The 57,671-nt window shown below is 32.4% G+C and carries 53 protein-coding genes (1 of these 53 running past the window's edge); 20 read left to right on the forward strand and 33 right to left on the reverse strand.

All coding sequences use genetic code 11. The features are described from left to right. The coding region (locus tag J8L88_RS00005) for an Ig-like domain-containing protein (RefSeq protein ID WP_211059612.1) at positions 1-868 on the forward strand (868 nt) is incomplete at its 5' end. A gap of 104 nt (positions 869-972) precedes the next feature. Here J8L88_RS00005 and J8L88_RS00010 read toward each other — a convergent pair. The 12 genes from J8L88_RS00010 to J8L88_RS00065 all read right to left on the reverse strand — a co-directional run bounded on the left by J8L88_RS00010 (position 973) and on the right by J8L88_RS00065 (position 11,880). After that, positions 973-1,857, reverse strand: coding sequence for a thiopeptide-type bacteriocin biosynthesis protein (locus J8L88_RS00010; RefSeq protein WP_211059613.1), 885 nt, complete (start codon positions 1,855-1,857; stop codon positions 973-975). Continuing rightward, entirely contained in the window at positions 1,857-4,091 is a 2,235-nt protein-coding gene (locus J8L88_RS00015; RefSeq protein ID WP_211059614.1) for a lantibiotic dehydratase family protein, read from the reverse strand. The genes J8L88_RS00010 and J8L88_RS00015 overlap by 1 nt, the downstream gene beginning before the upstream one ends. Positions 4,092-4,108: 17 nt before the next feature. Next, positions 4,109-5,332 (reverse strand): lanthionine synthetase C family protein, encoded by a 1,224-nt coding sequence (locus J8L88_RS00020; protein WP_211059615.1) that lies wholly within the window; start codon positions 5,330-5,332, stop codon positions 4,109-4,111. A 137-nt stretch (positions 5,333-5,469) separates the two neighbouring features. After that, positions 5,470-5,622: a hypothetical protein gene (locus J8L88_RS00025; RefSeq protein ID WP_155839727.1), complete on the reverse strand. Its 153-nt coding sequence runs from the start codon at positions 5,620-5,622 to the stop codon at positions 5,470-5,472. Between the two features lie 212 nt (positions 5,623-5,834). Further along, positions 5,835-5,987 (reverse strand): class I lanthipeptide, encoded by a 153-nt coding sequence (locus tag J8L88_RS00030; protein WP_211059616.1) that lies wholly within the window; start codon positions 5,985-5,987, stop codon positions 5,835-5,837. A gap of 143 nt (positions 5,988-6,130) precedes the next feature. Continuing rightward, complete coding sequence (locus J8L88_RS00035; protein WP_211059617.1) at positions 6,131-7,810, reverse strand: helix-turn-helix domain-containing protein; 1,680 nt, start codon at positions 7,808-7,810, stop codon at positions 6,131-6,133. Positions 7,811-7,959: 149 nt separating this feature from the next. Continuing rightward, positions 7,960-8,346, reverse strand: a complete 387-nt coding sequence (locus J8L88_RS00040; RefSeq protein ID WP_035086021.1) for a thiol-disulfide oxidoreductase DCC family protein — start codon at positions 8,344-8,346, stop codon at positions 7,960-7,962. 27 nt (positions 8,347-8,373) lie between these two features. Beyond that, positions 8,374-9,042 (reverse strand): ABC transporter ATP-binding protein, encoded by a 669-nt coding sequence (locus J8L88_RS00045; protein WP_027394264.1) that lies wholly within the window; start codon positions 9,040-9,042, stop codon positions 8,374-8,376. After that, positions 9,039-10,253: an FtsX-like permease family protein gene (locus J8L88_RS00050; protein ID WP_211059618.1), complete on the reverse strand. Its 1,215-nt coding sequence runs from the start codon at positions 10,251-10,253 to the stop codon at positions 9,039-9,041. Before J8L88_RS00050 ends, J8L88_RS00045 begins: the two co-directional genes overlap by 4 nt. Before the next feature lie 98 nt (positions 10,254-10,351). Further along, positions 10,352-10,714, reverse strand: coding sequence for a TfoX/Sxy family protein (locus J8L88_RS00055; RefSeq protein ID WP_211059619.1), 363 nt, complete (start codon positions 10,712-10,714; stop codon positions 10,352-10,354). After that, complete coding sequence (locus J8L88_RS00060) at positions 10,714-11,379, reverse strand: DUF2461 domain-containing protein (protein ID WP_118388655.1); 666 nt, start codon at positions 11,377-11,379, stop codon at positions 10,714-10,716. The genes J8L88_RS00055 and J8L88_RS00060 overlap by 1 nt, the downstream gene beginning before the upstream one ends. A gap of 138 nt (positions 11,380-11,517) precedes the next feature. Then, complete coding sequence (locus J8L88_RS00065) at positions 11,518-11,880, reverse strand: VOC family protein (RefSeq protein ID WP_118388653.1); 363 nt, start codon at positions 11,878-11,880, stop codon at positions 11,518-11,520. 95 nt (positions 11,881-11,975) lie between these two features. Here J8L88_RS00065 and J8L88_RS00070 point away from each other — a divergent pair, with 95 nt between their 5' ends. After that, complete coding sequence (locus J8L88_RS00070) at positions 11,976-13,367, forward strand: hypothetical protein (protein ID WP_211059620.1); 1,392 nt, start codon at positions 11,976-11,978, stop codon at positions 13,365-13,367. Between the two features lie 110 nt (positions 13,368-13,477). Here J8L88_RS00070 and J8L88_RS00075 read toward each other — a convergent pair whose 3' ends face one another. The 6 genes from J8L88_RS00075 to J8L88_RS00100 all read right to left on the reverse strand — a co-directional run bounded on the left by J8L88_RS00075 (position 13,478) and on the right by J8L88_RS00100 (position 17,736). Next, entirely contained in the window at positions 13,478-14,371 is an 894-nt protein-coding gene (locus J8L88_RS00075) for a hypothetical protein (RefSeq protein ID WP_211059621.1), read from the reverse strand. 16 nt (positions 14,372-14,387) lie between these two features. Continuing rightward, complete coding sequence (locus tag J8L88_RS00080) at positions 14,388-14,858, reverse strand: SRPBCC family protein (protein WP_027394271.1); 471 nt, start codon at positions 14,856-14,858, stop codon at positions 14,388-14,390. 49 nt (positions 14,859-14,907) lie between these two features. Then, positions 14,908-15,489, reverse strand: a complete 582-nt coding sequence (locus J8L88_RS00085) for a TetR/AcrR family transcriptional regulator (protein ID WP_118388645.1) — start codon at positions 15,487-15,489, stop codon at positions 14,908-14,910. A 123-nt stretch (positions 15,490-15,612) separates the two neighbouring features. Then, on the reverse strand, positions 15,613-16,227 hold the full coding sequence (locus tag J8L88_RS00090) for an SRPBCC family protein (protein WP_027394273.1): 615 nt from the start codon (positions 16,225-16,227) through the stop codon (positions 15,613-15,615). A 21-nt stretch (positions 16,228-16,248) separates the two neighbouring features. Then, positions 16,249-16,752: an SRPBCC family protein gene (locus tag J8L88_RS00095; protein WP_027394274.1), complete on the reverse strand. Its 504-nt coding sequence runs from the start codon at positions 16,750-16,752 to the stop codon at positions 16,249-16,251. Between the two features lie 105 nt (positions 16,753-16,857). Further along, positions 16,858-17,736 (reverse strand): RNA polymerase sigma factor, encoded by an 879-nt coding sequence (locus tag J8L88_RS00100; RefSeq protein WP_118388643.1) that lies wholly within the window; start codon positions 17,734-17,736, stop codon positions 16,858-16,860. 163 nt (positions 17,737-17,899) lie between these two features. Between J8L88_RS00100 and J8L88_RS00105 the strand changes: the two genes are divergently transcribed. From J8L88_RS00105 to J8L88_RS00145, 9 genes are all read left to right on the forward strand, one after another. Beyond that, a complete protein-coding gene (locus J8L88_RS00105; protein ID WP_211059622.1) occupies positions 17,900-18,778 on the forward strand; it encodes a DUF6503 family protein in 879 nt (292 codons plus the stop codon). A gap of 145 nt (positions 18,779-18,923) precedes the next feature. Further along, positions 18,924-19,433, forward strand: a complete 510-nt coding sequence (locus tag J8L88_RS00110) for an SRPBCC family protein (RefSeq protein WP_211059623.1) — start codon at positions 18,924-18,926, stop codon at positions 19,431-19,433. A gap of 408 nt (positions 19,434-19,841) precedes the next feature. Further along, positions 19,842-20,438, forward strand: coding sequence for a TetR/AcrR family transcriptional regulator (locus J8L88_RS00115; RefSeq protein WP_027394278.1), 597 nt, complete (start codon positions 19,842-19,844; stop codon positions 20,436-20,438). 171 nt (positions 20,439-20,609) lie between these two features. Beyond that, complete coding sequence (locus J8L88_RS00120) at positions 20,610-22,982, forward strand: RND family transporter (protein ID WP_211059624.1); 2,373 nt, start codon at positions 20,610-20,612, stop codon at positions 22,980-22,982. A gap of 17 nt (positions 22,983-22,999) precedes the next feature. Next, the gene (locus J8L88_RS00125) at positions 23,000-23,773 is read left to right on the forward strand and encodes an outer membrane lipoprotein-sorting protein (RefSeq protein ID WP_027394279.1); all 774 of its coding nucleotides are present in this window, start codon (positions 23,000-23,002) and stop codon (positions 23,771-23,773) included. Between the two features lie 110 nt (positions 23,774-23,883). Then, positions 23,884-25,086, forward strand: a complete 1,203-nt coding sequence (locus tag J8L88_RS00130) for a hypothetical protein (protein ID WP_211059625.1) — start codon at positions 23,884-23,886, stop codon at positions 25,084-25,086. A 116-nt stretch (positions 25,087-25,202) separates the two neighbouring features. Further along, the gene (locus tag J8L88_RS00135) at positions 25,203-26,237 is read left to right on the forward strand and encodes a M12 family metallopeptidase (protein ID WP_211059626.1); all 1,035 of its coding nucleotides are present in this window, start codon (positions 25,203-25,205) and stop codon (positions 26,235-26,237) included. Positions 26,238-26,349: 112 nt separating this feature from the next. Next, entirely contained in the window at positions 26,350-26,931 is a 582-nt protein-coding gene (locus J8L88_RS00140; protein WP_158594402.1) for a hypothetical protein, read from the forward strand. A 6-nt stretch (positions 26,932-26,937) separates the two neighbouring features. After that, positions 26,938-27,426, forward strand: coding sequence for a nuclear transport factor 2 family protein (locus J8L88_RS00145; protein ID WP_027394283.1), 489 nt, complete (start codon positions 26,938-26,940; stop codon positions 27,424-27,426). A gap of 10 nt (positions 27,427-27,436) precedes the next feature. On the opposite strand, the gene J8L88_RS00150 is transcribed toward J8L88_RS00145, so the two are convergent. From J8L88_RS00150 to J8L88_RS00175, 6 genes are all read right to left on the reverse strand, one after another. Continuing rightward, positions 27,437-28,117, reverse strand: coding sequence for an HAD family hydrolase (locus J8L88_RS00150; RefSeq protein ID WP_371813613.1), 681 nt, complete (start codon positions 28,115-28,117; stop codon positions 27,437-27,439). Further along, a complete protein-coding gene (locus J8L88_RS00155) occupies positions 28,107-30,515 on the reverse strand; it encodes a TonB-dependent receptor (RefSeq protein WP_118388631.1) in 2,409 nt (802 codons plus the stop codon). The genes J8L88_RS00150 and J8L88_RS00155 overlap by 11 nt, the downstream gene beginning before the upstream one ends. Before the next feature lie 3 nt (positions 30,516-30,518). Next, positions 30,519-31,238, reverse strand: coding sequence for a DNA repair protein RecO (gene recO / locus J8L88_RS00160; RefSeq protein ID WP_027394286.1), 720 nt, complete (start codon positions 31,236-31,238; stop codon positions 30,519-30,521). Beyond that, positions 31,238-33,517 carry a two-component regulator propeller domain-containing protein gene (locus tag J8L88_RS00165; protein ID WP_027394287.1) on the reverse strand — a complete coding sequence of 760 codons (2,280 nt, stop codon included), beginning with the start codon at positions 33,515-33,517 and terminating at the stop codon, positions 31,238-31,240. The genes recO and J8L88_RS00165 overlap by 1 nt, the downstream gene beginning before the upstream one ends. Before the next feature lie 123 nt (positions 33,518-33,640). Further along, positions 33,641-34,984 (reverse strand): NADP-specific glutamate dehydrogenase, encoded by a 1,344-nt coding sequence (gene gdhA, locus J8L88_RS00170; protein ID WP_118388627.1) that lies wholly within the window; start codon positions 34,982-34,984, stop codon positions 33,641-33,643. A gap of 103 nt (positions 34,985-35,087) precedes the next feature. After that, positions 35,088-36,263, reverse strand: a complete 1,176-nt coding sequence (locus J8L88_RS00175) for a cystathionine gamma-synthase (protein ID WP_371813614.1) — start codon at positions 36,261-36,263, stop codon at positions 35,088-35,090. Positions 36,264-36,392: 129 nt separating this feature from the next. Here J8L88_RS00175 and J8L88_RS00180 point away from each other — a divergent pair, with 129 nt between their 5' ends. Further along, the gene (locus J8L88_RS00180; RefSeq protein WP_211059628.1) at positions 36,393-37,172 is read left to right on the forward strand and encodes a DUF3298 and DUF4163 domain-containing protein; all 780 of its coding nucleotides are present in this window, start codon (positions 36,393-36,395) and stop codon (positions 37,170-37,172) included. Here J8L88_RS00180 and J8L88_RS00185 read toward each other — a convergent pair. Beyond that, positions 37,167-37,622: a DinB family protein gene (locus J8L88_RS00185; RefSeq protein ID WP_027394291.1), complete on the reverse strand. Its 456-nt coding sequence runs from the start codon at positions 37,620-37,622 to the stop codon at positions 37,167-37,169. The genes J8L88_RS00180 and J8L88_RS00185 overlap by 6 nt on opposite strands. Before the next feature lie 100 nt (positions 37,623-37,722). Here J8L88_RS00185 and J8L88_RS00190 point away from each other — a divergent pair, with 100 nt between their 5' ends. After that, positions 37,723-38,076: an arsenate reductase family protein gene (locus tag J8L88_RS00190; RefSeq protein WP_027394292.1), complete on the forward strand. Its 354-nt coding sequence runs from the start codon at positions 37,723-37,725 to the stop codon at positions 38,074-38,076. Further along, a complete protein-coding gene (locus tag J8L88_RS00195; RefSeq protein WP_211059629.1) occupies positions 38,069-38,962 on the forward strand; it encodes a DMT family transporter in 894 nt (297 codons plus the stop codon). Before J8L88_RS00190 ends, J8L88_RS00195 begins: the two co-directional genes overlap by 8 nt. Here the strand turns inward: J8L88_RS00195 and J8L88_RS00200 are convergent. After that, positions 38,954-39,430 carry a thioesterase family protein gene (locus J8L88_RS00200; RefSeq protein ID WP_027394294.1) on the reverse strand — a complete coding sequence of 159 codons (477 nt, stop codon included), beginning with the start codon at positions 39,428-39,430 and terminating at the stop codon, positions 38,954-38,956. The genes J8L88_RS00195 and J8L88_RS00200 overlap by 9 nt on opposite strands. A gap of 215 nt (positions 39,431-39,645) precedes the next feature. Here J8L88_RS00200 and J8L88_RS00205 point away from each other — a divergent pair, with 215 nt between their 5' ends. The 5 genes from J8L88_RS00205 (at position 39,646) to J8L88_RS00225 (ending at position 47,100) form a co-directional block, all read left to right on the forward strand. Further along, positions 39,646-40,647, forward strand: coding sequence for a bestrophin family protein (locus tag J8L88_RS00205; protein WP_027394295.1), 1,002 nt, complete (start codon positions 39,646-39,648; stop codon positions 40,645-40,647). Continuing rightward, on the forward strand, positions 40,647-41,606 hold the full coding sequence (locus J8L88_RS00210; RefSeq protein ID WP_211059630.1) for a YheT family hydrolase: 960 nt from the start codon (positions 40,647-40,649) through the stop codon (positions 41,604-41,606). Before J8L88_RS00205 ends, J8L88_RS00210 begins: the two co-directional genes overlap by 1 nt. A 213-nt stretch (positions 41,607-41,819) precedes the next feature. Next, positions 41,820-45,719, forward strand: coding sequence for a fibronectin type III domain-containing protein (locus J8L88_RS00215; RefSeq protein WP_247666385.1), 3,900 nt, complete (start codon positions 41,820-41,822; stop codon positions 45,717-45,719). A gap of 104 nt (positions 45,720-45,823) precedes the next feature. Then, positions 45,824-46,339: a GNAT family N-acetyltransferase gene (locus J8L88_RS00220; protein WP_108802803.1), complete on the forward strand. Its 516-nt coding sequence runs from the start codon at positions 45,824-45,826 to the stop codon at positions 46,337-46,339. A gap of 38 nt (positions 46,340-46,377) precedes the next feature. Beyond that, entirely contained in the window at positions 46,378-47,100 is a 723-nt protein-coding gene (locus J8L88_RS00225; protein ID WP_211059631.1) for a phosphodiester glycosidase family protein, read from the forward strand. 562 nt (positions 47,101-47,662) lie between these two features. Here the strand turns inward: J8L88_RS00225 and J8L88_RS00230 are convergent. The 7 genes from J8L88_RS00230 to J8L88_RS00260 form a co-directional block, all read right to left on the reverse strand. Continuing rightward, positions 47,663-48,319: a CoA transferase subunit B gene (locus tag J8L88_RS00230; protein ID WP_211059632.1), complete on the reverse strand. Its 657-nt coding sequence runs from the start codon at positions 48,317-48,319 to the stop codon at positions 47,663-47,665. A 55-nt stretch (positions 48,320-48,374) separates the two neighbouring features. Beyond that, positions 48,375-49,073, reverse strand: a complete 699-nt coding sequence (locus tag J8L88_RS00235) for a CoA transferase subunit A (RefSeq protein WP_211059633.1) — start codon at positions 49,071-49,073, stop codon at positions 48,375-48,377. A gap of 100 nt (positions 49,074-49,173) precedes the next feature. Next, positions 49,174-51,498, reverse strand: a complete 2,325-nt coding sequence (locus tag J8L88_RS00240; protein WP_211059634.1) for a transglycosylase domain-containing protein — start codon at positions 51,496-51,498, stop codon at positions 49,174-49,176. Between the two features lie 24 nt (positions 51,499-51,522). Continuing rightward, positions 51,523-53,853 carry a penicillin-binding protein 1A gene (locus J8L88_RS00245; protein ID WP_027394303.1) on the reverse strand — a complete coding sequence of 777 codons (2,331 nt, stop codon included), beginning with the start codon at positions 53,851-53,853 and terminating at the stop codon, positions 51,523-51,525. A gap of 1 nt (position 53,854) precedes the next feature. Beyond that, entirely contained in the window at positions 53,855-54,349 is a 495-nt protein-coding gene (locus J8L88_RS00250; RefSeq protein ID WP_211059635.1) for a gliding motility lipoprotein GldH, read from the reverse strand. Then, the gene (locus J8L88_RS00255) at positions 54,336-55,643 is read right to left on the reverse strand and encodes a regulatory iron-sulfur-containing complex subunit RicT (protein WP_118388608.1); all 1,308 of its coding nucleotides are present in this window, start codon (positions 55,641-55,643) and stop codon (positions 54,336-54,338) included. Before J8L88_RS00255 ends, J8L88_RS00250 begins: the two co-directional genes overlap by 14 nt. Positions 55,644-55,789: 146 nt before the next feature. Further along, positions 55,790-56,821, reverse strand: a complete 1,032-nt coding sequence (locus J8L88_RS00260) for a rhodanese-related sulfurtransferase (protein WP_027394306.1) — start codon at positions 56,819-56,821, stop codon at positions 55,790-55,792. Positions 56,822-57,322: 501 nt separating this feature from the next. On the opposite strand from J8L88_RS00260, the gene recA reads away from it, so the two are divergent. After that, positions 57,323-57,671 carry the 5' end (the start) of a recombinase RecA gene (gene recA, locus J8L88_RS00265; protein WP_091406197.1) on the forward strand. The gene runs 665 nt beyond the window's last position, so 349 of the gene's 1,014 nt are visible here — the first part of the coding sequence; it begins with the start codon at positions 57,323-57,325; its stop codon lies beyond the right edge, outside the window.

Here is a 57,671-nt window from a genome sequence, read left to right on the forward strand (position 1 = left end):
TGTAGTTACCTATACAACTAATGGGACTTGTTCGAATTCATCTAATTTTGACATTACAATTAATGATTTAGATAATGCATCATTTTTATATCCAGCGTCTTCTTTTTCAACTACTGAATCAAATACAGCTCCTGTAATAACTGGATTAACAGGTGGTGTTTTTACATCCTTACCAGCGGGATTGGTTATCGATAATAACACTGGAGAAATAGATCTAACCAATTCAATACCTAACACCTATACCATTACATATACAATAGCCAGAACATGTGTTAACTCATCTAGTGTGAATATATTTATCATAGACAATTCACCTCCAACTGCAAGTATTACTTCTACTGAAAATAATCCAACAGGTAATTCTTCATTTGAAATCACTATTACTTTTAGTGAAGAAATCAATGATTTTGATTTAAATGATATTATTGTTCAAAATGGAATTGTAAGTAATCTTTCTGGTGACGGATTATCCTACCAAGCTACGGTCACTGCAACCGAAACAGGAACGGTTACTATTGATATCAATACAAACAGTTTTACAGACCTATATGGCAATGGAAATATTACTACAACTCAATTTAGAATTAATTTTGATAATACTTTAAGTATTAATGACGAAAGTCTATCAAATCGTATTACTATTTATCCAATACCATCCAGAAATACAATCAATATATCAGGTGAAATCAGTTTAAATTTAAAACGTGCTGAATTTTTTGATATTCAAGGTAAACTAATATTTTCCGAAATATTAGATACCAATAGTATTACTAACAGCATTGACATATCTTCAATTCATTCTGGTTTATATTTAATGAGAATAATTTCTGAAACAGACTCGATAACAAAAAAAATACTCAAAGAATAAAATTATTCTTTGAGTATTTAGTTGTATTAGAATTACGTTACTTGAATTGAAATATAGTGCATTAAAACTCAAACTTTTCAAATAACACTCTATTTTTCTATCTATTATGTTTTATTCTTAAATTTTCTTATCCCCCAAGCTACTTTATAGGTTCTGTATAATAGATCATACAATACCATTTCATGCAGACGATTTTTAGACCTAAACAATCGATTCATAAGCATATGAATATAACTACTCATCATGTCATCTAATTGATTTTTATCTACAATCGTCAATATTTCTTTAACCAAATCTTTACTACTTATACTTTTCTCATCTAAAGCATCAATAATCGGAGCGTAATCTGGATCTGAATCTCTTTTAAAACTTAGGAAATTTTTAATTTTATCATGTTCATTTCGGAATTTCTTATCCATTTGCTTCTTAAGCCCCTTATTCATTCCAAACTCAACACCAAATCCAGTCTTTAAACGTTCCAATAAAGCCAACTTATCATCTTCACTATAACCAAAATCCTGAAGCAATTGATCTATAGCTCTAACGCCAAATAACCATCTCAATTCTTCTCCTTCGTCCCCATCAATCATATCTAAAAAATCCACTATCATTCTGCTATCCAAAAAAAATAATTCTTCTGAGATACTCATAGTTTCTCCTCCATATCGCTCTACCTCTCTTTGATATGTATCCAATTGTATTTTCCATATAAGATCTTCATCAGAAAACTCTTTTAACGAGCCATATAATGTGTTTATAACCTCAGCAATATTTTCAGGTTTATTATAGTGAAACCTTACTCTAATATGATGTTTTGGATCGTTATATCTTATAAAAAACCACTTATCGATAATTCCTTTGTCTAAAAGATGCGTAGCAATTGGTCTAATAATATCGGTTAGAATCAGGTCAGAGGTTTTAGGTCCAGTGTATATTTTATAATACAACCACTCGCTACCTATAATAAAGGATCTTTGTACATCAACCATTAATTCTGTATATTTTTTAGCTTAGTTTCGTTGTAAAAAGACACCACAATTTGATTTGTAAACGCATTTTCTCCTTCTTTTATAGAACTATCTTCGGAATGCAAAAATTCCTTTAATTTAAATCTTTCTCTCTTCTTTACTGTATTCAGCAACATTTTCATTGATGTTATATTCCTCGTATTAATTAACAATTCATTATCTCCATCTACGAGTAGTACAAATTGAGGTAGTTTTTTAGCATCAATAATTTTATGTAATTCGATCTTAAATTCATCATCATCCTTTTGAGGTTTCAATAAATCAGCGATATCTAATGATGAAATATTCCAAGTTGCATTAGAGAATATAACATCTTTATACTCAACTCTTGGTAAAAAATCATACTCCTCCGAAAACGGTCCCCAATCAAAACCAATTCCACTTCTTACATTTTGCGTTTGCATATTTGCTAAAAACTGATAAATCGGTAAAGCATTACTCGAAAAATTATGGGCATTTGTTAAATGGGGAACTACTTCTTTATTAAATTTTTTGGAACGTAATTTTACTTTACCTCTTGGGCTTGCAGAAATCATTAAATCATCTAACAAAAGTTGATCTTGGTCAGTAATAATAGATTTTGCTAAATAAGGAATTTCATATTTTCTAAAATTAGGTCGCATCAAAATATTACCAACTCTTGATTCGGGTAAATGCACTATTTCTGCTAAAATTTTGTCCGGATTTAACTTGGTTTCTAAATCAATTATTTCCTGAGTGTAGGTATTTAAAGACTCATCACCGTGACAAAAACGACCTAATAAATTGGCTGCGCTCGAGCCTCCACAACTAGACATTACTATTTTTTGTGCACTATCTATTTCTACTAATTCTACCATAGAAGAAATCGTATCTGGCAAATCCTGCCAGTTTTCTTCTAATCCTTCAAAATCCTTATCTGTAAGTTCTAATAAATGTTTTCCTTCTTTTATAGACGACACTAATTTTTTATGAAGAATTGATTGTATCGAAGACCATTTAACCTCTTTTACAGCTACTTTTTCTTGTTTATATGGCAGTAAAAGATCATCAATAATCTGACTCACATCTCCAGAGTCTTTATCTTGTAAAAAACCAATTCCTAGTTCTACATCAAGCGCTTTTGATAAGGACACCTCTCTGCTCTCGTAACGTTCATAAAAAGCTGATTTAAATCTAGAAATAAATGTTTCTTTTGGAGGCAAGGTTAATTTGTTAAGTAATGATAACCCTCTTCTTATTTTTCTTATCGTATCATAACTCAGTGTGTTCTTCTCCACCGATAAACTCATATCCGTTTGAAACATATATTTTAACTCAAAACCAGTTTCTAACTTCTTAAGAGATTCGCTAAGATCAATATATTCCTGAGCCGAATTCCCGATATTTTTATCAATATGTTCTAATGTTTCTCGAACATTTTCTAATTCGGAAACAATATGATCAGTCCCTGATAACTTCTGTAGAACAGGCATTATTTGATCTAAAAATTCTGGTCCAGAAACAGAAGGTTCTAATTCACTAATTAATAATTGACTTTCTACCAATTGATCGATATATCCAGAAGCTTCGTCATAGGTAATTTCATCATCTATTAATACTTCTGCTAAATCACTAATTAATGCTCCTTTTTTTACTTTAGTTAGTACTTTTTGTAAATATTCTGAGTCCTCCACAGCAACAATATGATGCACTCTTTTACTATTTACATAAGAATATTCTACATATCTAAGTTGTTTTCCTGCTTTATATATACTGGTATTAGGGTAAAACAAGAGTTGATTCCGGATTTTCTTATCCTTTACAATATCCTGTGATAACGCTACCAGATAATTCATATCTAATCGTGTATGCCGATTGTTCTTTGATTTATCAGAAAGTTCTATGGATGTGATGTTAGAAAATTCTCCAACCGCAGTACCGGCAAAAAGACCAAATGGCGTACATCTAGAAGACATCCTACTAAGATATTTCAAAACAGAATACATCATACGTTCTGATGCTGCTTTCTCCTTTATTTCTCCTTTTAGCCACTTTTCAAACTCCTGATATAATGAAGGAGATGCTAAAAAAATCGCTTCTTTAACAATTTTATCCGTACAAACTGTTTTTAGTTCTTCTTCACTTAATTCTTCGTTTTTAGTTAACTCTTTATAAAATGAAAAAGAAAAGAGTGGTGTTCTTAAAACGTACTTAGAAAAGTTTTTATAGCTCATAGTTTTGCTATTTGGAATTAACTGATTAATAAACACTCATCCCACTTCGTCTCGAATGGTGCCAAATAAGAAATTATACTCAGTCCAATTCCTGCTACACCTTCTAATAAATTGATTTCTTTTCTCCAACCTTCATCCGTTCCACCAAACCATTGTTTATAACCTACATATCCATCTTCATGTATTGCCATTTTAAGCCCTTCTTCCATCCAAAAATCGGCTGTTTCTTTAAATATTGTCTTTTTTGTTTCTTTATACATATAATTATAAATCTGTACCATACCAAAGGTACCATGGCATAGGCCGTTATCTTTTACTTTAGCCTCTATAAGATCTCTTCTTTTACAGGAGTTTTCCACTGTGTCAATTCCTTTTTGAATAATTGTATCATCTTTTAAAACGTTTCCTACCCGCCATAAGGTTAAGCCAATTCCTAAATCCCCATAACACCATGCCAATCGCTCAACACTATTCTTTTCCTTGCCTTGATATACCCAACTTGGAAAAAAAGAAGAACAAGATACATCTTTGTTTTCATTACTTAGAATAAACTGTGTAGCTTTCTCTATTACAGGCATTACTTCATCATAAAAGTCATCATAAATTGCCAAACGTGATAAAAAGTTTATAATACTAGACATTCCATGGGAGAGACTTAAGTTACATCCTCTAATTTCTTTATTTTCGTCTAGATAACTTTCCCATTTCATCATACCATCCTCTTTAATAGCAGCTCTTTTAAGAGAAGCCACAATCTCTAAAAGTTTTACTTTATAGTATTCTTTTAAATCTACAGATTTTGTCCTCTGATATCTTTTAAAAAAATAAAATCCAATCCCTATTACTCCATGAAGAAAATCATAAAATTTATCTTTCTCTCCCATTTGTACGATAGCACTGCTTAAATAAGCATCCAAATCCGATAGAAGTTCATCACTATCTATATCAATAAACTCTTCTTCCTCTAACAATTCTATCACCCAACCTGCTCCGGCAATTCCAGTACAGAAAGTAGGAAAACTATATCCTTCATTAATTTTTTCAATTACAGAAGATATCATTTCTACTCCTATATCAGCATGAGATTCTTGATTAGTAAACTTAGAATAATAAAAATTAAACAATGCGATTCCAGAAATACCTGATAAAACACCAACATGTTCATTCGTCTTATAATTTTCGGAAAGAATGGTACTTATTCTTTCCAGTTTATCTAACAATATAGGTTTAAGTGTATTCATTTGCTTTTCTTAAATAGTACTATAAAAAAACTGCCCAATTAAGGCAGTTTTCGCGTTTAAAGTATTAAAAAAACTTGTATTTAGATCTATAGTATGACATCATTTTTAAAAATATGTCAAAGTATGACCCATTGGTTTTAGAAACAATATCTTCCTGGAGGAGGACAGCTATTAAAAGCATCTAGGGTAGGACAACAATGTGTTGGATCAATACCACCCTTTATTTTATTAAGGTTTAAGTCACTAATCGTTTGTTTTTTAAGCTCCAATTTTTTCAATGATTTTTTCATGATATTGTATAATTTTTAAAATTACCTACTCTGTTTATGGTTTTCGGCTTCCCCATACCAAAATTGATTATTCTAAATATTCCATTTTGATTCTACAACCAAATTAACACAGAGTAGGAAAGCAAAAAAACATAGTTTCCTCATTTTGGATAAAATACGGAGCAAAAAAAGCCCCGTAATTTTACGGGGCCCTATATTTTATTTCTATTTGACTAAGGTATATGACTATGGTCACAACGTACATCAGAATCAGCGTGTTCCGTCGGTAAACAATCACCTCCTTTAATTTGGCGCAACCCAGCATTATTAATTCTAGCAATAGTAAGCTTTTTCAAGGTTACCTTTTTCTTTAACTGTTTTTTCATTGTATAATATTTAAACGATCAAAATACCAACTGATATCATTACAAAATCGTAAAATTAGATAGATGAAATATAATTTTTATCATTACAAAATCATAGTTTATAAACCGCATTTTGTTCAAAATGCGGTGTTTATTTCCTTATATTAAACACTTTGTACTTTAGGGTGAAGTTTCTCTATATTTTTTATATAATACGACGGATTAAGTCCTGTTTTAGCCTTAAAATGTTTTGTGAAGGAATTATCACTCTTGTATCCTATTTCTGATGCAATGGAACTAATAGAAAATGATCTAAATTTTTTATCATTCTTTAATCTTTTAAGAGCGTAATCAATTCTTAGATCATTGATATAATCATTAAAACTCTTCGCTTTATAGGTATTAATAATTTTAGAAAGATACGTAGCATTTGTTTTTACCTTTTTTGCAATCGACCTTAAATTACAGTCTAAACTCAAAAAATATTCTTGTTCTTCCATCTTAAGCAATCCTTTGAGAACTTCGTTGATTTTTTCATCATCTATTAAAATCTCTTTTGCTACGTCTTTTCTATCAGTAGATTCTATTTTCTCTTTAGTTTCTAGATCTGATATTTTTTTTACAAGCTCGTTAAATACAATTTTATTCGATTTTTGTTTTCTAAAATACACTATTAATACCGTAATCATTATCAAAAAAACCAATGCCAAAATTCCAGAAATATATTCCTTATACTTTTGTTCTTTTACCCGTTTACTTTCTAATTTTTTGATTTGATCGCCCAATTGTTGAGTGTTTTGATCATATATTTTGTTAACAGTTTTGTCCTTATCTTTTTGGAATTGATCTTGTAATTCTTGGTGTCTAGTAAACCAATGAATAGATGCATCCCCATCTCCTATCTCCTTATAACTTTTAGCCAAAAGTACATGTGCATCAATGATTCTATTTTTTCTTAAATCACTTTCTTTTAAAGCATTTATAGTTTCTAGTAGATAATTAATAGCTTTATCATAAGATTTAATATCGTAAAAATAACTTGCCAAAAAATAATTAACGTTGATCGATTGATTTGATCTTTTACTAACCTTCAGGTTCTTTAAAATACCTTCTGCTTTATATAAAAAATTCAACGCTTGATTGAAATCTTTACTTTGATAAAAAACAATACCTTTTTTAATATATAAATCAGCAATAGCTATTTGATAATCCAAAAATTCACTCATTTTTATACCTATATCAGTATACTTAAGAACAGAGTCAAATTTTTCCAAATCCAAATACACTTCACTAATAATAGTGAGTACATTAACATGATTTTTACCATTCTTAAATGATGTTTTATCAATAAAACTTAGTAATTTATTACAATCAACCAATGCATTATCCAACTGATTCATGCGCCTTAAAACTATAGCAATATTGGATTTAGCAACAATCTCATTTTTAAGATCCCCTTTTTCTTGCGCCATTTCTAAGACCTGATGATACGCATCTATTGCTTCTTGATTTTGCCAATCTTGTAAATAAGAATTCCCCTGACGTTTATATGCCTCACATAGGGTTTTATCGTCATTATTGGCTGAAGCAATTTTTATAGCTTTATCTAAATAAGATATACTCCTCTCCGACTCTTCTTTCTTATAGAAATAATATCCAATGTCGGAGTATACAATAGCAAGATTTGTATTTGGTTTCCTAGATTTATTTAGAGCGATTTCATAAGCTATACTTTCATTGATCTTAGAAGTCTTGATCAAATCAATTAATTCTGTAAAAGTTTTGTTTTCTAAACTATCAACTACTACTGAACCTTTTTCCTGAGCTTGAATTTTTAACGTCAAAACACAGGATACAAACAAACAATAAAGTAGAAACTTTGGGATATATCTATTAACAAAAAAAAACATTCGGATTGATATTGTGTGATCATCCAAATGTAATGATTCTTTTTAAGCTGTTTAAAATGTCCTATTCTGAAAAAGGAGTTCCCTTATCTAAAATTGATCGTACAACTTTGTGATTGTCCAAACCACTTTACTCTATTACGAGAAGCTAATTTATAAATTCCATCACGTAACATTCTTGGCACAAACGCTAAAAGAGCGGCTACCCTTTTCCATTTTGGGATTTTAGAAACAATTCTTAAAAAGCCGTCTGAATGTGTATGAGATCCATTTTCATCAATAAGAATTACGGTATCTAATTGCTCTGTAGGGTATCCATATTTTTTTAGGTATTCTTGACCTTGAGGTGATTGAAACGGAGTAAAATGGAAAAGATCTTCTGGAGCAAATTGCATTAACCAACCAACTACACCATTACACAGATTACATTCTCCATCGAATATAATAATACTTTTGTTTAAAGAAGTTTCCATTTTATTGATTTTTAAGTTTTTACAACCCTATAGTCGTATAAAACCATCAATCATTTCAATACTACGATGAGAATTAAGATAAATCTTAGGATTGTGCGTTGCAATTACTACCGCTTTATTTCTAGATCCGGTAATTTCCTTTAATAATTCAAATATCATTTCAGAGTTTTTCTGATCCAAATTTCCTGTCGGCTCATCAGCTACAACCAAAGAAGGATCATTGATTAGTGCCCTAGCAATCGCTACTCGCTGTTGTTGTCCTCCAGAAAGTTGATATGATGGACGCTTTGCAAAATCTTTCATACCTACTTCTTCCAACAAGATAAAAGCATCTTTTTTAATTTCTTCTTTACTCTTTTCTGATAATTTCATCGCTGGAAGCATTACATTCTGCAATACGTCAAACTCAGGAAGTAAATAATGAAACTGATATACAAAACCAATATGTTGGTTTCTAAAATCGGTAAGTGATGAAGGCGTTAAGTCTTTAACATCCTGATTATGGATATTCAAACTCCCTTCAAAATCCATATCTAAGGTGGATAAGATATATAACAAGGTTGATTTTCCGCTTCCGGATTCTCCAAAAACCGAAACCAACTCTCCTTCAGAAATTGACACAGAAATGTTCTTTAATACCTGATGCTTTTCTGGATCAAGAAAGTATTTGTTAATATGTTGTGCCTCTAATATCATATTCCTCTAATAATTGTTACCGGATCCACTTTACTTGCTTTTCTAGAAGGGAAATATCCAGAAACAATAGTGGTCAAAACACCAAACAAAAACCCTAAAATATAGTAAGACATTCTAAAATTAATAGGATATGTATCTACAATGATGAAATCAGAAGTATCCAATGGTGTTGTCGAAATCATATAACTAATTACATACCCTAAAATTCCGCCAAAAAATGCTCCTAAAACTCCAATGATCAATGATTGTATTAAAAAAATAAAAACAATATCATTGCTAGAATATCCAATAGTTTTTAATACTGCAATATCCTTTCTCTTCTGAATTACTGTAATATTTAGAATATTATAGATCCCAAATCCAGCAACTAAGAGTAAGGCAAAAGAAACAGACCAAGTAAGGATATCACGAACCTTATTCCCTATTACAATAGTCTTATTACTATCTTTCCAATCTTCTGTGGTAATTGTATCTATCTTCTTTATGAGATCTTCCTTAAGATTCACATTATTTCTGTCTTTTAGCTTAATATGAATATTGGTTATACCATTTTCATTTCCTAATAAATTTCGCAAAGTACTTGCAGAAACATATGTTCTAACATTATCAATAGTGGTTATCCCGAAACTAAAAATACCAGAAACTTTTAACGCTTGATTCTTTCCATTGGGAAGTATCATTTTAATCGTATCACCAACGGATATTTCTAATCTCTTTGCCAAGCTTATCCCTAAAAGAATTGTATTTTCATTTAACAAACTAGAAAAACCTTCTCCTACTATCAAACGTCTTTCTAGATCAACCACGGTTTGCTCTTGGTCAGGAAAAACACCATTGATACTTCCTGGAAATTGCTTTGTATCACTAATTAAAATTGCTGGTGAAATTATCTGTTGCGCAAAAGATTGTACATTTTCATGATTTGCTAAAAACATATTGATTCTTTCACCGTTTTCTATATAGTTAGACGGTACTAATGAATTGTTTTTTAATTCGGTGTTTGTTTTTTTACTAACAATAATATCTGGACTACCATTAAAAACTGCATCATCCAAAAAGTCATTGACACCAGTCATGAAATTAATCATTACAATAAAAGTAGTCACACCCAATAACACACCAATAGTAGCTAAAAAGCTTTGCTTTTTTCTTGCAGAAAGATATTGTAATGCAATAAATACATTGGTTTTATTAAAAACTTGATTTGACATATTTCTTAGGTCGCTATAGGAAGAATATGATTACACTAATTAATAATAGTATATTTCTGTAATTTCGAACCTTACCCATATTCAAAACCAAAAACTAACTATTTATTTCTTTTACTACTTTTTGCAATAGGGTTAAAATCCAGACATAATTGTATCCAATATTCTAGGTCTTTATCTAAATCGAACCCATCTGGAGTAACAAATGCATACCCTTTCATAGATCTACCAGTAAAATCCATAGGGTAACACCCTTCTCTTTTTATAGCATTTTTATATGCTTCCTCTCCAATGCGGGCCATCAGTAAATCTGTTTCCTTTTTTTTGTCATAATGAATCCCACAACACATCTTATCATCCACCATAAAGCAAAGGCCCCCCATCATTTTTTTAGTGTAAAAGTTAGCTCTTTTATCTCTAAAAATCTGGTTGATTCTATCCGCTAAATATTCATTATACGCCATTAATATATTGCTTTGGTTAAATATTCATTTATTGGACGCATTACCTGCCAATAATCCATAAGCTTATCTATCAGAGATTCACTGGTAATAAGCGCAGGAGATTCTTCGCCGACAAAATAAAATTGCTTATTAGCGATTAAAGGCTCTCTTTCATAAGCCTCTTTCCACTCTTTAGGGACGCGCTTTAGTGCTCGTCCTTTTATACTACCAAATTTTTGAACAAAATCATTGTCATTTAATAATTTTCTAAATCCTGAAGAATCTTGGCTAATTTTAGTTCGTATACCGTGTAATTGTTCTTTCGAAACACCAAAACACCCTCCCATCACACCTACCATTTCTGGGGAAAATCGTAAAAACATTCCCGGAACGCTCTTATCCTTGCGACCTCCTCTAGATACAAATGCTGTATAATGGATATTATATGGAGTTTTATCCTTAGAAAAACGAATATCCTTGTTAATACGAAGTATACAATCCTTTGCCTCTATTTCTAAGGTAGGATCATATTTTTGTATTTCCTGAATCATCCTATCTACAAAAACCTCGAAGGGTTTCTTAATACTTAACTCGTATCTTTTCTTGTTAGCATGAAACCATTCTTTATGATTATTTTGTTCAAGTTCTTTAAAAAAGTTTACAAAATCTTCAGTAAAATATTGCATAAGTGAAGTTATTAATATTTAAATATAGTCAAACCATAAATTAGAACGAAATCAAAGCGTATGTATAACTTCTATCTGTTTGTAAACACAAAAATTACCGGCGCTTTGATTTCATTCTAACGGATAGCTCTTTATATGTTAAGACATAGAATGAAATGCCACTCGATTACCTTCTGTATCCAGGAAAACAGCCATAAAGCCATTTTCTCCAATAGAAGTTTTGGGCATTAAAATTTTTCCCCCAGCCCTTTCCACACGAGCTAATGGAATAGCCAAATCATCACCTCCGTTAAGATATGCAAAGGTTCCTTCTTGAGAAGGTGTATTGCCATTTCCATGAGTGATACATCCCCCGACACCGCCTTCTTGATATGGAAAGAAAGCCATTTTAAACTCCATTTCCATCGGTTGTAATTCTGCACCTAACAGCTCATTATAAAATTTCACGGCTCTTTCAAAATTGGTACTTGGTATTTCAAACCAACTAATTGCATTCGACATAATAATATATTTTGTATTGATTAAGAATATCTCAAAGGTATATGATAAGGATCGTTTAGAAAAACATTATTTTTGACAAAACATAGGTTTCTAAAATGAAAAAGAACGAAGAATTATTCTACCTAATTAAATCATTAAGTAAAAGTGAAAAACGTTATTTCAGACTTAGCTCAAAAGGCGGAGAAGACTCGGAATACCTATTGTTGTTTAATGCGATAGAAGAACAAAAAACATATAACGAGGCTATAATAAAAGAAACATTTGCAAACAAATCTTTTGTAAACCAATTAACTACTATAAAAAACTATTTAAAACAACGTATTTTACAGTCTTTGCGAAATTATCACGCTAGGATTTCTATACAGGCTGAATTAATAGACATCATCCGCAATGTAGAAATTCTGTTTCATAAAGGTCTATATACTATTTGCAACAGTGAACTAAAACGTGCAGAAAAAAAAGCAATTAATTTTCAGCAAAATATTGTATTGTTTCAAATTAAAGACTGGAAAAGAAAAGTACATCAGGCATTATACCCTCAGGATTTTGATTCTTTAAAAATTATTATTGTTGAACAGAAAAACTCACTGAATTCTGCTGTTGAATACAGCAATCTTCTATTAGCTAATGTCGACCCCATAAACTCATCTTTATCTCACAAAAAAACAAATCACTTACACAATAAAACACTAAAAACCTTACACCTATACAGAAAACAACTTGCCGCTAAAAAATATGAAAAAGCAAAAAACACCATAGAAAAACTACTAAAAGAATGGGAACAGCAGCCTGAGTTACTCAAAGAATATTTTACTACCTATTTCTCTGTATACAATAACTATCTAGGATATCTTGTCTTTAAAAAATTACATAAAGAAGCTTTTGTTAGGATCTTGGTTTTAAAACAGAAAGCACAAGAAATCAACTCAAATTCTGCTTCATTAATCAAAGAAAAACTTCGTCTTTATAACATCGAGCTTGAAATTCATCGATATCTAAAAGATCTGCACAACACACAAGAGGTAATCGAAAATATCCAAACCTTTATTAGACAAAACAAAAAAGTTATTCCTTATAATTACTGGCTATCATTTCGCTTTCAATTTTCTACCATTTATTTTCAGAAAAAAGACTATAAAGAATCACTTCACTGGATTAACAACATCTTAAACAATCAAACAAAAAAGGATCGAAAAGATTTGATTACGCACACTTATTGGCTTAACCTTTTAGTTCATTATGAACTAGGAAATGGATTGACTTTAAGGTATTTAATTACGGCTATTAAGAAGCATATTAAAAAACAAAAAAACATAGCTTCCTATGAGATGCTGATATTAAAATTATTATCCAAAACGGTCGAGTACTCGGAAAAAGATAAGGAAATTGCTTTCCAGGAATTATCCTTCCGATTAAAAGAAGATCCTATTCCAAAATTTATAATAGGATATGTCAATTTTAATGAATGGATCGATCAAAAATATTAAGTGTTCTAAGTTTCCAAAAGAGAAATAAATTAGTTAGATTTTTACCGGTAGTAGATAAAAAAGCCCATAGTGCAAAACTACAGGCTTGTTAAGTGATTTATACAACTTTATTAATCAGATTCATCAGGTTTAGAGTTTCCATACATTGGTAACCCTTCTATGGGGTATAAAATCTCTTTATTAAAACCATCAAACTTGTAATTAGATAATGTGAAATAATACACAAAACTATCTTCTTTCTTAGGTGACAGTAGTTGTATACTTATTTTGCTAGGTAAATATGCTCCAGAATCTGTTTTTTCACGATCAAATCTAACGGTACCATGTTGTAAACCTTTTGGCATGGTAATAAAAAAATCATTTATCGTGACTTCTGTAAGATCTATAAAACCAGTTTCTTTATTAATATAAATTAGCCAACGATCATATTGATCATTAGGTTCCTCGGACCCCCAAGTAGCATATACCAAATCATACTGTTTATTTTCGAACTCTTTTTCTCCTGCATACCTAATAATTGTTGCATCTAACATTCTAAATGGTGATTCTAATATGTAATGATAGGTTGCCAATCCCCAAATATATCGATCGTGTTCATGCTTTTTTATTTCGTTAGTTTTATCTTTGATTTTATATCCTTGCCAAGATTGTAATCCCTGTATAGTTCCTTTTTTTCTTCCTTCGAGGTATTGCAACTGCCCATCAAAAGTGTTAGTAGCGAAACGAAATTGAAGATCATTTTTATTATTCCCTGGAAAAGCGTTCATAGGCATAACTAACCATCCTTTTTTCCAGTTAAATTGCGCCGTTACTTCATATACATCTGTTTTGGAAAAATTATCGTATCCCATTTTTTCCATAGAAGCCTGTAAAAGTTCTCTTCCTTTTGCTTCTGTTTGATTAGGATTACTTATTAAGTAGTCACTTCGCAAATCAACAGATGAGCAAGATTGAATGGTCAAAATAGCTGTTACAAGAGATATCAATTTGATAAATAATTTCATGATTCTTGGATTTAAATTAAACACTGGTTTTCTTTTGTAAATTTTTTAAAGCTTTCTTCATTACTGATGGTAACATGACATTTTTGGCCATCCATTTTTTTATAATATTTCCGTTAGGATCATAGTATTGAGTCCATATGATCTCTGTTCCTTCCATTTTTTCAATAAGCTTAAAATAGCCCAAATGATTCTTAACAATATGCATATCTGCGATCATATATGCGTACCCATATGGCGGATCCCAATGCACTATTTTTTCTTCTAATAAGTCAGGACCGAATTGACAATGCCGCTCACATCCTTCTTTCCATTCACCGCTTTGATTGGCTATAGTAAGATCTACTTCTTTGATCATTGGCATCCAAGATGTCATTCCTTTGTGATCGGAAACTACATCCCAAACCTTATCGATTGGTGCATTGATAAACCTCCCTATCTCAAGTTGCTTGGGAGCATTGGTAAATTGATTTACATCTAATGTTTTCATAACATATATTTATAATTAGACCGTTCTACTTATTTTAATTTAAAAAAAATTAAACCCTTATAAACTTAAAAGTCATTTCTAACCAAGTATCCATATCTTTTCTAGATCTTTCTACTTTCATCTTGAAAAATGTTCCATAAAATCCAGAATGTAAATAATTAGCTATTTCTTTAGGAGTAAAACTATCTGTTATTTCCTTTACTTCCTGACCTTTTCTGGCAACCTCAGCTATTACATCCAGCCATTGATCAAATTGTTCCTTTGTTTCTTCAGCTAATGAATCATATAATCTTCCTGTTTCAATCCCTAAATTGTTAATCAAACATCCACTACAGAAATTATCTTCTTCGTTATATCCAATTAATAACTTATAAAATGACTTTAAGGTATTAATAGGTGTTTCCTCTGATTTTTGAAATATATCCTGAAGCCATTTCCTATTTCCTTCTCCATAGTATTGAATTACCTGTCTTGCAAAATCTTCTTTAGATTTAAAAAAGTTATAAAAAGATCCTTTTGGTATTCCCGCTTCCTTAAGAATTTGGTTGATTCCCACATGATGGTATCCATTCTTTCGGATTACCTGATATCCGACCTCTAAAATCTCTTCTTTATTATGCTTATATCCCATTGCAAAGCAAATATATAAAATGTTTTTATAAATTAGACCAATTGGTTTATTTTAATATATAATTTAACTAAAAGGGTTGTCATTAACTAGACAAACCCTTTAGTTACCCTACTAAAATAATTATTACTTAACCACCTTTACTTCTGGATATCTCTTTTTAATTTCCTTATACCTTCCATTACTTGCATTTACTTTTTCTCCAGTCTCAACATAATGTTTTAAACCTATCAGCGTTCCTATCAGCGTTTTTTTAAAATTCCCTTTCGCAATTGCTCCGATAAATGCCGGTTTCGTTCTAAACTGAAACTCATAAGAGGCCGTAGAAGTTCCATTCCCATTATCTCTAACTCTATAATAGGCCTGGGAATTATCTATATCCAACGGAAACTTTTCTGCATCAATTACTATATTGCGCATCACCTTATTCTCATTATCAATCTCCTCAATTCTTTCATGTGTCCAACGTGTACCCTTTTCATTAAAACTACATTTACGTTTGGCACCGAGTTCACCCTTTAATGATCCATTAATATAATCAGAGGTGTATATATATGGAGAAAAATTAGAAATCTCCCCATAATCCAATACCATAGCTTCCCATACTCTATCTGGTGATGCTTTAATTTCTATTTCTACCTTAATGATTCGATGCTTCTTCGACATGCTCTGCGAAAAAGCAACCGTACTACATATGAACATAAAGGTTCCCAAAATCCAAGTTTTCATTGTTGCTTTCATAATTTATAATTTGATCTAATACTAAACAGTTTTTAAAGGATGCTTTTTAAAATACTTTACATCGGATTTCAGTTTCGCAGCTGTCTGTTTACCTGTTTCTAAATAATACCGAAGATCAACCATAGTCTGTATAATATCTTTTTTCAACTTGGGTACTATCATCCAACTCATCAATGCTTTTGGTATCGTTGCAAGTTCTATTTCGAGGTCTATCGAAACTTCCGAGGTATTTACACCTCTTTTATGAACTTTCCAGGTATTTCTAGCGCTCTTCATCATAGCTGGTAATCCATCCGCGTAATAAGTGTATGTCATATTATGCTCATCCACTTTTTCTATAATTTCACTAATTTCACCCCAAGTAGAATGGCAACTTCGCCCTCCTTCTAATGTATTAGGTACTTCACGTTTTTCGGAATGATTTACAGTACTTGCCCAATCGCATACTTGTCCATAGTCTTTCCACAACACTTCCCAAACTTTTGCTGCGGGAGCATCTATACTAATTATTTCTTTAATCTTCATCTTGTTTTAGTTTATACTTAGATGCAAATCAGAAAACGGTGTGACAAACAAGCATAAAAAAACCCAAACTTTTTGTTTGGGTTTTACATATATACCTAGCAGTTTCTAATTGAGATTCATAAGCTTCTTTACATGTTCATCATTCACAATGTCTTCTAAAAATGTTCTTTTATCAAAATTGTTTTTATATGGAAGTTTCTGATATAACTGAGCGTACTTATCATCTACATAATCTAACATCGTATCTGCCTGAGGTTTTAATAGATTTCTAAATTCAGAATACTCCTCACGATTGAATAACAAATTTTTACTGTCTATAGCCTTGCCTTTTATAGCATACGTAACTTTTTTATGACAACGACAGGGATTGTTTTTATTTACCAATCCACATTTATTATTCATAAAACTAAAAATATCTGCTCTAGCTCTTGATAATCGTTTCCTAAAATTACTCTTAGATATTCCCAAAATTTCTGAGCCTATAGTATGATCTGCATTGAACATCTCTCCAAGTATAAATGTAATTCGCTGTTCTTTAGTTAAACACAGTAACATCCCACTCATGCACATGTAATTCATTTCACGAATTACCTTCTTATTTTCCTCTTGCTCCAATGCCGTCAATGCAACATCAGGAGTATTACTTAAAGCGCGTTCCATAGTGTCAAAACTATCAAGTACCGTCTCTGCTGGTTTTCGTTTAGACATTAAAAAATGATTAGCAACAATTCTATAAAGCCAAGTTCTAAACGAACTTTCTCCTTTAAACTGTGAAAGCTTAGTAATCACTTTAATATTTACTTCTTGTGTCAAATCTTCTGCATCAGTAGGGTTTTTAACCATTTTCCAAGCAATATTGTAGATATATGGTTGATGTTTTAGGACTAAGAACTCCAAAGATTTCTTATTACCTGATTTAGCTTCATTAACTAATTGAATATCTGTAGTATCACCACTATACTCTTTTAAAAAAGGATTCTCCATGATTATTTTTTACTTGGATGCAACAAAACAATATGTGTGACAACTATTAAAGATACTAATTTGACACTTCACTTTTACAAAGAGTTTACCATTGGATTAACAGTATATTAGATAGGCTATTAGTATCTTTAATTTATAGAACAAACTACTTAAAACCAAAACCATGAAAACCATACAATTCATTAAATTAGGAATACTTTGCACATCGGTAACTTTACTAAGTTGTAATCAGAAAAAAGAAGAGAATTTAACTACGGAAACTTCAATCGCTAAAACTGTAGAAGAAAAGCAACCTGAGAAAAAGGAAATTACTTATGATGTCACTAAACCTAAAACTATTATTAATGCAGTTACCGAAGCTTCTGGAGGTTGGAACAACATTTGGAATCTTAAGGATGTAGAATACACCTATACCTACGAGCAAGCAGATGGAAAAAAAGACGTTTCTATCGAACGCTATATTTTTGATGGCGAATATTCTTGGGGTAAATACACCACACATCAAGTAAATGTACTACCTGAAGGTGAACAGACCATCGTACAGAATTTTTCTAAAGGAACAGCTTCAGTAAGTATGGACGGTAAACCGATGACTGATGAAAAAATGATTGGAACTTCCGATTTCCTACGTCAGGTAAACTATTACTGGTTTATGATGAACTTTAAAATTGGCGATCCTGGAACTATTTATGAATACAAAGGTCAGGAAACCATTAACGGAAAAGTGTATGATAAGGTCTCCGTAGCCTATGATCCACAAAAAACGGGTAAAGAAGCCAATGATGCCTATATTCTTTACGTAAATCCGGAAACCAAACTGATAGATCAATTCTATTTCTCTCTACCCGCTTGGGGAATCAATGAGACTGTATTATTAATGAAAGTAACATATACCGAAATTGATGGTATACAAGTATCTACACATCGATATGCATATATCCCCAATGAAAAAGGAGAGTATCCTAAAGAGCCATCTTTATCTGAGATTTCTACCAACATAAAATTTAATAACGGATTTACTCCGGAAGACCTTAAAATCTAAGCAATTTTAAGAAACTAATATAAAAAGGGATACCAGGCGGTATCCCTTTTTACATATGACACTGATATTGCTAATTCTATTAAAGCTGTCACACTTTCTTTTTTATAGAATCTAAAAAGTGTAATAACTTTTAAAATAATACATCATGAAACTTACAAAATTTTTATGCTTATTAGTAATAATACTATTAGGATCGAGGAATATTAATGCTCAAAAATCTAATGCCAATATCACCTTAACAAAGGTTGTAGATACTTCTGCCGATAATGTTTGGGATAAATTAAGACAGTTAGATGATATTGATAAATATTCGTCTGCTATTTCTAAAGTAAAATGGACTGGTGAAAAAGGAATCGGTGGCCAAAGAGTATGTACATCCGCAAACGGACAAGGATACTTTAAAGAAAGTATTATCGCGTTTGATGATCAAAATCGCACTTATACATATGCATTAGTAGAAGGTGTTCCCACAAAAGGAATGATTAACAACTTTAAGGTAATAGACCTAGGATATCAAAAATCCATGATTGTATGGACCAGTAACTATGATCAGTTTATGAAAAACCCACAAATGACTGAAAAGCAATTCTTAGGATTTTTAAACCAATCTGCTAGTGAGATGATTGCCAATGTGGCAATTGCCGCAGTAAAATAGTTTTGATCTGATGCCTTTAAATGATGTTTGAAACATAACATCCCCATTGTCACACTGAGCCTGTCGTAGTATAATATAAAAAAATTGTTTTAATCATCTTCGACAAGCTCAGACTGACATAAATATATCAACTAAATCTTCCATATATAAAATTTATTTTTCTTTCTACTTGAGTTAATAATCCGAAAGTTATGTTAAAGTGCTAAAAGCTATGTACACTTCTAAAAACTATCATATCAAAACAATAAAAACCAACGGAGGAAACGATTTTAAGAAATGGAATGGTTAATTGACATTTATTTTAATCTTCTTATTTTCAGTGTTTTAAATACAATAAACAAAACTTTAACACAATAAATTTTGAATTACTAGACGAGTGGTCATAATTTTGCTCTTTCAAAAATCAAAATGTCAAAGACCTTAAAACACGAAATCAAAGCGGATTATCTCCTAGAAAAAGGGGTAGAGATCATATGGTCCAAAGGTTATAATGGCACTAGTGTAAATGACATTGTAAAAGCAGCAGATGTACCAAAAGGTTCCTTTTACTTTTATTTTGATAGTAAAGAGGATTTTGCAATAAAAGCATTGGATAAATACTTTACTATGCAATTTTCTCCTGCCTTGGATATTCTTCAAAATAGTGATGGGTCTCCTAAAGAACGTTTACTAAACTTTTACCAATTCCGTATAAAAGTTTTAAAAGAACAATTAGAATGCAAAATGGGATGTCTTGGATGTAATTTAAGTAATGAAATGTCTGAGCATAACGAAAACATAAGGAATGCTGTATTAGATAGACATAATTTGGTGAAAACTGAAATAACCAAGGTTGTTAAAGAAGCCCAACAATCCGGCGAAATAAATTCTTCTATTAATGCAGAGGATCTAGTTGGATTTATTGAAGATGCAGGAAAAGGGGCGATGATAACAATGAAAGAAATGAAGGATTCATACCCTGTCGATAATCATCTGAATATGGTAACACACTTATTAATTAAATAATTTTTTTTATTCTATTAATAGACGACTGGTCAATTATTAATTTATTTCAAAAATTTAACCAAAACTTGTCCAAGTAGAATAAATTAAAACGTCAATATATTAAACAATCATAAATCACACTAAGTCAACATAACATGATATATAGTCGACTGGTCAACTAAATTTAAAAAAATGAATACAATAAGAAAATTAGGCAATGCTTTTTCAAAAAAATGGGCAGAATTTGTTATCAAATTCAAATGGCCAGTTTTGATCGCAACTTTAATCTTAGCGATGGGGTTAGGTTCGCAAGGAAATATGGAATTTGATGGAGATTATCATGTCTTTTTCAGTAAATCAAATCCAGAACTAGAAGCATTCGATGCTCTACAAGAAAAATATACGAAGGATGACAATGTTGTAATAGTCTTAACACCGTCTAATGGTGATATTTTCACAAGAGAAAATTTAACTGCAATAGAAGAACTTACTGCCCAAGCATGGAACACCCCTTACTCTTCTCGGGTAGATGCTGTTACAAATTTCCAATACACTAGTGCTCAAGGTGATGATCTCTATGTAGACGATCTTTCCTATGAATCTTCTAACAAAACTGAAGCAGAAATTGAAGTAATTAAAGAAAAAGCATTAAAAGAACCACTTTTGGTAAATCGTATTCTTAATGAAACCGGCACAGTAACAGCAATCAACGTAACAGTACGACTGCCTGGTGAAGATAGTGCGAAAGAAATACCAGAAGTTACCGCTTTCATCCGCAGTACTATTTCAGATTTTAAAAATAAGTATCCAAACTTTGAAATCCATTCTTCTGGATTAGTTCCATTAAATACGGCATTCTTCGAATCCTCTATGAATGACCTTATGCTGACCATGATTATGTTAATCATTGTTATTATTACAACCTTCATTCTTACACGAAATATCTATAGTACTATTGCAACTTTTGTAGTAGTTATATTTTCAATTATGAGTGCTGTTGGATTTGTTGGATTAGCAGGTATAAAGTTAACTCCTCCATCTTCTGTATTTCCTACTATGATATTAACATTAGCGGTTGCAGATAGTATTCACATTTTGATTACCATGCTTCAGAAAATGAGAAAAGATGGATTCTCCAAAAAAGATGCATTGGTAGAATCTATGCGACTTAATTTTATGCCAGTTTTCATTACTAGCTTAACCACAGTCATTGGGTTTTTAACTATGAATTTCGGAGATGTTCCGCCATTCTGGGATTTAGGAAATATTACCGCTTTCGGTATGACTATGGCGTTCCTATATTCCACTACAGCACTGCCCGCTTTAATGGCAATATTACCAATAAAAGTAAAAACTAAGGAAATAGCAACTTCAGAAAAAATAAGTTGGTATACCTCTTTAGGACATACGGTTGCTAAACAACCCGTAAGACTTACAATTATCTCAACAATTGTTATTGGTATTTTGACATTTTTAGCCACAAAAAATAGGTTTAACGATGAGTTTATTAACTATTTTGATGAGACTGTTACGTTTAGAACCGATACTGATTATATCAGTGAAAACCTAACAGGTATCTATAATGTTGAATTCTCTGTAGGTAGCGGAGAAAGTGGAGGGATTAACAACCCACAATATCTAAACAAACTAAATGAATTCGAAAATTGGCTCAATGAACAACCAGAAGTTGTACATGTAAACGCTTTTAGTGAAGTTGCTAGAAGAGTAAATCGTTCTATGCACGGTGATGATCAAAACTATTATAAGATCCCAAAAAGTCGTGAAGAAGCAGCTCAATACTTATTGCTATATGAATTATCTCTTCCATTCGGATTGGATTTAAACAATCAAATTAACGTAGATAAATCGGAAACACGTGTAACTGTCACCATCGAAAATATTAAAAGTGCTGATATGATCGCTTTTGCAGATCGTGCAGAAACTTGGTTACAAAACAATACACCAAAACCAATGCACGCAATAGGTGTGAGTCCAACATTAATGTTCTCTACACTTGGTTTTAGACAAGCAGACAGTATGTTTACTGGTAATATTATTGCATTGATTTTAATATCCCTTGTATTAATGTTTGCATTAAGAAATTTCAAATTAGGTATGCTAAGTATTATTCCAAATGTAACTCCTGTTTTAGTTGGTTTTGGTTTCTGGGCCCTATATAAAGCCCAAATTAATACAGGAATGGTAATCGTATTCGGAATGACATTAGGGATCATAGTAGATGACACTGTTCATTTTATGAGTAAGTTTTTACGAGCTCGAAGAGAATTAGGTTATGATGCTAAAGAAGCTGTGATTTATGCTTTTGAAACAGTAGGTAAAGCTTTAGTAACTACCACTATTGTCCTACTAGCAGGATTCGCAGTACTTTCTACTTCTTCTTTTGCATTAAACAGCTATATGGCAAGAATTACATTAATCATAATCTCATCCGCCTTAATCATCGATTTTATACTGCTTCCTTCACTTCTTATTCTAACTAGTAAAAAGAATGAATCAAAAGATGCTGTAAAAGATTTAAAACCACAAATACAACTTGACAAATAATTGTAAAAAATAAAATAATGAAAAAATTAATTTTAACAGGAATCGCTTTACTAAGCATTTCCATGACACAAGCACAAAGTGCAGAAGAACGAGGTTTACAAATTGCCAAAGAAGCCGACAAAGCCGATCAAGGTTTTAATAGTTCGATAGTAAATCTAAAAATGACTTTAAAAAATAAAAATGGCCAAACAAGCGAACGTTTATTAATTACTAGAACCTTAGAACAGTCTGATGATGGTGATAAATCCATGATTGTATTTAATAGCCCTAAAGATGTAAAAGGAACTTCAACACTTACTTTTACACACAAAATAGGGTCAGACGATCAATGGCTTTTTTTACCATCCATAAAAAGAGTGAAAAGAATTTCATCAAACAATAAGTCTGGTCCTTTTGTAGGTAGCGAATTTGCCTATGAAGATCTCTCCTCTCAGGAAGTAGAAAAATATAGTTATAAATTTCTGGAAGAAAACGGGAATTTACTTGTCGTAGAACAAGATCCTGTAGATCCAAAATCCGGATATACAAGGAGAGTAGTTACCTATAACAAAGATAAAGCATATCGTTTAGAAAAAGTAGAATTCTACGATCGCAAAAACTCTTTACTAAAAACACTTACCTACAGTGATTATAAATTATATAAAGGTAAATTTTGGAGAGCATTAACCTTAGATATGGTAAATCACCAAAGCAATAAAGAAACACAATTAAAATTTAGTGATTACAATTTCGAATCCGAATTATCCGAAGATGATTTTACACAAGTAGCTCTTAAAAGAGCTGGGAAATAATCTCAAAATCCTAGCACACATAAGACACGTTTTTAGTTCTGATCTTACTCTTTACCAAATGTCCTTCTAGTAATAAAGACGGTCTATGTGTGCTTAATAATATTATAAAAATGAAATTTAAACCCTATTTACTTCTTCTTACTCTACTACATACCATACTTATAATTGCCCAAGAAGAAGATAAAAAAGTTACCCAAGATTTTGAATTAGAATTAGAAGGAGAATACCGCTATTTTTATGACAATCCCCTTTTTGAGGGGCAAAAAGATCATTTTCCCTCGTTAGGTATAACACCAGAATATTCGATAGCATGGAATAAAGGATATGAAAGCATTAATTTTAAAGGGTTTTTCAGACTTGATGTTGATGATGAAAGAACACATTGGGATATCCGAGAACTCTATTACCAGAAAGCTAATAAGAACTGGGAATTAAGTCTTGGGTTAAAAAAAGTATACTGGGGCGTAACTGAAAGCAATCACTTAGTCGATATTATTAATCAAACAGATGCCGTAGAAACTTTCGACGGAGAAGAAAAGCTAGGGCAACCCATGGCTCAATTTACTTGGACTACTGAAAAATTTGGTTCTTTTGATTTTTTCTATCTTCCTTATCATAGGAAACGAACTTTTTCAGGCACCAAAGGAAGACTAAGATTTCCTGTTGTAATTGATAAAAACGATTTAACTTATGAAAGTAGTGCAGAAGAATGGCGACAAGATATTGCATTTCGCTGGAAACATTACTTCAGTATTTTAGATATAGGAATATCTCACTTTTACGGAACAGGTAGAGAACCCTTATTTACATTTGATAACCTAGGAAATATCAATGCATTTTATCCAGTAATTAACCAAACAGGGTTAGATTTACAAATTACGCATGATGCTTTTTTATGGAAACTAGAATCTATCTATAGACATGCGGATGTCCAGGATTTCTTTGCTCTGGTTGCTGGCTTAGAATACACATTTTCCAATATTGATGGAGATGGTTTAGACATTGGTATCTTAGGTGAATACTTATATGATGAACGTGATGCACTTGCATTAAATGCGTTACAAAATGATATTTTCATAGGAAGTCGTATCGCATTTAATGATACTCAGGATACTTCCATACTAATAGGTGGAATTGCTGATCTAGAATCTAGTAGCAAAGTTTTCAGTTTAGAAGCTTCTAGACGTTTCGGAAGTACTTGGACAGCATCGGTCGAAGCTAGAGTATTTAGCAATATAGCCCCAAACGAGTTTATATTATCAAACTTTAGAGAAGATAGTTTTATTAGAATTTCAATTTCAAAATACTTCTAAACTAAGTTGAACATTTTAACTATTTTTTCTGATCAAAAGTTAATTTGTTACAAAAAAATAATATTTAATAATCATTTGGGTTTAACATAATGTTAATAATTTAAACACAAACTCAAATGAAAATCAACAAATCAATCTTATTGATGAGTGCAGCCTTTGCCGTACTCTCATGTTCAGAAAATGAACCAATTTCTGAACTAGAAAACCTAGAACCTGACAATCAAATCTTTGATGGCGCCGAAAGAGCAAATTTTGACAAAATTGGAACAACCGAAGAAGGTTTTTATGCAGGATTACCTATCAACTATGAACTAGTAGACGGAAAAAGAATTTTTGAAGGTGACATTATTCTTCCTAAAGACGAAGTCTATACAGAAGACTCTAATTTTGTATTAGAAGACGGACAAGATCCTTCTTTAAGCAGAAGTGTTGGACGTACCTCTGGAAGATGGCCTGATAATACAGTTTACTATACCATAGCAAATGATCTTCCTAACAAAGCTAGAGTTACCAATGCAATTGCTAGCTGGGAAAACAATACCAATCTTACTTTTATTGAAAGAACTAACGAATCCAACTACATATATTTTAGACCTGGTAGTGGATGTTCATCAAGTGTAGGAATGGTTGGTGGAAGACAAAACATCAATTTAGCAAGTGGTTGCAGTACTGGAAACACTATTCACGAAATTGGTCATGCTGTTGGATTATGGCACGAACAAAGTAGAGCTGATAGAGATCAATATGTAACTATTAATTTTCAAAATATTCAATCTGGTAGAGATTTCAACTTTAAAACCTATGTAGAACAAGGATATGACGGAGACGAATATACTAGTTCTTTAGATTTTGGATCAATTATGATGTATGGAGCGTATTCATTCTCTAAGAACGGTCAGCCAACAATTACCAAAAAAGACGGAAGCACATACTCTGTACAGAGAAATGCATTGTCTACTGCTGATTTAGAAGGAATAGATAAAATGTATCCCGATGGTGGAGACGGCGGTGGTGAACCGACTTATGAAAATGGACAATACTATACAGTTTATGGACTAAGAGTATACCGATATAATGATAAATGGTACTACTACAGCTCCAGAGGATGGAGAGAAGTAGTTTATGTTAATGGGGCTTGGTATTATGCATAATCTATAATATCATATTAATAAATTGTTTTAAGCCTTAGGTCTATAATACCTAAGGCTTTTAATTTTTAGTTGCAACGATATTCCCTATTTTTGGTCTGTTATTGAAAATCTTATGATGAGATCATTTTTATATACAGTAGTTACCGTTACAATCATTTGCGTAAGTTGTAAAAAAGAAAATACTACTATACAAGAAGAAGTTGAAATAGTTAAGCTAGATAGTTTATCTAAAGAAAAAGTCGAAATAGATGTATTAAAACTATCTCCGCAAGCTTCAAAAGACATTGAAAACTTTGAGGATTTTCAGAATCTTAAAAAGTTAATAGTATCTATGAGCAAATCAAACCCTTTTTATATCAAAAAATACGCTGATAGTATGAATTTACTTGTTCAGTCCTTTAAAGAAAATGTGTCCGAAGATTTAAAGGTAAATAACATCAGTTCTAGAATCGCGGTACTAACAACGGAATCGGGTTTGTTATTACAACTTACTGAAACTACTAGTCAAGATTCTCAGAAACTTATGGACGCCAATATTAGATTACTTACAGCTTATAATAGTCTTATTATTCAGCTAAATGAATTATCATTAGCAATTCCAGAAAACATTGAAAAAGAACTTCTTAGAGAACGTGACATCCTAAGAGATTCCATTTTATCTCCAGAAGAAAAGAATATTGAAATCGAAGAATAAAATAGTATGAAGAATTTAGTAGTTTTTATATGTTTTGCAATTACCATTACTTTTCAAGCCCAAACAAAAAAAGAAATCAATACCGTATTAGAACAATGGCATAAAGCTGCAGCTGATGCATCATTTGATTCCTATTTTGGTTTGATGACCAATGATGCTATATTTATTGGAACTGATGCTACAGAGAATTGGAATTTAGCTTCCTTTAAAGCATTCTCTAAACCTTATTTTGATAAAGGAAAAGCATGGAGTTTTAGCACGTTAGAAAGAAATATATTTGCACAAACTGACAGTAAATTAGCTTGGTTTGATGAATTATTAGATACTCAAATGGGAATCTGCAGAGGTAGCGGTGTGTTAGAGAAAACAACTGAAGGCTGGAAAATAAAACATTACGTCTTATCCATTGCAATACCTAATGAAAATGTAAAAGAAATTACTACGCTTAAAAAAAGTTTTGACAGTGATTTAATGGAAAAATTAAGAAGTAAGTAGTACTCGAAAACTAGAATATACTTTTACTGAATTCATCTATATTGGAATAACATCTAGTAGCGCCATTCTGTAGTAGTTTCTCCTTATTCTTATCTCCAATACCAACAAAATCTAAAGATAAGTTTTGAGCCGTTTTTAGATCCCAAAGCCCATCGCCCACCGAGATAATCTTAGTAAACTCCGATATATTATAAAAGGCTTTTGCTCTTTCCAAAGCATCCATTACAAAGCCTTCTCGTGATTCGTGTGTCATAGAAGTAGCCAGTAATAACTCATCGCACCATATACTACATTGCTCTAATTTAAGCATTGCAGGTTTAGGAAGTGCTCCCGTAGCAAAACAAAACGGAATAGACTTATCTCTAAAAGATTGTATTAAAGATTGAGCTCCTTTAATTTCTTTTACCGGATCGAATTCTAGCATTTGTGTTACCAAATTATTCTCAAAGTCCCCTAAAAGATTCTCTGAAAGATCTTGTTTAAAACTTCGCTCATAATTATATCGCAACGCATAACTATCAGTATGATGCTTATAATTATTATAGTCTGTATCAATATTATTAATCCCCATACTCATCATAGCTTTGGTTACAGAGATTAAATACATAGGTACACTATCCGTCAATGTCCCATCAATGTCAAATATGTATAATGTATCTTTCAGAAGTGTTGTTTTTATATTATAAAGAATACTTTAAGGATAAAATAAAGTTTCTTCCTGCTCCGGCAATACCAGATGAATATGGTCGATAACGTTGATCAGTAATATTCTCAACTGTTAACGTTGCTTGTAAACTTTTAGTAAACTGATATCTTGATCTCACATTAAGTGTATACCAAGAAGGAGAATATGGATTTCCATTTTCATCTAATGCATACAAAAAGTCATTGTTTTGTTGAGAAGGAGCCAACTCTTCAAAATCAAATTGCCCATTATAAATTGCAGAAAAATCAATCATCCATTTATCATTTGTATAATTAAGATTTGTACTACCAAACTGAGGAGCAACATGTCTTGAAGGAGAAACTGATCCATCATCCAACTCTTCTTCTCCACCAGTAAATGTATATTTAGAAGAAAGGTTAAAATTCTTTATAAAATCATAACTAAAACCTGCCTCAAAACCATAAATCTGAGCATTGGCTGCATTCTGAATCGCTTGTACATTGCTTAGCTCTCCTCCAAAAATAATTTCAGTTTCTCCATTAAGAGAAAAATCTCTTCGAACTAAAGCATTATCCAATTGCGTATAATAGGTTGCCAAATCAATCTTGAAATTCTTACCAACATTGGCAGTCAACCCAATTTCTCCATTATAAGCATATTCTGGTTCTAAATCTGGATTTGGCACTACTACTGACCCTGGTTCCGAATCAAAAATTTTACCCACATCATCAATATTAGGTGCTCTAAATGCTGTAGAAAAATTAAACTTCCACTGTAAAATATCATTTGGTAACCAGCTAATTCCTGCCGTACCTGTAAAAGCCTCCGTATCAATATTTGCTTCTCTAAAAGGAAAGTCAAAAAACGTATCATCAAATTCTGAATACAGAATAATCCTATTGTATCGCAACCCACCTTGAAACCTTAATTTTTCAGTTAACTTACTTTTTAAACTGGCATATGCAGCAATGGACTGCCATGTAGACCCATCCGGATATCTAGATGGTGCGGCAACAACATCATTGGTAGAAATATTAAGTTCCGAACCCTCTGACGAGACTTGATTCAAGATATATTCCAAACCATAATATATCGTTGTTTTATCATCAAATTTCTTTTCAAAATCAAGATTTGCAGAATATGCATCTACATCCTCTTTTGTTCTTGATAAGATATCATCTCCAAAATCCCGATCATTTCTACTTTCCTGAAAATTCTGATAGGCAGCTGTAAATTTTACTTTATCGTATAATTTATTTTTCCATTTATTAGTTAATTGAAGATTTCCCATTAACCATTTTTGAGGTCCATAATACCATTCGGCAGATCTTAAACCCACATCACTACGACGGATCAATCGATCATATCTAGGATAATCAGAAGTTTTTGTATAAATAAATCCTGCATTAATATCCCATCTTTCATTAGGAATAAAATGTACCTTTTGCAAAAAATTAAATTGATTATAACCAGTAAAAACCTGACTTTTCGGGTCATCATTTTCAATTAGAGTATCAACACCATCTATTGTTTCTACATACTCATTTCGTAAATAATCATCAGGGCCATGACTTCCCATTGTAAGATCATCAAAATCTGTATAACTTACACTAGTTAGAAATGCCCACTTCTCTAAGCCTATATTAAAATCGACATGACCTGTTCTTTCATTACTCGCACTAGCATACCTAGCTATAGCATTTCCACTAAATTTATTCTTTCCTCGTATAGCTATTTTAGGTTGAGCTGTGTAAAAGTTCATCACACCTCCTACAGCATCACTTCCGTAAACTACAGAACCAGGTCCTAATATAACTTCTGTTCTATCTATTGTAAATGGATCTACAGATATCACATTTTGAACATTACCACCCCTAAAAATAGCATTATTCATTCGAACTCCATCCACCGTAAGTAATAATCGATTAGTAGAAAATCCTCGAATTATTGGACTACCTCCTCCCAATTGACTTTTCTGTATAAACACTTGCCCACTGCTCTGCAAAAGGTCTGCCGAAGTTTGTGGTGTAGAGAAAGAGATTTCATCAGATGTAATACTAACAATCTTTTGAGTAACATCTTTTTTATCCTGTTCCCACTTAGAAACAGAAATCACCACCTCTGACAATTGATTTTCATCCACCTCCAAATACACTTTATTTGATAAAGCTAGAATTTCAGATTTAGTAGTAGCAAAGCTTATGTGGGATATGTGAACAAAATATAGTATTTCTGTTTCCGAAAAATCGGAAATATCCGCTATACCATCAAAATCTGTTATAACAGTTTTTGATTTCGTTTTATTATGAATTGTAACACTAGGAATAGGCTGGTTATTTGACCTGCTTAGCACAGTAATACTTTGAGCAGTATTTTCCGTTACAAAAAATAAAGTGAATACAACAATTAAAAATAAGCGCATTACTTAACTAAAAATTTCATTCAAAATCGAAAGTGACTTTGGTTTTTTAAAACCGTGCAAATGTAGCTCAAAATATACTAATAACGTATTAAGAATCTCATTTCTTACCATTCTAGACATTTTAATACTCATACTTTCCTCAAATGTCGTGCCCAAAAACTTCTTGAGTACCAAAACACTATTTCCTTCGAGACAATAAATGTTAGAAGAATCCTCCTGAAAGCAACCATCTTGCATATTAAAAACCGATGAAGAAATATTAGATGTATCTGGATAAAACCCTAAATATTGTGTCAACTTTATTAAAAATGAAATATGGAAATTACCAATATTATCATGTGAATCTAACCACAAAAATGTTGTTTCTAAATAATGAAAAAGATCCTCATTTATTTCTTGTTCTTGAATTGTATTTTTTAATATTTCTGAAAGAAAAAATACTAATGAACTTTTAACAAAATCAGTATGCAAAGATTGATAAGGTATTAGAATTTTAGCTTCTTTAATTCTTTCTAAAGTACCTTTATCTTTGTGATTTGCTTCAATTTCTAGTAACGTCAATGGCTGAAACAAAGAAGATCGTATTTTTCCTCTTTTAGATTTTAATATTCCTTTTAGCAAATAGGAACGTAATCCACTAGTTTTTGTTAATAGGGAAACTATTAAATCACTTTCTCCATAACGCAAAGAATGAATTACTATGGCTGGAGTATTTACAATCATTACCTAACTATCAAAAGCTTAGAAACAGTTGTTTCTGCTTGATCTTCTCCTGTAACTAAAATAAGATAAACTCCAGACGCTACCTTATGCCTTCCAAAAGCGGTAGTATCCCACTGAATACTTCCACCTTCACTAACTTCTTCATATACCAAGTTACCTTCGATATCAGTGATCTTTACATTTGATCTACTTGTTAAACCTTTTATTGTTACCTGCCCATTAAATCCTGGGCGCACCGGATTAGGAAATGCAACTACATTATCTAAATTATCTTCTGGTCCAGTAGCAGTTCCTTTAAACTCTAATAAACCTTTCTCAGTTGCAAAATAAACAGAACCCGTAGAATCATCTACTGATATATCTAATACATTATTTGTAGGTAACGGAGAATTATCAGCCGTAAAATGAGCTAATGTCTCTTGCCCATCAGAAGAGAAATAAAACACTCCTGATGATGCAGTAGCTACCCATTTATTATTAGACCCATCTGCTTCTATATCAGTAATTGTCTCATCAAATAATAATTCTTGAGGAACACCTTCATCATCTAAAATAATAATCTGACTTGCTTGGGGATTACTTTGCTGAAACACTCCAGAGGTATTAAACAAAACCCTTATACCTCTAAAAGTACCAATCCACAACTGATTATTCCGATCGACCTCTAAAGCAAGTACATAATCACTAGGAAGATTAGAACCCTCAGTCTCACCAGATAATTGAATTTGACTTTCTGTATCAGTATTGTAACCAATCACACCCGAATTAAATCCACCAACAAACAAATTTCCGTCTCTATCTATCACCGTATCCGTAAAACCTAAATTATTTAAAGCATTAGGTATTGATCTGCTTAAATTAACATTAAGCGTTTGTGTCGCACCAGGAGAAAATCTTTTCAAACCATTGTCAACCCTAGCGTTATTAACCCACAGATTTCCATCATTGTCAAAAACAGAGCCGTTAAGAAACACAAAAATTGGATCATTTGTTACAAATGACTCAAAACCACTATTAAGGTTGTTATATAAATTAGTTACTACATTATCATTGATCTCTAATAAACCACTACTTAAACTACTTATAAAAACCTGATCTTCATTATTGGGATTAATAGTAATATGAGATAAAGATGTAGCACCCATAACCTCATCTTTAGAAATATTTAACCATCCTTCAGAAGTGAGTTTACTTATCCCTCTTTGTTGTAATGGAAACGGGTTAAAATTCACATCATATTGACCAAATACTACCCACAGTTTACTATTTGATGCTTCTATCCCAAAAGTAAAATTACTTAATGGTCCTTCTGGAGATATTGAAGTTTTATTAGTAAGATCATTAAAATCAACTTGTAATAATCCTCTACTATCTGTTCCTAGATATAGTGTGTTATTAAAAGATAACGCGGTATTTAACAAAAAAGAATCTCCAGTTGTACTAATTGCCGATGTAGTTTCATTAAAGCTTGTATCAAATACCGATGCTCGATCTGTATTAACAACTATTAAATTGTCAGAATCGATAGAAACATCTATTACATCACTAGAAGCTGTTACAACTGTAGTTAGAACTGGTCCATCAAGACGACTGATAAGGTTATTATTCTCCCATACCAAAATCTCCTCATTAAATAATGTAATTCCTCTATACTGTCCTGGAACTAATGTTATCCATTGGTTAAAATCAACTAAATTAGGGTTGTCAACATTTGCATTTAAAATTCCATTATTCGAAGTAGTTGCATAAATCACATTGTTTGAAACTACCGTTCCGGTTATATTTATTTGTGATCCAGCTGGACCCACAAAAAACGTATCACCAAATTCTATTCTTTCTAAATTAAACTCTACGATCCCAAACTCTGTAGAGACATACAATATATTACCATTTTCAAAAAAGTGATTGATCCTTTTCTGTGTTGGAGGAATCGTCGGTTTCTCTAAAATATCGATAAAAGTTATTACCTCATCATCAACTATTAGCTCTAACAATCCATTATCATAACCAATAACAGTAATATCAAATATTGAACTATGATAAATTGTAGATACTGTTTCTCCAGACAAACCATTTACAGTAGTAAAGGTTTCCGAAGTTCTTGTATCCGTATCGTAGATAAAAATTGTATTCTCAGAAGCAACATAAATTTTATTTTCTATTGCATAGGAATCGTTAATTTGAAAATAGGAATAATGCCCTGTCCATTGATTACTAAAATCCTGAGAAAATAGAAATACCGGAAAAATTAGAAGTATTAACTGTCTGAAGTATCGCATAATTACGGAGTGATATTAACGCTGCCTTGATAACACGCTAAAATACTAATTATTGCTTTCAAATAATGAAAAAAGCCGTTCTTTATAGTAAGAACGGCTTTCACAATAAATACTTATTATTATTTATATAACTCCTTGAGCTAACATAGCATCAGCAACTTTTACAAAACCTGCAATATTTGCTCCTTTAACGTAATCAATATAACCATCATCATCTGTTCCATATTGAACACACTTTTCATGAATATCGTTCATTATTTGTTTTAGCTTTTCGTCAACCTCTGTTCTTGTCCATTTAAAACGTAGAGAATTTTGGGTCATCTCCAATCCAGAAGTAGCAACTCCTCCCGCATTTGATGCTTTACCTGGTGCAAAAAATATCTTAGCTTTATGAAAAGCTGCGACAGCATCAGAATCACAAGGCATATTAGCTCCTTCACTAACACACATACATCCGTTATCAATTAATCTTGTAGCATCATCACCATTCAATTCATTCTGTGTTGCACAAGGTAATGCAATATCACACTTTTCACCCCAAGGTGTTTTTCCTTTATGAAATTTTGCAGAACTGTATTTTTCAGCATACTCACTTATACGTCCTCTTCTCTCATTCTTAAGTTCCATTACAAACTTAAGCTTATCATTATCAATTCCATCTTCGTCATAGATATAACCAGAAGAATCAGATAAGGTTACTACTTTAGCACCTAACTGAATAGCTTTTTCTGTAGCATATTGCGCCACGTTTCCTGAACCTGATACTAAAACTGTTTTTCCTTCAAAAGAATTGCCTTTGGTTTTTAGCATATTTTCTGCAAAATATACGGTACCATAACCCGTAGCTTCTGGACGAATCTCAGATCCTCCCCAGGTTAATCCTTTTCCTGTTAAAACTCCGGTAAATTCATTACGCATTTTACGATACATCCCAAACAAGAAACCAATTTCACGTGCACCTACTCCAATATCTCCAGCAGGAACATCTGTGTTAGGTCCAATATGTCTAAAAAGCTCACTCATAAAACTATGGCAAAAACGCATAATCTCATCATCGGATTTTCCTTTAGGATCAAAATCTGAACCTCCTTTACCACCACCCATTGGCAGCGTTGTTAAACTATTTTTGAACACTTGCTCAAAAGCAAGAAACTTAAGAATACTTAAATTTACTGATGGGTGAAAACGTAATCCGCCTTTATAAGGACCAATCGCAGAATTCATTTGAATTCTATATCCACGATTTACATGTATTTCTCCCTTATCATCTACCCAAGGTACTCGAAACATTATGGCTCTCTCTGGTTCTACCATTCTTAATAGAATGTTTTTTCCATTATATATTTCTTGTGTAGCGATATACGGTATTACAGTTTCCGCAACTTCTTGTACCGCTTGTAAGAACTCTGGCTCATGTGAATTACGAGCTCTTACTTCTTCCATAAATGCATCTATTTTTGCTTGCATATGTTAATAGGATTAAAAGATTCTTATTTAATGGTTAATTTATTTGGTCAAATATATGATATTATCAAAAAATTACATCTAATTTTTTGAATTTAATAACACTCTATCCAATAGCTTGCTCTAAATCTGATATTAGGTCGTTTACATCCTCAATTCCTACACTTAATCTAATCAGAGAATCGACAACACCAGTCTTTTCTCGTTCTTCTTTTGGAATTGACGCATGTGTCATACTTGCTGGATGTCCTGCTAAACTTTCTACTCCACCAAGTGATTCTGCTAATGTGAAAATTTTCAAATTTTCAACAATTCTTATCGCTTCTTTGTAATTACTGTTTTTTGTAACAAAAGATATCATGCCACCGAAACCATTCATTTGTTCTTTAGCTACACTATAACCTGGATTATCTATAAATCCTGGCCAATATACATTTTCAATTTTAGGATGATTTTTTAGATAATTTGCTATGGTTTCTCCATTTTCGCAATGACGTTGCATTCTAACATGTAATGTCTTAACTCCTCTAAGAGCTAAAAAACTATCTTGTGGACCACAGACCGCGCCACTTGCATTTTGAATAAAATATAGGCGATTCGCAATTTCATCATCCTTAACTATCAAAGCACCCATTATCAAATCACTATGCCCTCCAATATATTTAGTAACACTATGCATTACGATATCAGCACCAAGATCTAAAGGTTGCTGTAAATAAGGTGTTGCAAATGTATTATCTACAGCTAATAGAAGATTATGTTTGTTAGAAATCTTACCAATTGCTTTAATATCAATAATATTCATCATCGGGTTTGTTGGTGTCTCTACCCAAATCAGTTTTGTTTTTTCATTAATATATTTTTCAACGTTACCCGAATTTTTCATTCCAATAAAATGAAATTTTATTCCAAAACCTTCAAAAATTTTGGTAAACAATCTATAGGTTCCCCCATAGAGATCATTTGTCGAAATAACTTCATCGCCAGGTTTTAATAATTTAAGTACTGCATCAATAGCTGCTAATCCTGATCCAAAAGCCAATCCATGTTTTCCGTTTTCAAGACTTGCCAAAGCATTTTCTAAAGATTTTCTAGTTGGATTATGTGTTCTACTATACTCAAACCCTTTGTGTCCTCCAGGAGTAGTTTGAGCATAGGTAGAAGTTTGGTATATTGGAGGCATTACAGATCCGTAAGCAGGATCAAGTATTTGTCCTCCGTGTATTGTTTTGGTATTAAACTTCACGATTCCTCGATTTTTATCAGTGTTCTTATTTTTTATATGTTCTTTCGATCAATTCTTATATTTCAGAACTGAAAAAAACCAACTTGTAATCTATTTTGTTAAAAAACTAAAACAAATTTATAACTTAATTCGTTCTAATCATATTTCAATGAATATCTTTAGTAGATGATTAACACAAAAACTAACACCAATCTTAAGTCACTTTTTTTAGCAGTAATCTCTATTTGTTTTTATAGCTGCCAAAAGAGTGAACCTTTAAGTTTTCATAAACGCACTATCGCCATTGATGATTATTTTGACTGCAATAACTCTGATTGCACTATTACAGAAATTTTTCTTCTCGAATCTATAAATGAAAATGAAATTGCAAAAAAAATCAATATTCAAATAGAAAAGGCTGCCAGTACTAGCTTAAACGTAGAAGATGACACCTCTATAGACAACATAGAAGAAGCACTTAAAAATTTTAATAACTCCTATCAAGAAATAAAAAAGGAATTTCCAGAAGAAATTATTCCATATGAAGCAAGTATAAACTGTGACATCAGTTATCAGAATAAATTCATTCTTTCTATTCTAATAGATTCTTATATATTTACTGGAGGTGCTCACGGAAGTGGCAATTCAAAATACATAAACATTGATGCAAAAACTGGTGCAATTATACCACAAGAAAAACTGCTAAAGAATGTAAACAACTTTTCAATATATGTCGAAAAAATATTTAGAGAGAAGTACGCTATTCCTAATGAACAATCTATAAATAGTACTGGCTTCTTCTTTGATAATAACACTTTTAGTTTGCCAAATAACATTGGGTTAACAGAGACCCATATTATTCTTTTCTATAACCAATATGAAATAAGCTCATACGCTGAAGGACCTATAGAATTAAAACTTAAAAAAGAAGAAGTAGTGGATTATTTTACGACTACTATTCTATAATGACTTCTTGAGCGCTAAAATGTATCCGAGATGTATTCCTTCATGAAAATTATTAAAATTGATAGCATCCTCTACAGATTTTAATACAAAACCAGTACTAGTAGGATATTCTTGATACCCTTCAAAAATACTACCATCTATGTCTTTTTCAGTTTTATCAATGGTAGTAAAAAGAAGTTCTTTTACTTTTTCTACCTCTTCTTTACTTACCAAACCTTCTGTTTTAGTCCCTTTACGATATTTAACAATCATCTCATCACTAATCATCATTGGTAATCCACTTAATTTGTAAGTAAGTAATTGTTGCGTAACCACTACATGAGCAATATTCCAAATCAAATTATTATTAAACCCTTGGGGAACTTTGTTTAGATCTTCCAATGAAAAGTTATCCATAATTTTGGCTAGTAATTTTCTATTGGTTCTTGTGATTTCTAATTGATCTCTCATATTTAAGTAGTAAACGTTCTTAATTTTTACCCAAAAATATGAGTTTTCAAAGAGAAATGAATTTCCTTTGTGTTGATTTTGACATTTTAAATATAAATCTGTGAAAAAAATATATTACCTATCAACTTGTGATACTTGTAAACGCATCATGAACGAACTAAACCTTTCTTCTGATTTCGTTTTGCAAGACATTAAATCAGAAGGCATTAGCTTAGTTCAAATAGAAGAAATGAAATCGTTAGCTGGTTCATATGAATCCCTGTTTAGTAAAAGAGCACGGCTTTATAAAGAAAGAGATCTAAAAAATCAAGCACTAGCAGAAGACGATTACAAAAATTTAATTCTAGAACATTATACCTTCTTAAAGCGTCCAGTACTATTATTTGATAATCAAATATTTATCGGTAATAGTAAAAAAGTAGTGGAAGCTGCTAATATTGCTATTAATGGATAAAAGAACGGCAGCATTACTAGCAGCTTTTGGTGCAAGTCTAATTTATGCAATCAATCACACCTTGGCAAAAGGTGTAATGCCCACTTACATTAAACCTTTTGGCTTTATTCTTCTTAGAGTAATTGGTGCTGCAGCACTTTTTTGGCTGGCATCAATATGGGCTCCTAAACAAAAAATTGATCGCGCTGATTGGCTAAGAATATTTGAGTGTGCTATTTTTGGTATGGTCATTAATATGTTGATGTTTTTTAAAGGACTTCAATTATCTACGCCAATAAACAGCTCAGTTATGATTACCATTTCACCTATTTTGGTATTCGTTTTATCTGCTATTTTTCTAAGTGAAAAAATAACATGGTTACGAACTGTTGGAATTCTACTTGGTTTTTCTGGAGCATTAGGGTTGATTCTCTTTGGTTCAGAAACTAGGCAAGATGCTCCTAATATTCCACTGGGTAATATTCTTTTTATTGTCAATGCTGCTTCTTATGCTATATATCTTGTATTAGTAAAACCCCTAACATCAAAATACCATTCTTTTACTTTAATGAAATGGTTTTTCCTTATTGGAGTTATTATTAATTTTCCTATTACCATTTCAGAATTTAGCGAAGTACAATGGACATCACTTCCTTATGACGTCATATGGAAAATGGCTTTTGTGGTCATTGGAACTACTTTTTTTACTTATTTATTAAATGTATTTGCACTTAAAACACTAAAAGCATCTACAATTGGTGCATTTATCTATTTACAACCTTTATTGGCAATAAGTTTCGCCATGGCAATGGGAGCTGATTCTCTTAATGCTGTCAAAATAATCTCTGCCCTATTAGTCTTCTTAGGTGTCTATTTGGTAACCAAAAAACCTAAAAAACTAGCTTAGGTCTTGTGGTATTTTTGCAAATTTTCTAGTGTCTTCTTTGGTAAGAATTTTAAAATTATCAGGACGCTCCACTTTATCCATAAACTGATTCATTTCTTCCGGAAGTGGTATTAATTTTCGAGTATTTAGATCTATCCATGCACCCATCATCTCACATCTCGCAAAGTTTCTTCCTTTATAATCATAAAAATTATGTAAAAATTCAAAGAATTTTCCATCCTCGCTCATTCCTGATAATTCTAAAGAAACTTTTACAGGTCTACCATAAAAAACCTCTTTAAAATAATAGATATGTTCGTAGAAAACTACTGGCCCAATATTGAATTTTCCCAAAGATCGTTGATCAAAACCCAACTCGGATAAAAAGGTCATTCTGGTATGTGCTGCATATTCTATATATGCTTTGTTAGCTAAATGACGATTTGCGTCAATATCATTCCATCTAATTTCGAATTCCTTTAAATACATAACTATTCATTTTTACGCTGTAAAAATACAAAAGACTTATTATGCTTGCATAATAAAAACCTGTTAAAAATTGTATCTCTATTCAACACCTCAAACATTTTTGAGCATAAAAACCTTTAGTAAATCAATATTTCTGAAATCTATAACTTCAAAATAAGACTCTTTAGGTTTTGAAAAGCTTTAGGGTCTTCTTATTTTAGGAAAAAAAATAACGAATGTACATCAAACGTAATATTGGCTGGGGACTTATTCTTCGCTTTGCATGGAGAAACTTACTTTTTTTCACTGTATATACCGCAGCTATTTTTTCATTATATCATTTTTTAGATTTACAATTTATAGACATTCCTTTTCAGCCACTTACCGTTATTGGAATTGCCGTAGCATTTTACATTGGTTTTAAGAACAGCCAAAGTTATGACCGTTTTTGGGAAGGTCGTAAAATTTGGGGAGGTATTGTTAATTATAGTAGAACGTGGGCAAATCAAGTTTTATGTCTAGTTAATGATAATCCTGAAACAAAAAAAGTACTTATTTACAGACATATAGCTTGGATTAACGCATTACGTATACAACTTAGACAACCTACTTCATTTTCCATAAAAGAAAATCCTTCTGTAGAGCGCCTTGTTAAAAAACACGGAGAGAAAAATCCCGCCTGTGATGCCACTAAAAGTTTTATTTCAGACGAAGAGTATTCTGATTTACTACAAAGAAAAAACGCGGCAACTCATTTAGTAAAAAACCAAGGATTACATCTAAAAGAATTATTAAACTCTGGAAAAATTACGGAATTCGACAAACAACTTTTGCACGGAATATTAGAGGAATTATATAATTTACAAGGAAAATGTGAGCGTATCAAAAACACTCCTTTTCCTCGTCAATATGCATATTTTAGCACTGTCTTTACCTGGATTTTTGTGCTATTATTGCCTTTTGGGCTACTTAATGTTTTTGAAAATGAACTCAGCGATATGGCACACCATATTAAACCTTGGTTTATTTTCTTAATGATTCCGTTATCTGTATTAGTATCTTGGATATTCACTACAATGGAAAAAGTAGGAAGTAATAGCGAAGATCCTTTTGAAGGAAGAATTAATGACGTTCCGATGACTGCACTTTGTAGAACAATTGAAATAGATTTAAGAGATATGTTAGATGAGAAAGATCTTCCTGAAAAAGTAAAACCGAAAGACAATATTCTTTACTAATGCCTTTAATAGAATCCACATACACTCCACCATATTTTTTTAAAAATGGTCACTTCTCTACTATATACCCTAATTTACTTAGAAAAGTAAACGATATTCTTCAGACGCGAGAACGTATAGAATTAGAAGATGGTGACTTTATTGATATCGATTGGAGTTATCCGTCTAATGGTGAATCTAATCAAAAAGTTGCTGTCTTAATTCATGGTTTAGAAGGCAATGCACAACGTCAATATATTGTCGGTTTGGCCAGGCACTTAAATAATAATCATTGGGATGTAGCTGCAGTAAATCTTAGAAATTGTAGTGGAGTCGTTAATAGACTATATAGATCTTATAATGCAGGTGTAAGCGAAGATTTAAGTTCAATTATCACCCATATCATCGAGAAAGAGTACAATACTATTTCGATATGTGGGTTCAGTCTTGGAGGTAACATAACGCTAAAATATTTAGGAGAGAGAGCAACCCCTACTCAAGTTAAATCTGCCGTTGTAGTATCTGTACCTTGTGATCTATATGACTCTTTAAAGGAGATCAATAAACCAAAAAACTTTGTTTATCAGAAACGCTTTATTAAAAGCTTAAAAGAAAAACTACACGAAAGGCAACAGGTTTTTCCAGAGCAAATCAGTAAATCAGATATCAATGCTTGTAAATCATTAATTGATATTGATAACTTATATACAAGCAAAGCTCATGGCTATACAGATGCTATTGATTATTATACAAAATGTAGTAGTAAACAATTTTTAAAAAATATTCAGGTTCCAACACTAATTATTAACGCTAAGAACGATACTTTTCTGGGAAATGCATGTTACCCAATTAAAGAAGCGCAGGAAAACAATAATTTATTTTTAGAGACACCTAATTTTGGTGGACATGTAGGCTTTTATCTTAGAGGTCTAACTTATTATAACGAGCATAAAACCGTACAGTTTCTGAATAAATGGTAAGCGAACCAGATGTTTTTACCATAATTTGTAATATTTTACCTACACATGTGAATTAATGAAACAAACGTTAAGTCAATGTTAAGGTTTTGTGTAGTAATTTTTTGTCTCTTTATCGAAAATCTTTTTTTAATTAGGAATATTTTAAGAGTTTTGGTCGTTTCCTTGTAGAATTATCAGGGAAATCAAATTATCGCTAACTCAAACTCAATAAAAATGAAAAAAAGTTACAAAAACCTTACTGGGGGAAGGTTTAAAAAACTACACTTGTTAGTTTTTTCTATGATGATACTTCTTTCGGCTGGAGCATTCGCTCAGGACAAAGCCCAGAAGTCAAAAATCATGTCAAAAAGTAATCTTTCTAAACTTAATCAACTACAAGTTGAGAATGCAGAAAAAGCTGCAATTCAAAAGAAAGAGGCTATACAAGCTGCAAAGCAAAATGGATGGCCTATTAAAACCACGCTAAAAGATGGAACTTTTTCTGAGCTGCAAAGACTTGCTCCAGATGGAAGTGCACTTTATTATACTACTTATAACGTAGACGCTGCGGAATCCACAAGAACGAATCATCTTAATATTGGAGGATCACTTGGATTAAACCTAGATGGTCAAAATATGACTGCCCATGTATGGGACGGTGGACATGCAAGAGAATCTCACCAGGAATATGATGGTGCTGGAGGAAACAATCGTGTTACTATCCAAGATGCCGCTTCAGAAGGAGGTACTCAATTAAACTTTCACGCTGCTCACGTAACTGGAACTATTACAGCTTCTGGTGTTCAAGCTGCTGCAAAAGGAATGGCTCCTCAGTCTAAAGTAAATGGATATATGTGGAACAATGATGTTGCTGAAGCTACAACTGCTGCTGCAAACGGAATGATCATATCTAATCACTCTTATGGATTTAGAGGAGATCTTGTACCAGATCAATATTTTGGTGCATATATAGACACTTCTAGAGATTGGGATGAAGTAATGTTTAATGCACCTTTCTACCTAATGGTAGTAGCTGCTGGTAATGATGGCAACCAAAATGGATATAACGGACAACCACTTGATGGAAATTCTTCTTATGATAAATTAACAGGACATTCTACTTCTAAAAACAATTTAGTAGTTGCGAATGCTCAGGATGCTAATATTAATTCAGATGGGTCTTTAAATAGTGTTTCTATTAACAGTTCTAGTAGTGAAGGCCCAACGGACGATTACCGTATCAAACCAGATATTACTGGAAACGGTACTGGGGTTTACTCTACGTACGAAAGCAGCAATACAGCTTATGCTAGTATTACTGGTACTTCTATGGCATCACCTAATGTTGCAGGATCATTACTATTATTACAGCAACATTATAATAATACAAATGGTAGTCTTATGAGAGCTGCAACTCTAAAAGGTTTAGCTCTTCATACAGCAGACGATGCTGGACCTTCTGGTCCTGATGCAGTTTATGGATGGGGATTATTAAACGCTAAAAAAGCTGCTGAAACTATCACTAACAATGGAAATGAAACCAAAATTGAAGAACTTACGCTGAATAGTGGACAAACATATTCAATTACTGTAGATTCTGATGGTGTAAATTCTTTGATGGCTTCTATCTCTTGGACGGATCGTGCTGGAACAGCTGTTTCTGCAACTAATTCGAATGCAGCTGTGTTAGTAAATGATTTAGATATTAGAGTTACAAAAAACACTACTACATACAATCCTTATAGATTAACCGGTATTACAACAAATGGAACTGGAGACAATACTGTAGATCCATATGAAAGAGTTGATATAGCTAATGCTACTGGTACATATACTATTACTGTAACCAACAAAGGATCTTTGGTGGGAGGAAGTCAAAACTTCTCTCTTATCGTAACTGGATTAACAGGAACACCTGTTGTTTGTAATGCTACTGTTCCTGTAGGAGTAGGAGCTTCTAACATTGGTTCTGATTCTGCGACAATAAACTGGACTGCGATTCCTGGAGCATCTTTTGATGTAAGATATCGTCAAACAGGAACTTCAACTTGGACTACACAAACAGCAAGTGGTGTTTCATCTGTAATTTCTGGTTTAGCTGAGACTACTTCATATGAAGTACAAGTAAGAAGTAACTGTTCTGATGGATCTACATCTTCTTACAGTGCATCTACTACTTTTACGACTACCGAAATTCAATTAAACTATTGCGCATCTAATGGTAATAGTGTTGCTGACGAATATATTGGTAATGTTCAATTAGGAACAATTAATAATGCTTCTGGAGCAGGAAGTGGAGGTTACTCAGATTTTACTTCGATTTCTACCTCAATTTCCAAGGGAAGTGATTATACAATTACTGTAACACCAACCTGGACAGGAACTACATATAGTGAAGGATATAGTGTATGGATTGACTATAATCAAAATGGAGTTTTTACAGATTCTGGTGAACAAGTATGGACACAAGCTGCAACCCAAACTACACCGGTTAGTGGAAGTTTTACAGTACCGTCAAGTGCATTAAACGGAGATACAAGAATGCGTGTTTCTATGAAATATAATGGAGTACCAACTTCTTGTGAATCTTTTCAATATGGAGAAGTAGAAGACTATACTGTTACAATTGGAGCATCTACTGGTGATACACAAGCACCAACTGCACCAACAAGTTTAGCTGCATCTGACATCACTGAAACTACTCTAACTTTATCTTGGAATGCTGCTACAGATAATGTAGGAGTTACTGCTTATGATGTATATCAAGGAAGTACTATTTTAGGAGAAGTTACTGGAACAACTGCAAACGTTACTGGATTAACAGCAAGTACTGCATATCAATTTAGCGTAAAAGCAAAAGATGCTGCTGGAAATGAATCAGCGTTTAGTAATACAATTGATGTTACTACTGCGGACGCTCCAGATACACAAGCACCAACTGCACCAAGCGGATTATCAGCTTCTAATATCGAGGAAACAACCTTAACGCTATCATGGAATGCTGCTACAGATAATGTAGGAGTTACTGCTTATGATGTATACCAAGGAAGTACTGTATTAGGAGAAGTTACAGGAACAACAGCAAATGTTACTGGATTAACTGCAGACACTACATATCAGTTTAGTGTTAAAGCAAAAGATGCTGCTGGAAATGAATCAGCATTTAGTAATACTATAAATGTAACTACTACTGGAGGATCTGGTGGAGGTGGTTGTACTTCAGGTATTTCCTCTTTCCCATATGATGAAGGATTTGAAAATACTTTAGGAGCTTGGACTCAATCAACTGCTGATGATATTAACTGGACTGTTGATGCTAGTGGAACACCTTCTAGTAGCACTGGACCTTCTAGCGCCACTCAAGGTTCTTACTATATTTTTGTTGAGGCTTCAGGAAATGGAACGGGATATCCTAACAAACAAGCTATCTTAAATTCTCCTTGTTTCGACCTTTCTGGTCTTTCAGAAGCAAGCTTCTCTTTCAGCTATCATATGTATGGTGCTACAGACATGGGAAGTATCGCTGTAGATGCAAGTACTGACGATGGAGCTACTTGGACAAATATTTGGAGTGAATCTGGAAATAAAGGAAATTCTTGGTTAACAGCTAGTATTGACCTTGCAACTTATGTTGGAGGAGGAGTTCAATTAAGATTTAACAGAATTACAGGATCTACCTGGCAAGCTGATATTGCAATTGATAATGTATCATTAACCAATACTTCTGGTGGTGGTGGATCAACAGATATCTGTGAAGGAGTTGCTGAATGGAGTAGTTCTCAATCCTATCAAACTGGGGATCAGGTTACGTATCAAGGAAACCTATTCGAAAGAACGGCTACAGGATGGACAAACCTTGGAGCATGTGGAACTACAACATCTTTTGTTACCACTTCTGATGACCCACAAGGACCTCCAACAGAATTACTATCTGTATATCCTAATCCATTGAAAGGAGCAATTCTTAATGTTCGTGCAGGAAACTACGGAACTCAAGAATATTCAATTCATAACATGTTGGGGCAAACGGTTCTTAAAGGAACTTTCTCTAACACAATTGATGTTCAAGCATTGGAAGCCGGAGTATACATGTTAAAAGTAAATATGGGAACGGTTCGTTTCATAAAAGAATAAAAATTTAAGACAGATAACCTTAATTTTTAATAAAGCCCTGAAACAATTTTGTTTCAGGGCTTTTTGTATACTTGTAATTAATAACTAGCTGATTTTAATCAATCATGAAATATTACGAAACTGACAGACTTAAATTACGCGCTGCAACTATAGAAGATGCTGATTTCTACCTAAAACTTCTAAATAGTCCTAAATGGCTTCAAAACATCGGAGATCGAAATGTAAAGACCACTAAAGACGCAGAAACTTATATTACAGAAAAAATGACCCCTCAATTAGAGAGATTAGGGTATTCAAATTACACCGTAATTAGAAAATCTGATAATATAAAAATTGGTTGTTGCGGATTATATGACAGAGATGGTATTGAAGGCGTAGATATCGGTTTTGCTTTTTTACCAGAATTCGAAAAAAAAGGGTATGCCTATGAAAGTTCATTTAAAATAAAAGAAATTGGAATTAGTAAATTTGGAATTAAGAAAATTAGTGCTATTACAATACCAGAAAACACATCTTCACAAAAGTTATTAGAAAAACTAGACTTTACTTTTATAAAAATGATCAAAATTCCAAACGATGATGAGGATCTTATGTTATATGAATATCAAATAAATTCCTAAAAATTTTTGGTATAAGAATTCTCTAAATTGATACAATTATGAAAAACATCACATTTGTTTTATTTATAGCGCTTAGCGTCGCGCTCACGGGATATATTCCAATTCATAAGTCAAGTATCCAGAATAAATTTTTAAGTCACGAAATAGACTTAAAACATCAGTGTTTAAAGTTTTATTGGAAAGATAAGTATGGAAAAAACTTCAAGAATTTTCAAAACCTTAAAACTGAATTGCACAAAGATCATAAGGAATTGGTATTTGCCATGAATGGAGGTATGTACAACAAAGATTTATCACCACAAGGATTATACATTGAAAACGGAGTGGTAAAATCCAAGATAGACACTCTCAAAAAGGGTTACGGAAACTTCTATCTACAACCAAACGGCATATTTTATATAACCAAGGATAACAAACCTATTATTATTCCTACCAATAATATTAAAAAACTTGATCATATCGCTTACGCAACACAGTCTGGCCCTATGCTATTGATTAATGGAAAAATTCATTCTAAATTTAATCAAGGTTCTCCTAACATTCATATTAGAAATGGAGTTGGGATTCTACCAAATGGAAATTTACTTTTTGCAATCTCTAAAGAAAAGGTCAATTTTTTCGATTTCGCTAGCTATTTTAGAGAGAAAGGATGTAAAAATGCTTTATATCTTGACGGTTTCGTTTCTCGAGCATATTTACCCTCTGTCAAATGGGAACAATTGGATGGCAACTTTGGTGTAATCATCGCAGAAGTCAAGTAATTAAAAATAAAAAACCTGTTAAACATTATAGGCTAACAGGTCATTCATCGCGACTTGGGGAGGTTGCGATTAATTAACAACAAAAAATCACATAACAAAAATTATCTTTTTTGTTAAAACAAAAATACTTTCTTTGCTAAATACATACAATTAGAAATCAATTCGATTGTAGGTTTAACTGATTTCTGTAAACGATTTATACGCTTTTTCATAATAGGGCAATGTGTGAGGGTTAAAACTTAATTAAAATTTTAAAAGAGAACAATAATAAAACTGTACTTCTTTATAGGGAATGCTAATATGCAAATTATTTTTCAAAATAACGTTTAAATGCCATTAAAATCGACAAAAAACACAAAATTTTAACATTTGTTAAGAATTTAATAGAATTTACAGGTTAAAGCAAAGGTTTAGGTAAGTAAAAACAACAGTCTTAAAGTAGGTTTATTCTTACAAATTAACTGTTTTATAACCTCTTTTACACATAACGTATTATTATTTGATTTATTATTCGTTCGTAATTATTTAATAAGCGTTTAGAATTATATAGTATCTGATTAAATCAATCCAAAATCATTTCTGGCACATTTCCTTCAATTATTAAGCTCCCCTCTGTTGCATTTTGTATGTCTTCGACACTAACACCAGGAGCTCGTTCTAACAATTTAAACCCCTTATCTGTCACTTCTAAAACTGCCATATTGGTCACTACTTTTTTTACACAACTTACTCCTGTTAAAGGCAACGAACATTTTTTAAGTAACTTAGAAGCTCCTGCCCTATTCGTATGCATCATTGCCACTATAATATTCTCTGCACTAGCCACTAAATCCATTGCTCCACCCATTCCTTTGACCATTTTGCCAGGGATTTTCCAATTTGCAATGTCTCCATTCTCAGCAACTTCCATAGCTCCTAAAATAGTTAAATCAACATGCTGTCCCCGTATCATATTGAAACTTGTAGCAGAATCAAAAAAAGAAGCTCCTGGCATTGTCGTAATAGTCTGTTTACCAGCATTTATAATATCTGCATCCTCTTCTCCTTCAAATGGGAATGGCCCCATTCCCAAAACTCCATTTTCACTTTGAAACTCCACTTCTATACCTTCTGGTATGTAATTAGCTACTAACGTAGGAATTCCAATTCCAAGATTTACAAAATACCCATCTTCCAACTCCTTAGCGATACGTTTTGCTATTCCATTTTTATCTAGCATAATATATTTTCTTATAATATTTATTTGAAATGTATATAATTTAATAAGGAAAAACTTATCTCTTGCGCACTGTACGTTGTTCTATTCTCTTCTCATAATTATCTCCTTGGAATATTTTTTGAACAAAAATTCCTGGTATATGAACCTGATCAGGATCAAGACTTCCTGCCGGAACCAATTCCTCCACCTCGGCAACAGTAATTTTCGCAGCACCACACATACAAGGATTAAAATTCCTGGCAGTTCCTTTAAAAATAAGATTACCTGCTTCATCACCTTTCCAAGCTTTTACAAAAGCGAAATCTGCTTCAAAAGCCTTTTCAAGTATATACATTTTACCATTAAACTCTCTGGTTTCCTTTCCCTCTGCTACTTCTGTTCCATAACCAGCAGGTGTATAGAATGCAGGAAAACCTCCTTGTGCGGCTCTACACCTCTCTGCTAATGTACCTTGTGGAATAAGTTCTACTTCTAACTCTCCACTTAACATCTGGCGTTCGAATTCTTCATTTTCTCCAACATAGGACGAAACCATTTTTTTAATTTGCTTTTTCTGTAACAAAAGTCCTAAACCAAAATCATCAACACCGGCGTTATTAGAAATACAGGTTAATCCTTTAATATTTTTCTTTACCAATTCTGCAATAGAATTTTCAGGTATTCCGCAAAGACCAAAACCTCCTAACATAAAGGTCATATTATCTTTTACTCCTTCTGTAGCTTCAACAACTCCAGCCACTGTTTTACGAATCATAGTGTTTAATTTTTAGCAGATTAAAAGTACCAAAAAAAACAGTACTAAAACGTTTGAATACTAATAGTTTTAGAAATAATTTAATTTTTTATAAAGGAAATTAAAATTGGAATTCGTCTTGTACCTTATCCCTAGTTTCATAGATTTCACAATCTAACTGTACAGATAAATTTATAGGCTTTACAAATTCAGACTTAGACACTTGTAAACTTGTATCCTGATAACATTTTTGCATATACAGTGCCCATATTGGAAGTGCCATAGAGGCGCCACTTCCATAAGTTATAGATTCAAAATGTATTGATCTACTATCTCCGCCAACCCATACTCCCGTACAAAGATTAGGAACAATTCCCATAAACCATCCATCACTATTATTTTGAGTAGTTCCAGTTTTACCAGCTATTGGATTTTCAAACTTATAAGGGTGTCCTGTAATAACATTTTTATAAAGATATTGATTCGAAGCATCCGTTCTTAACGACCTACCTGATCCAGTTTCTGTAACACCTTCCATCAAATTAAGTGTTATATACGCTGATTCTTTGCTAATAACATCCTTACGTTCAGGAAAATTATCATACAACAAGGTTCCGTTTTTATCTTTGATATGAGAAACTATAAACGGTTTTATATATATTCCTTCATTTGCAAATGCACTATACGCCCCAACCATTTCGGAAAGCTTTATATTTTCTGTCCCCAACGCAATAGAAGCTACCGCATTTATTTCTGATTGAATTCCTAGTTTTCTCGTTAAATTAATCACAGTTTCCGGACCAATTCTATCCATTAATCTTGCAGAAACTGTATTAATTGATTTTGCCAACCCATTTTTGAGTGTTACTGATCCAATATAATTACCGTCTGTATTTGTTGGCGTCCAATCCTGACCAGATACTCCATGTTTTCCCACGGGTATAGTAATTTTAGCTCTTGGTACTTTATAGCAAGGAGAATACTTTAATTGATCCACTGCTGTAGCATATACAAATGGTTTAAAAGTAGAACCAACTTGTCTTGCGCCCTGATCTACGTGATCATACTTAAAATATTTATTATTAATTCCTCCAACCCAAGCTTTTACCTCTCCAGTTTGAGGATTCATCGACATTAATCCTGTGTGTAAAAACCTTTTATAATACAAAATAGAATCTCTTGGCGTCATAATAGTATCAATAACACCTTTCCAAGAAAATACTTTCATCTTGGTTTCTATATCAAAAGAAGCAAGAATTTCGTCTTCACTTTTGCCATTATCCTTCATTACTTTTCTTCTAGTCGAATTTCTAATAGCTTTATTTACAATGTCATCTTTTTGTTCTTTAGAAATCCCTCTAAAAGGAGTCGTACTATTTGTTATTTCTTGTTTATTAAACTCTTTTTGGAGATTGGTCATATGTTCTTTAACAGCTTGCTCCGCATATTTTTGCATTCTCGAATTTACGGTTACATAAATTTTAAGACCATCCTGATATATATTATGATATTCTAGCTTTCCATCTTCATTCTCGCCAATAGGATTATCTTTTATCCAATCCTCCACAAATTCTTTCACTTCTCTCCTAAAATAAGTTGCAGTACCTTCTGCATATCCTTCTGGCTTGTAATCAAGTTTTATTGACAACTTCTGTAAACTATCTTTTTGTTTATTTGTCAAATATCCATATTTGGCCATTTGGCTTAACACTATATTTCTTCTATCAATAGCATTCTCTAATCTTGTTCTTGGATTATATATGGTCGCACTTTTAAGCATACCTATTAATACGGCTGCTTCCTCTATTTTAATGTTTTTAAGTTCTTTATTAAAATAAATTCTAGAAGCAGATCCAATACCTATTGCTTGTCTAGCAAAATCATATTTATTTAGATACATTACAATAATTTCGTTCTTGGTATACTGTCGTTCTAAACGTGCCGCTATTACCCACTCTCTGATCTTTTGAGTGTACTTATCTATATTTTTTGATCTAAGACCAATGAAAAGTAACCTTGCTAATTGCTGCGTAATTGTACTTGCTCCTCCCTTACTTCCTAAAGATGCAAAAGCTCTAAATGTCCCTCTTGGATCAACACCAGAATGTTCATAAAAACGGACATCTTCTGTAGCAATTAATGCATCAACTAAATGCTTTGGTAAATCATCATACTTTATTGGAGTTCTATTTTCGTTGGGCTTAAAAATAGTTCCTAATTGAACACCATCAGAAGAAATAATCTGAGAAGCAAGATCATTTCTAGGATTCTCTAAATCCTCAAAAGTCGGCATCTCCCCTAAAACACCCCAACTAGCCAAAAGAAACAAAAAAGGGACAGTAATAACTGCTACAATAAAGCTAACCCAGAAATATTTAATATATCTCCGTTTATCCGAAAACGATATTTTTTTACTTGTAGTTATTTTAGAATAAGATTTCTCCATTTTATAACTAATGGATTTATTTACCTAAAGACCAAACTCATCTTCTATTGGATCTTCTATTTTAATGTTTTTCTTAAACTCCTTACAATCTACCTCTATTGTTAAATTTTCTGGCTTTTTAAATGCTGCTTTCGATACTTTAAGGGTTTTGTCTTCATAACACTTCCTCATATATAAAGCCCAAATTGGCAATGCCATTGTAGCTCCTTGACCATATCTTGTAGAATTAAAATGTGTAGCACGATCATCTGCACCAACCCAAACACCGGTACATAAATTAGGAACTATACCCATAAACCAACCATCACTTTGATTCTGCGTTGTACCAGTTTTACCTGCAATTGGATTTGTAAATTGATAAGGATATCCTGTTACCACATTCTTTAAATCATATCTATTGGAAGGTCCTGATCTAAGACGAGCCCCGGATCCTGACTGCGTTACCCCTTCTAATAGATTTAGTGTTACATAAGCTGCTTCTTTACTAATAACATCTCTCGTTTCTGGCTCAAATTGATATAAAGTGGTTCCATTTTTATCCTCAACACTAGTGATCATAACGGGTTTATTATAAATCCCTTCATTAGCAAACGTACCATATGCACCAACCATCTCAGACAATTTAAGGTCCACCGAACCTAATGCAATAGAAGCAACTTCTATAATCTCAGATTCAACACCAGATTTTTTAGCGAGTCTTACGATAGGTTCTGGCCCAATTCGATCCATCAAACGTGCAGAAATTGTATTTACCGATTTTGCCAAAGCCTCTTTAAGACTAAGATAACCCGTATATTTTGCGTCACTATTTTTTGGTGTCCAATCTTCCATTACACCATGCGATCCTGCAGGAATTGTAATCTGTGACATAGGTAATGTATCACAAGGAGATAATTTAAGTTGATCAATTGCCGTAGCATACACAAAAGGTTTAAAAGTAGAACCCACCTGACGTGCTCCTTGATACACATGATCATACTGGAAGTGTTTTATATCAACACCTCCGACCCAAGCTTTAACCTGCCCAGTTTGAGGTTCCATCGACATCATACCAGATCTTAGAAAACTCTTATAATACAAAATCGAATCTCTAGGAGTCATAATAGTATCGATATACCCTTTCCAGGAAAATATTTTCATCTCTGTCTTAACATCAAAAGATTTTAAAATTTCCTCCTCACTTTTATTCTGGGATAACATTTTCTTTCTCCTAGCCGAACTACGAATAGCTCTTTTTATAATTCCATTTACTTCTTGTTTAGTAAGATCTCTAAATGGTGCTGTTTTATTCTTAAGTTCTTGCTTATCAAACTCTTTTTGTAAGTTAGACATATGCTCATGAACAGCTTCTTCTGCATATTTTTGCATTCTAGAATCAATGGTTACATTAATTCGTAATCCGTCTCTGTAAATATTATAAAATTGCTGGTTTCCTTCTTCATCTTCTCCTTTTGGATTCTTTTTAACCCAGTTACCCATCCAACTTCTTACATACTCTCTAAAATAAGTAGCAATTCCATCAGAATGCCCTTCTGGAGCATAATCTAAATTTAAAGGTAATTGCTGTAAACTATCTTTTTCTTTAGTAGTTATATATTCATATTTTGCCATCTGAGACAAAACAACATCTCTCCTATTTTTCACTAACTCTGGCCTTCTTAAAGGGTTAAAGAGTGAAGAATTCTTAAGCATACCGACTAATACAGCAGCTTCTTCTTTTTTTAGCTCCTTTGGAGTTTTATTAAAATAAATTCGTGAAGCAGAACTAACTCCAATTGCTTGATTTAAGAAATCATACTTATTAAGATACATAGCCATGATCTCATCTTTAGTATACTGTCTTTCTAATCTTGCAGCAATTACCCATTCCTTAATTTTCTGGGTATACCGTTGCCAACCTTTGGATCTAGTACCTGTAAAAAGCAATTTTGCCAATTGCTGGGTAATTGTACTTGCACCACCTTTTTTACCTAGGAAGGCAAAAGCTCGAATGGTTCCTCTAGCATCAATTCCTGAATGATCATAATATCTAACATCCTCAGTCGCCACTAGTGCATCCACCAGATTAATGGATAAATCCTCGAAACTTACTGGTGTTCTATTTTCCTTAAAAAAAGTTCCTATTTGTTTTCCATCAGATGAAATAATCTGCGTTGCTAAATCATTTTGTGGATTTTCTAAATCATCAAAACCAGGCATCTCTCCAAAATACCCCCAACTTGCAAACAAGAAAATTAGGATTACTAAAAATATTCCTGAAGCAAAAGTGATCCAAAACCACTTAATATATTTAAGTACACTAATTTCTGGGGTTTTTGATTTTTTCCTAGTCGCTTTGGGTGTTGCTTTAGCCATTTTATTTAGGATTTTGTGCAAATTCGATTCTAAAACCTATATCTGTAATTCCTTCAAGAGAACTTATACCAAACGTCTCTCCATTTTTTCTCATTGCGTGTTGCAAAGTAATTTTATAAATTCCTTTTTCATTGAAATTTACATTCTCTTTATACCACAACTTACTTTCTTTTACATCGGAAAAACCAGTTCCAAGCCATTCTCCATTCGATGCTGCCATATCATATTCTAAAGTATCTGCAACTATTTTTCCATTAGGAAACTCCATCTCACTAATCAAAAAGATATTACTATATCTATAGTCATTTGTATTCCTAAGATTAATAAACAAATCATACGATTGTAATGAATCTAATACCGGTAAATCAAATGTAATTTTTTCATCTTTTTCCCAAGAACTCGATACGGTTTTATATTCATCAAAAAAACGGGTGTCGTCACAAGAAGACAACACTATAAAAAGAAAAACCAAAGTTAAGAATCTAAGATTTATCATTATTCTTGCGTTGCTGTGGTTTACGTTTCCTATTATTACGTTGGTTATTTTTTTTCCTATTCGCATTTTTGCTTTCAGGAGTATTTGTATTAGTTTTTGATTTTGATTTTGATTTTGATTTTTGAGAAGTAGATTTATTCTTTTCTACTACAACCTTCTTTTTATTTCTGTTTCGGTTTTTATTTCTCCTTCTACTTCTTTTTGGTTGATCAAAACGTGTTAAACTATCTTGTCCTACAACGTTCTCAAAATCCACTTTAGTATCTTCAATTAATTCTGAAGCAAATTCTTCAAGGCTTGCAACCTTCTCTTTCTTTTTATTAGCGTCAATGATTTCATTTGCGTGATCAGCAGAGATTTTATGCCAATTCATCCATTCTCCTTCATAGGCATACCATAAATAGCCTTTGAATATATCAATTTTCTGACATACTGCAGTACCCTTTTCTGTTTGTAATTTTATCTCTGTTTTAGGAAATTCATTTAAAGCATCTATATAAGCGTCTAATTCATAATTAAGACAGCACTTTAATTTACCACATTGACCAGCTAATTTTTGCGGATTTAGGGATAATTGCTGGTAACGCGCAGCACTTGTATTTACAGATCTAAAATCAGTAAGCCAAGTAGAACAACATAATTCACGTCCACAAGAACCTATACCACCCAATCGTGCAGCCTCTTGTCTAAAACCTATTTGACGCATCTCGATCCTAGTACTAAACTCTTGGGCGAATTCTTTAATTAATTGCCTAAAATCCACACGTTCCTCTGCAGTGTAATAAAAAGTACATTTAGAACCATCTCCCTGAAACTCAATATCCGAAATCTTCATTTGGAGTTTTAGACGAATTGCAATTTCTCTTGATCTTACTTGTATAGCTTGTTCTCGATCTCTAGCCTTTTGCCATATATCGATATCTTTCTGAGATGCTTTTCGATATATTTTTTTAACATCTTCACTATCGATATCTACTTTTTTCTTCTTCATTTGAATACGTACCAACTCTCCAGTAAGTGTAACAATACCTACATCATGTCCGGGAGAAGCCTCTGTAGCAACAATATCCCCAATACTCAAAGAAAGATTTTCTGTGTTCTTGAAAAAACTTTTTCTTCCGTTTTTAAAACGAACTTCTACACAATGAAAAGGTGCTACACCACCTGGCAGTGACATATTAGATAACCAATCAAAAACAGTTAACTTATTGCAACCATCTGTACCACATGTACCATTATTCTTACATCCTTTTGGTTGTCCGTCTTTCCCGGAGGAACAACTACTACACCCCATATTCTCTTGCTATATTGAAATTTGTCTATGACTAGTCATAACAAATATGATTCTTACTCAGATCAGATGCTCAATACATCCGACATCTTAATCGATAAAGATACTATGATTTCTGTTAAAACCATAGTATCTAAATCATTTTAGTATTATTGCTTATATTTCAGTACTTCTGAACGCCCTTTTTTAAAGATCTTATTGCTATTACCTTTACCCTTTCTTAAAGCTTTCTGTTCTTCATACGGTAAACTATTTATTTCTTGACATTCTGTAGAACAACAACTATCCATTTTGGATGCACATTCCTCACACTGGATGAACAATAAATGGCACGCCTCATTTTCACAATTAACGTGGGTATCACAAGGTTTTCCGCACTGATGACAATTAGAAATAACATCCTCAGAAATTCGTTCGGATCTTCGGTGATCAAACACAAAATTCTTGCCTAGATATTTATTTTCTAATCCTTTTTCTTCTACTTGTCTGGCATATTCTATAATCCCACCTTCTAACTGGAATACGTTTTTAAAACCTTTATGCTTATAATATGCACTAGCTTTCTCGCATCTAATCCCGCCAGTACAATACATTACCAATTTTTTATCTTCTTTATGATTTTTTAAATCTTCTTCAATTATATCTAAAGAATCTCTAAATGTATCTACATCTGGAGTTATTGCACCTTTAAAATGTCCTATTTCACTTTCATAATGATTACGCATATCAACTAAGACCGTATCAGGATCTTCAATCAACTGATTAAACTTGTCTGCATCTACATGAACTCCTTTATTAGTAACATCAAAAGTTTCATCATTTAAACCATCTGCCACAATTTTTTTACGAATCTTTACTTTCAATTTTAAGAAAGATTTGATATCCTGCTCTCTTGCAATATTCAATCGAACATTTTCTAAGAAAGAGATACTATCTAAGTGTTTTTTAAAGGCTTCAAAATTTGGAGCAGGAACGGATAACTGACCATTAATTCCTTCTGTAGCGACATAGATTCTTCCTAAAACATCTAGTTCATCCCAATGTATAAAAAGGTGATTTCTAAAAATCTCAGTATTTCCGATATGTGCGTATTTATAAAAAGAGAGTGTAAGACGATCAGTACCTGCCTCATCAATAAGAGCAGCCCTCTCTTTTGCACTTAATTTGTTGTACAGTTGCATGCTATACTAATTTTTTAAGTTAAAAAGAATTTATTTTAATTTCTGCAAAAGTACAAATCATGGTTTAATATACAAGGATTGTATCGTATAGGAATAAAAAATGCCTTGAAAACCACTTCAAGGCATTTTTTGGGCTAATTCGTTATTTAATTAATTTACTTAATCTAAAACGACTAAAAATTAAATAACGAAGCTAGCCACCTTCTACTATACAATTACTAATAGAAGTAATCGTACACCCAACAAGGTTATGTCTTACGACTCTTTTAAGAAATTTCATCTACATCCTCCTTCTTCACTGTTTGTTCTAGTTTTGCTTTCTATGTAGATGCAGAAAAATAAAAAGGGTTGCGTTGGCATTCAAAAAAAATAATAAAATCTTCTTTTTCTGAATGAATAATCATTGTTAATAAATTAGTTAGATAAGTACAATTTTTAAAATGGGTATGCAAAAAACTTATAGTATTTTAGCCATTATCAATAACAAAAGAAAGTGAGCGCATGAGTACTGAAAAAGAAAAAGATGCAAAATTAAAAGCGTTAAAACTAACTTTAGACAAGCTAGACAAAGCTTACGGGAAAGGTACCGTAATGAAGATGGGAGACACTGCAGTTCAAGAAGTAGAGGTAATCTCTACAGGATCACTTGGATTGGATTTAGCTCTAGGTGTCGGAGGATATCCTAGAGGAAGAGTTATAGAAATTTTTGGCCCAGAGTCTTCTGGTAAAACAACACTTACAATTCACGCCATTGCACAAGCTCAAAAAGCTGGCGGAATAGCTGCTTTTATAGATGCTGAACACGCATTTGATCGTTTTTATGCAGAAAAATTAGGTGTTGATATAGATA

Source organism: Aquimarina sp. MMG015 (assembly GCF_018100855.1).
Taxonomy (GTDB): Bacteria; Bacteroidota; Bacteroidia; order Flavobacteriales; family Flavobacteriaceae; genus Aquimarina; species Aquimarina latercula.

What these genes read in the sequence shown, in the direction of transcription:
- J8L88_RS00040 (WP_035086021.1), bottom strand. Translation starts at nt 8,346, where the DNA reads ATGGAAACTTCTTTAAACAAAAGTATTATTATATTCGATGGAGAATGT.
- J8L88_RS00120 (WP_211059624.1), top strand. Translation starts at nt 20,610, where the DNA reads ATGAATACAATAAGAAAATTAGGCAATGCTTTTTCAAAAAAATGGGCA.
- J8L88_RS00055 (WP_211059619.1), bottom strand. Translation starts at nt 10,714, where the DNA reads ATGGCGTATAATGAATATTTAGCGGATAGAATCAACCAGATTTTTAGA.
- J8L88_RS00075 (WP_211059621.1), bottom strand. Translation starts at nt 14,371, where the DNA reads ATGAAATTATTTATCAAATTGATATCTCTTGTAACAGCTATTTTGACC.
- J8L88_RS00230 (WP_211059632.1), bottom strand. Translation starts at nt 48,319, where the DNA reads ATGCTAGATAAAAATGGAATAGCAAAACGTATCGCTAAGGAGTTGGAA.
- J8L88_RS00045 (WP_027394264.1), bottom strand. Translation starts at nt 9,042, where the DNA reads ATGATATTAGAGGCACAACATATTAACAAATACTTTCTTGATCCAGAA.
- gdhA (WP_118388627.1), bottom strand. Translation starts at nt 34,984, where the DNA reads ATGCAAGCAAAAATAGATGCATTTATGGAAGAAGTAAGAGCTCGTAAT.
- J8L88_RS00105 (WP_211059622.1), top strand. Translation starts at nt 17,900, where the DNA reads ATGAAAACCATACAATTCATTAAATTAGGAATACTTTGCACATCGGTA.
- J8L88_RS00015 (WP_211059614.1), bottom strand. Translation starts at nt 4,091, where the DNA reads ATGAGCTATAAAAACTTTTCTAAGTACGTTTTAAGAACACCACTCTTT.
- J8L88_RS00125 (WP_027394279.1), top strand. Translation starts at nt 23,000, where the DNA reads ATGAAAAAATTAATTTTAACAGGAATCGCTTTACTAAGCATTTCCATG.
- J8L88_RS00240 (WP_211059634.1), bottom strand. Translation starts at nt 51,498, where the DNA reads ATGGAGAAATCTTATTCTAAAATAACTACAAGTAAAAAAATATCGTTT.
- J8L88_RS00210 (WP_211059630.1), top strand. Translation starts at nt 40,647, where the DNA reads ATGCCTTTAATAGAATCCACATACACTCCACCATATTTTTTTAAAAAT.
- J8L88_RS00250 (WP_211059635.1), bottom strand. Translation starts at nt 54,349, where the DNA reads ATGATAAATCTTAGATTCTTAACTTTGGTTTTTCTTTTTATAGTGTTG.
- J8L88_RS00200 (WP_027394294.1), bottom strand. Translation starts at nt 39,430, where the DNA reads ATGTATTTAAAGGAATTCGAAATTAGATGGAATGATATTGACGCAAAT.
- J8L88_RS00255 (WP_118388608.1), bottom strand. Translation starts at nt 55,643, where the DNA reads ATGGGGTGTAGTAGTTGTTCCTCCGGGAAAGACGGACAACCAAAAGGA.
- J8L88_RS00025 (WP_155839727.1), bottom strand. Translation starts at nt 5,622, where the DNA reads ATGAAAAAATCATTGAAAAAATTGGAGCTTAAAAAACAAACGATTAGT.
- J8L88_RS00010 (WP_211059613.1), bottom strand. Translation starts at nt 1,857, where the DNA reads ATGGTTGATGTACAAAGATCCTTTATTATAGGTAGCGAGTGGTTGTAT.
- J8L88_RS00215 (WP_247666385.1), top strand. Translation starts at nt 41,820, where the DNA reads ATGAAAAAAAGTTACAAAAACCTTACTGGGGGAAGGTTTAAAAAACTA.
- J8L88_RS00050 (WP_211059618.1), bottom strand. Translation starts at nt 10,253, where the DNA reads ATGTCAAATCAAGTTTTTAATAAAACCAATGTATTTATTGCATTACAA.
- J8L88_RS00260 (WP_027394306.1), bottom strand. Translation starts at nt 56,821, where the DNA reads ATGCAACTGTACAACAAATTAAGTGCAAAAGAGAGGGCTGCTCTTATT.
- J8L88_RS00090 (WP_027394273.1), bottom strand. Translation starts at nt 16,227, where the DNA reads ATGAAAGCAACAATGAAAACTTGGATTTTGGGAACCTTTATGTTCATA.
- J8L88_RS00220 (WP_108802803.1), top strand. Translation starts at nt 45,824, where the DNA reads ATGAAATATTACGAAACTGACAGACTTAAATTACGCGCTGCAACTATA.
- J8L88_RS00140 (WP_158594402.1), top strand. Translation starts at nt 26,350, where the DNA reads ATGATGAGATCATTTTTATATACAGTAGTTACCGTTACAATCATTTGC.
- J8L88_RS00110 (WP_211059623.1), top strand. Translation starts at nt 18,924, where the DNA reads ATGAAACTTACAAAATTTTTATGCTTATTAGTAATAATACTATTAGGA.
- J8L88_RS00165 (WP_027394287.1), bottom strand. Translation starts at nt 33,517, where the DNA reads ATGCGATACTTCAGACAGTTAATACTTCTAATTTTTCCGGTATTTCTA.
- J8L88_RS00130 (WP_211059625.1), top strand. Translation starts at nt 23,884, where the DNA reads ATGAAATTTAAACCCTATTTACTTCTTCTTACTCTACTACATACCATA.
- J8L88_RS00195 (WP_211059629.1), top strand. Translation starts at nt 38,069, where the DNA reads ATGGATAAAAGAACGGCAGCATTACTAGCAGCTTTTGGTGCAAGTCTA.
- J8L88_RS00235 (WP_211059633.1), bottom strand. Translation starts at nt 49,073, where the DNA reads ATGATTCGTAAAACAGTGGCTGGAGTTGTTGAAGCTACAGAAGGAGTA.
- J8L88_RS00065 (WP_118388653.1), bottom strand. Translation starts at nt 11,880, where the DNA reads ATGTCGAATGCAATTAGTTGGTTTGAAATACCAAGTACCAATTTTGAA.
- J8L88_RS00095 (WP_027394274.1), bottom strand. Translation starts at nt 16,752, where the DNA reads ATGAAGATTAAAGAAATAATTAGTATAGATGCTCCCGCAGCAAAAGTT.
- J8L88_RS00080 (WP_027394271.1), bottom strand. Translation starts at nt 14,858, where the DNA reads ATGAAAACATTAGATGTAAATCAATTTACCAATGCTCCCAAGCAACTT.
- J8L88_RS00085 (WP_118388645.1), bottom strand. Translation starts at nt 15,489, where the DNA reads ATGGGATATAAGCATAATAAAGAAGAGATTTTAGAGGTCGGATATCAG.
- J8L88_RS00030 (WP_211059616.1), bottom strand. Translation starts at nt 5,987, where the DNA reads ATGAAAAAACAGTTAAAGAAAAAGGTAACCTTGAAAAAGCTTACTATT.
- J8L88_RS00100 (WP_118388643.1), bottom strand. Translation starts at nt 17,736, where the DNA reads ATGGAGAATCCTTTTTTAAAAGAGTATAGTGGTGATACTACAGATATT.
- J8L88_RS00225 (WP_211059631.1), top strand. Translation starts at nt 46,378, where the DNA reads ATGAAAAACATCACATTTGTTTTATTTATAGCGCTTAGCGTCGCGCTC.
- J8L88_RS00205 (WP_027394295.1), top strand. Translation starts at nt 39,646, where the DNA reads ATGTACATCAAACGTAATATTGGCTGGGGACTTATTCTTCGCTTTGCA.
- J8L88_RS00060 (WP_118388655.1), bottom strand. Translation starts at nt 11,379, where the DNA reads ATGCAATATTTTACTGAAGATTTTGTAAACTTTTTTAAAGAACTTGAA.
- J8L88_RS00115 (WP_027394278.1), top strand. Translation starts at nt 19,842, where the DNA reads ATGTCAAAGACCTTAAAACACGAAATCAAAGCGGATTATCTCCTAGAA.
- J8L88_RS00185 (WP_027394291.1), bottom strand. Translation starts at nt 37,622, where the DNA reads ATGAGAGATCAATTAGAAATCACAAGAACCAATAGAAAATTACTAGCC.
- J8L88_RS00020 (WP_211059615.1), bottom strand. Translation starts at nt 5,332, where the DNA reads ATGAATACACTTAAACCTATATTGTTAGATAAACTGGAAAGAATAAGT.
- J8L88_RS00180 (WP_211059628.1), top strand. Translation starts at nt 36,393, where the DNA reads ATGATTAACACAAAAACTAACACCAATCTTAAGTCACTTTTTTTAGCA.
- J8L88_RS00070 (WP_211059620.1), top strand. Translation starts at nt 11,976, where the DNA reads ATGAAAAAGAACGAAGAATTATTCTACCTAATTAAATCATTAAGTAAA.
- J8L88_RS00245 (WP_027394303.1), bottom strand. Translation starts at nt 53,853, where the DNA reads ATGGCTAAAGCAACACCCAAAGCGACTAGGAAAAAATCAAAAACCCCA.
- recO (WP_027394286.1), bottom strand. Translation starts at nt 31,238, where the DNA reads ATGATTGTAAATACTCCAGCCATAGTAATTCATTCTTTGCGTTATGGA.
- J8L88_RS00145 (WP_027394283.1), top strand. Translation starts at nt 26,938, where the DNA reads ATGAAGAATTTAGTAGTTTTTATATGTTTTGCAATTACCATTACTTTT.
- J8L88_RS00135 (WP_211059626.1), top strand. Translation starts at nt 25,203, where the DNA reads ATGAAAATCAACAAATCAATCTTATTGATGAGTGCAGCCTTTGCCGTA.
- J8L88_RS00155 (WP_118388631.1), bottom strand. Translation starts at nt 30,515, where the DNA reads ATGCGCTTATTTTTAATTGTTGTATTCACTTTATTTTTTGTAACGGAA.